Source organism: Bilifractor sp. HCP3S3_D3, from assembly GCF_052063915.1.
GTDB lineage: Bacteria > Bacillota > Clostridia > Lachnospirales > Lachnospiraceae > Bilifractor.
This window is the reverse complement of the sequence record NZ_JBQHWP010000001.1, coordinates 1-57671: the sequence shown is the minus strand read 5'-3', so window position 1 is coordinate 57671 and position 57671 is coordinate 1. Positions and strand designations below refer to the sequence as shown.

Here is a 57671-nt window from a genome sequence, read left to right as displayed (position 1 = left end):
TGTATAAGGCAGCAGGCAATTCGAAAAATTGTATAAAATTTATTTCCGCACGGTTGACAGGAGATCGCCGATGTAAGATACTGGTCTACAGAATTAGCCATCAGATGTACTGGCTGCTAATTCCGGGGCCGCTGATGAAGAACCGGGACGAAAAGCAACACTCAGTCCGGAATCTGATCAGGAACCGGAACAATGAACGGAGGTGATAATTTGAAAGAGGTAAAAAATGATAAAAAGCCGATTGCGTTTTACTATGCCATCGTGCTGCTTGTACTGCTCCTTCTCAATTTTCTTCTGATCCCGCAGATCAACAGTGCCAAAATACAGGATACAACATACGGCAACTTCATTGAGATGCTGGAGGATGGGAAGGTAAGCCAGGTAGAGGTCAACTCTGCGGACAGTGAGATCGAGTTCAAGGATTCCTCGGGCAATATGTACCGTACCGGTATGATGAATGACTATAAGCTGGTGGACCGTCTGCTGTCGGCGGGAATCAAGGATTTTGAGAGCCCGATCCAGCAGCAGATGTCGCCGGTTCTGAGCTTCCTGCTGAGCTGGATTCTTCCTCTTGTCATCTTTTTCTTCCTGGGAAGATGGCTGATGAGCTCAATGACGAAGCGTATGGGCGGAGGCATGGGCGATGCCATGAGCTTTGGCAAGAGTAATGCCAAGGTGTACATACAGTCGGAGACCGGCATTAAGTTCAAGGATGTGGCCGGAGAAGACGAAGCGAAGGAGCTGCTGCAGGAGATCGTTGATTTCCTTCATAACCCTCAGAAGTACACGGAGATCGGTGCGAAAATGCCGAAGGGCGCACTTCTGGTAGGCCCTCCGGGAACCGGTAAGACGCTCCTTGCCAAGGCCGTTGCCGGCGAGGCAAATGTACCGTTTTTCTCTATTTCAGGTTCTGAATTTGTTGAGATGTTTGTCGGAATGGGCGCGGCGAAGGTCCGGGATCTGTTCAAACAGGCCAATGAGAAGGCACCGTGTATTGTATTTATCGATGAGATTGATACCATCGGTAAGAAGCGTGACGGCGGAGGATTCTCCGGCAATGACGAGCGCGAGCAGACATTGAATCAGCTGCTTGCAGAGATGGATGGATTTGATGGACGCAAGGGTGTCATCATCCTTGCGGCGACCAACCGTCCGGAGTCCCTGGATCCGGCGCTGACCCGTCCGGGCCGGTTCGACCGTAGAATTCCGGTAGAGCTTCCGGATCTGAAGGGAAGAGAGGAAATCCTGAAGCTTCACGCAAAGGATATCCGGATTTCCGATAATGTAGATTTCAACGCGGTTGCGCGCACCGCGTCCGGAGCAAGTGGCGCCGAGCTTGCGAATATGATCAATGAGGCGGCTCTTCGCGCGGTACGCGACGGGAGAAAATTTGTAACCCAGAACGACCTGATGGAGAGTGTGGAGACTGTAATCGCCGGATACCAGAAGAAGAATAAGGTGCTGACGACGAAGGAGAAGCTGATCGTTTCTTATCACGAGACCGGTCACGCCTTGGTCGCCGCCCTTCAGACCCATTCCGCGCCGGTCACGAAGATCACGATTATCCCCAGAACATCAGGAGCTCTTGGTTACACCCTTCAGGTGGATGAGGGAGAACACAACCTGATGAGCAAGGAGGAGATCGTAAACCGGATCGCAACGCTTACGGGCGGACGTGTCGCGGAGGAGCTGATCTTCCATTCCGTGACCACCGGTGCGTCCAATGATATCGAGCAGGCGACGAAGCTCGCAAGAGCAATGGTAACGAGATTCGGCATGAGCGATGAATTCGGTATGGTAGCGATGGAAACCGTTACAAATCAGTATCTCGGCGGTGATACATCTCTGGCCTGCTCTGAAGCAACATCTGGCAAGATTGACGAGATGGTTGTGAAGATTGTGCATGACGCGTACAGCAAGGCAAAGAGCCTGCTTTCAGCCAATATGCCGAAGCTTCATGAGCTTGCCAAATATCTGTACGAGCGGGAAACAATTACCGGTGAGGAGTTTATGCAGATCCTTGAGAAAAAGCCGGAGCTGATACCGGATCAGAATCAGGGTGAGGCAGGACAGGGGCAGGGAACCGCTCCGGCGTCGGAATAACCGGCCGGCCATCCGCACGGTGAAAATCGTGCCCTGTCAATTGTCTGTGAGCAATACACGCTCATCGGAAATCTATGCAGAACACTGCGCAGATTTGTAGAAATTATTCTGAGAAATGATGTATAATGGGAACCAAAGTTCTGTCAGAGGCGGCAGTGCTTTGGTTCCTTTTTTACGCGAACAGTGAGCCGCAGCCGAATGCGAAGTATTCGTGTGCGGCGAGCGTCGCGATAGCGAGATAAAACTCGCGCAGCGTGTTTTATCTCGTTACAGAATGGGGAGAAGCATTTTTCAGGAGGAGACCAGATGAGCATGAAAGAAAGTATGGAAAGCAGAATCTATGACCTGATGGACTGGGCAGAGATCGAGGCTGTCGTATACGCGGAGGAGGATTCGCCGCGGAGAGTGCTGGGTCCGGCGGCATTGCCGGAGGGCATTCTGATCCGGGCATTTTTTCCGGGAGAAGAAAATGTCAGCGTAAAGACGGCTTCCGGGGATGTCGTCCCGATGGTGATGGAGGACGAGGCGGGATATTTTGCGGTCATGCTTGACCGGAAGAGAATCCCTGATTATACTTTTGTGATTCTGCACGAGGATGGTACTGTGTCGGAATACAAGGATCCATATGCATTTCCGTGCCAGATCACGGAAAAGGAAGAGATCCGGTTCCAGGAAGGCATATGGGACAGGGCTTCAGAAAAAATGGGCGCACATCTGATGACCATCAACGGCACCGAGGGAGTTTATTTCGCCGTGTGGGCACCAAATGCGATTCGTGTGTCCGTTGTCGGTGATTTTAATCTGTGGGATGGACGCAGACTCCAGATGAATCGGCTGAAGAGCGGTATTTTCGAGCTGTTTGTACCGGGAATTAAAGCAGGCAGTTTCTACAAGTTTGAGATCAAAGCGAAGGCCGGACTGGTCTATCTGAAGGCGGATCCGTTCGCTTTCCGCGCACAGCAGCTTCCTGAGGCCGCTTCGGTGATCGCGAACACCGGCTATGAATGGAAGGATGAGGAGTGGATGAAACGACGGGAGGAATTTGATCCGTCCCGTTCGCCCCTTGCGGTTTATGAGTGCAATATCGGAACGTGGATGAAGCGGGAAAATGGAAATCCGGAGGGAGTCGCAGAGAACCGGGAAGCAGGCGCCGGGACAAAGGATCAGGGCCGGGCAGAAGAGAATGCAGCGGTACAGACCGCAAGCCGGGAAGAAGAGACCGGAGCGGGGCAGGTGGCGGGACGCAGGAAGGAGATCGGAGAGGCACCGGCGGTGTACCGGGACATCGCAGAGGATCTTGTCTCCTATCTGAAGGACATGGGATATACCCATGTGGAATTCCTGCCGGTGATGGAGTATCCGGACGATGATTCCATGGGGTATGTGACCAGCGGATTTTTTGCACCGACCAGCCGTTATGGAGCACCTGCGGATTTCAAATATCTGGTCGATACGCTGCATCAGAATGGAATCGGCGTACTTCTTGACTGGGTGCCTGGGTATTTCGCAAGAGGAAATGATGGTCTCGCATCCTTTGACGGAACCTGTCTCTATGAGCATATGGATCCGAAGAAGGGAGTCTGCCCGTCCAACAACGCACTGATCTTCAATTATGGACGCGGCGAGGTTGAGAGCTTCATGAAATCAAGCGCGATGTTCTGGATTTCGGAGTATCATGCGGACGGCCTGCGGATTCCGGATCTCTCCGGTATGCTGTATCTGAACTACGGCAGGCGCGATGGGGAATGGATCGCGAATATGTACGGAGGAAATGAGAACCTGGAGAATATTGAGTTTCTCCGGAATCTCAATAATGATATCCGGGTAAACGGACACGGAGCGATCACGATTGCGGAGGAGACGACCGGGTATCCGGCGGTTACCGGAAATACAGAGGAGGAAGGGCTTGGATTCCGTTTGAAGTGGAACAATGGATGCATCGATGATTACCTGAAGTACATCCAGCTCGATCCGCTCTTCCGCGGAGCGCACCAGGATGATCTTACGTTCAGCATGGTGTATATGTATACGGAGAAGTTCATGCTCGCGCTGTCTCACAATATTTTGGAAAATGGAAGACCACTGCTGCGCATGATGCCGGGCAAAGACGATTCCCTGAAGCTTGCGAATCTCCGTCTGACTTACGCCTACCTGATGATGCATCCGGGCAAGAAGCTGATCTGTCAGGGACAGGATTTCGGGCAGAAATCGAGAATGAGTGTTTCGGAGGGCGTTGATTGGAGCGGGCTTGAAAACGAGGATCAGAAGAAAATGCAGAATTTCAGCAGAGCTCTGCTGAAGTTCTACAGAGAGCAGCCTGCGCTGTACCGGCTCGACGAAGAACCGGAGGGCTTCGAGTGGATCAGCAACCTCGACTGGGAGAGAAACCTTCTGGTATTTCTGAGAAAGACGGAGTCAGAGGAAGACACCCTGCTCGTTGTCGCGAACTTTTCAAATGTCGTGTATGATAATTTCATGGTCGGAGTGCCCTGCGCAGGGAAATACAAAGAGATCTTCAACAGCGATGCTGCGGAATTCGGCGGCGGTGGTGTGATAAATCCGAGGGTGAAGCTGAGCCGGGCGGTTGAACAGGATGAACGGAAGGATTCGATCAAGATAAAGGTACCGCCGCTCGGAGTATCCGTTTTTCGCTTTACCGAGGCGTTTGAGCACACTGCACCGGATGAGAAGGAGAAGAAGCCGGAGCGGACAAGCGTGAAATCCGCAAAAGCCATGAAGAAGGGTGATACCGAGAAGACGGGAGAGACCTTGAAGAAAGCAGCAGTCGCGAAAACAGAGGAAACCGTGAAAAAGGCCGCAGCTGCGGCTTCCAGGAAGATGGCAAACAGGAGAAAGCGAAAAGCGTAATGTATACAGCAGGGGCTTATCGAAAGGCGTAATGTATACAGCAGGGGCTTGCAGAAGCTTGTAGAAAAACGTAATGTATACAGCAGGGACTTGCATTTGCGCGGTTTTCGTGGTATTTTGGTAACGTTAATAGTTGACTAAGGTAGGAGTGGGCGAGAAAAGCCCACTCCTATTTTATGAAAGGAGAGATTGCGTGAGCAGTAAGACGGAAGCAATCGAGAAGAAGGCGGAAGCGATTCTGATCCCGATTCTGGATGAGATGCACTATGAATTTGTGGATCTGGAATATGTCAAAGAGGCCGGCTGCTGGTATCTGAGAGCATATGCGGACAAAGAAGGCGGGATCACGGTGAAAGACTGCGAAGACATCAGCCGGGTTTTCGGTGAAAAGCTTGATGAGCAGGATTTTATCGAGGATTCCTATATTCTGGAGGTCAGCTCCCCCGGACTTGGAAGACCGCTGAAGAAGGAAAGGGATTATCAGCGTGCGATGGGGCAGCGAATTGAGATCCGCACGTTCAGGATTATTGATCACGCAAAGGAATTTACCGGAGTGCTTACGGCCTACGATAAGGATACGGTGAGTATCGTTGAAGATGAAACGGAAAAGCCGATGACCTTTCACAAAAAGGAAATCGCCCTGATCCGTATGGCGTTTGATTTTTAACGGTTGAATATAAGTTGGTTTAAGACCAGGAGGATAATGAAAAAATGAACAGCGAGTTACTGGAAGCTCTGAATACTCTTGAAAAGGAAAAGGGGATCAGCAAGGATACTCTTCTGGAGGCAATTCAGCAGTCTCTTCTACAGGCCTACAAGAATCAGTATGACCGTACGGATAATGTAACGGTCACGATAGATCCGGAGACCTGTGATTATCACATTCTTTCTGCCAAGACGGTGGTAGAGCATGTGGAGGATCCGGTCACAGAGATCGGACAGCAGGAGGCGTTCAAGATCAATTCCGGTGCGCAGATTGGTGATACGGTGAATGTTGAGATCCAGTCCAAGAGCTTCGGACGGATTGCGACCATGAATGCGAAGAACGTCATACTCCAGAAGATCCGTGAGGAAGAGAGAAAATCCCTGTACAACGAGTACTATGAGAAGGAACATGAGGTTGTTACGGGTGTTGTTCAGCGATATATCGGAAGGGATGTCAGCATAAATCTCGGCAAGGTAGACGCGATTCTGAAGGCCAAGGAAATGGTAAAGGGTGAGAAGTTCAAGCCTACGGAAAGAGTCAAGGTATACGTGCTGGAGGTCAGGGATACCCCGAGGGGGCCGAAAATCCTTGTATCCCGCACACATCCGGAGCTGGTGAAGAGACTCTTCGAGGAAGAAGTCGCGGAAATCCGTGATGGTGTGATCGAGATCAAGGCAATTGCACGAGAGGCCGGATCGCGTACGAAGATCGCAGTTTACAGCAATGAGCCGAATGTCGATGCAGTCGGAGCCTGTGTCGGCGTGAACGGTTCCCGTGTCAACGCGATTGTGGATGAACTGGATGGTGAGAAGATCGACATCATCAACTGGGATGAGAACCAGGCATATCTGATTGAAAATGCGCTTTCTCCGGCAAAGGTTATCTCTGTTCTTGCGGATCCGGATGAGAAGCAGGCACTTGTCATTGTCCCGGATTATCAGCTTTCCCTGGCTATCGGAAAAGAGGGACAGAACGCCCGCCTTGCGGCGCATCTGACGCAGTTCAAGATCGATATCAAGAGCGAGACGCAGGCGCGTGAAGAAGGTCTGTTTGATGAATACGCGGAAGACGATGAGGACGATGAGGATGAGGATTACGACTATGACGAGGAGGATTCCGGCAGGGAAGAATCCGAAGAGGCCGAATCCGGCGAGGAGAACTCCACAGAAACTTCCGACGCAGACAGCGCTTCTGCAGATGCTGAAGATATGAAAGATGACGAAGATACCACAGATACGGAAGAATCGGATCCGGAGACCGGATCTGAAGATCCCTCTGACGGTGAGAAGGATACTCCGGAAGCGGAAGAAGACAGCTTCGCAGCCGACGAGAGCGACACCGATGAGGCTGGAGCCGATTCTGATACGGAGAAAGACAGCGAACCTGAGACATAAGCTGGCGAGGGAGGCGTTCATTGAGTATAACCCGTAAAATACCGATGCGTACCTGTGTCGGATGCCGTTCCAAGAAGACGAAGAAGGAACTGATCCGTGTGCTGAAAAGGCCGGATGGCGAGATCCAGCTGGATCCGACGGGCAGGCAGAATGGAAGAGGCGCGTATATCTGCGCAGATCCCGGGTGTCTGGCAAAAGCAAGGAAAAATCATGGTATAGAAAGATCTCTGGGCTGCGCAATCCCTGACGAGGTATATGACAGGCTTGAGGAGGAGATGAAACAGATTGGACAGTAGAAAGGCACGGTTCATGATCAGTATCTCCATGAAGGCCGGAAAAGTCGCTGCCGGGGAATTCGCCGCAGAACAGGCAATCCGGGCAGGCAGCGCGGAATTGGTGATCGTCTCGGAAGACGCATCGGAAAACACAAAGAAAAAATTCCGCGATATGGCTGCTTACCGGAGTATTCCGTTTATGGAATTTCTTCCGAAATCGGAGCTCGGCGCTCTGATCGGAAAAGGGGAGCGTTCTTCGCTGGTAATCACAGACGCGAACCTGGCACGGGAAATCCGAAGCCTTCTGGGGCCGGAGAGCGAACAGATATAAACACAGACAGATCAGGATTCATTGAAATAAAGAGGTAAGCGATACATTGAATAATAATGAAAATGAAGGAAAGATGGTAAACGATAAGATAGAAAAGGCAGCGAAGGCGGAGGAATCCAAAACCTCCAGAGAAGACAGTGCGGCAAAGGGAGAGAAGGAAGCAAAACCGGTAAAGAAAAAGAAAAGACTGATCGCTGTTTTTCACCCGCAGAATGCATCCAGTAAAGAGGGCAAGAGCTTCCATCAGGTCATGGATAAGGATAAAAAGAAGAAGTCCAGAGAGAAGACCGGAAGAACAGATGGTGCTGCCGGTCGCGTGGAAGGCTCCCGACGCGGTGTGATGCAGGAGAGCAGCCGCGGTGGACGCCCTGTTGGCAACCGCGCGTCTGCCGGAACTCCCATTGTGAAGGTGCCGAGACCGCATCCGGTTATCCGGACTGAGGAGGCTCCGAAACCTGCTCCGGCGGAAACAAAAAAGAAGAGCGCTGTCAGAAACACTCCTGTGACAGAGGCGGCAAAGCCGGAAGCAGCTGCTGCGACTATCGGAGCTGAGACGGCTTCTGCAAAACCGAATGCTGCGGAATCAGCAAAGATCAATTCATCCGCTGCGGAAATGGCGGAAAAGAGCTCTTCGGCGGGCACGGCTACTGAGGTGAAAGTGTCGAATGGAAAGAACGGGGCACCACAGAGTGAGGCAACGGCAGCTGAGAAGAGTGAGCATGAGACAGCATCTCAGGAGAGACCGGCTGCCGGAACAGCATCTGTTGCCGCTGGCGAGAGTTCGGAACGGCAGAACCAGGGCACCAGAAACGATGCGGACCGCAGCGGTGGCCAGAGCAGAAACTATGGTGACCGCAGCGGCGGCCAGGGCAGAAGCTATGGCGACCGCAATAACGGCGGCCAGGGCAGAAGCTACGGAGACCGCAATAACGGCGGCCAGGGCAGAAGCTATGGAGACCGCAATAACGGCGGCCAGGGCAGAAGCTATGGAGACCGCAATAACGGCGGTCAGAGCAGAAGACCGTTCGGAGACCGCAATAACCGCCCGGGATTCGGAGGAAACCGTCCTGGTTTTGGCGGTAACAGACCTGGGTTCGGCGGTAAGGACGCAGAAGAGGGAAATCGTTTCCCGGGGCACTCCAGAGGACAGCACAGTGATCACAAGGGCGGTCAGGGCGCTGCGATGGATATGGGGCTCAAGAAGCCGTCGAGAGATGGCGCCGGACACAATAAGGATAAGGACAAGAACAAGAGCGATCTTCGCGGCAATAAATACACGAGCGACAGAGGAAACGGACGCAACAACAGACATCTGATCCCGAAGGCACTGCAGAGACCGGTGCATAAGAAAGAGGAGAAGAAGGAAGAAAAGGTGACAGAAATCAAGATCCCGGAGAAAGTTACCATCCGCGAGCTTGCGGAAAAGATGAAGATGCAGCCCTCCGTCATCGTTAAAGATCTCTTCATGAAGGGTGAGATGTATACCGTGAACCAGGAGGTCGATTACGAAAAGGCAGAGGAGATTGCGATGACATATGATATTCTCTGTGAGCCGGAAGAGAAGGTGGATGTCATTGCCGAAATGCTGAAAGAGGATGAAGAGGATGAAAGCAAGATGATTCCCCGTCCTCCGGTAGTCTGTGTCATGGGACATGTCGATCATGGTAAAACATCTCTGCTCGATGCAATCCGCCACGCACATGTGACTTCCAAGGAAGCCGGCGGAATCACACAGAATATCGGCGCATATGTCGTCAATATCAACAACAAGAAGATCACCTTCCTGGATACGCCTGGACATGAAGCGTTTACGGCGATGCGGCTTCGCGGAGCTCAGTCCACGGATATCGCGGTACTTGTCGTAGCGGCGGATGACGGTGTAATGCCGCAGACCATCGAGGCAATCAATCACGCGAAGGCAGCCGGCGTTGAAATTATCGTTGCGATAAACAAGATCGATAAGCCGGGAGCAAATGTCGACCGGGTAAAACAGGAACTCACAGAGTATGGACTGATTGCAAGTGACTGGGGCGGTCAGACGGAGATGGTCGAGGTTTCCGCGAAGACCGGAGTTGGTCTTGATGATCTTCTGGAGACAATTCTCCTTACGGCGGATATCATGGAACTGAAGGCGAATCCGGACCGTCTCGCGAGAGGTCTGGTCCTTGAGGCAAAGCTGGATAAGGGCAAGGGACCGGTAGCGAACCTTCTCGTTCAGAAGGGAACCCTTCATGTCGGCGATTATATTGCCTGCGGCGCATGCTCGGGAAAAGTCCGTGCTATGACGGATGAGAACGGAAAACGTGTAAAAACAGCAGGCCCGTCCACCCCGGTTGAGGTGCAGGGACTTGACGGTGTTCCGGATGCGGGCGAGACGCTGGTAGCTATGGAGACAGACAAGGAGGCGAAGAATTTTGCCGCAACCTTTACCGCCGAGCACAAGAATCAGCTTCTGGAGGAGACCAAGTCCAGGATGTCTCTGGATGATCTCTTCAGCCAGATTCAGGACGGCTCTGTCAAGGAGCTTGAGCTTGTTATCAAGGCGGATGTACAGGGATCGGTAGAGGCTATTCGTCAGTCCCTGCTCAAGCTTTCCAACGATGAAGTAGTTGTAAAGATCATTCACGCCGGAGTCGGCGCGATCAATGAGTCTGATGTCACACTTGCGGCGGCATCAAACGCGATCGTGATTGGATTTAATGTTCGTCCGGACGCGAACGCGAAAGCCCTGGCAGAACAGGAAAAAGTAGATGTGCGTCTGTATAAGGTAATCTATCAGGCAATTGATGATATCGAAGCAGCGATGAAGGGAATGCTGGAGCCGATTTACGAGGAGAAGGTCATCGGTCATGCCGAGGTACGCCAGCTCTTCAAGGCATCCGGAGTCGGAACCATTGCCGGAAGTTATGTCCTCGATGGAATCGTACAGAGAGGGTGCAAGGTTCGCATCAGCCGCGGAGACAAGCAGATTTTCGAGGGAGACCTCGCAAGTCTGAAGCGTTTCAAGGACGATGTCAAGGAGGTTAAGGCCGGCTATGAGTGCGGTCTGGTGTTTGACGGCTTCAATGAGGTCAGGGAAGGCGACCAGGTTGAGGCATATGCTATGGTCGAGGTGCCGCGTTGAAAAAAAACAGTGTCAAGAACATAAGAATTAATGAATCGGTAAAGGAAGAACTGAGCAATATCATCCGAAATGAAGTGAAAGATCCGCGGATCGCTCCGGTCGTTTCCGTTACGGAAGCCATCGTGGCGACAGATCTGAAAAACTGCAAGGTCATGATCAGCGTTCTTGGAGATGAGAAGGCGAAGGAGGATACAATGGAGGGACTGAAAAGTTCCTCCGGTTTCATCCGCCATATGCTCGCTGTGAATCTGAATCTGAGAAACACACCAGAACTTCATTTTAAGCTCGACGAATCGATAGAATATGGTGTTGAAATGTCAAAACGGATTGATGAGGTCATGGAACAGGATCGAAGAGGAAAGCATGCAGAGGAAAATTGATGAATTTTTAAAGGATGTAAATACAGTCGCGATTGCGGGACACGTTAACCCGGATGGCGACTGCGTCGGGTCGTGCATGGGTATGTACCTGTATTTGCGTGATAATCATCCGGAGATCGGCGCGGACGTATATCTCGAAAAGCCCCGCAGTTCCTTTGACATGATCGAGGATATTGACAAGGCGAGACAGGTCTGCTCTGCAGTCCGGTATGATCTGCTGATTCTTCTGGATATCAGCAGTCAGGACAGGATCGGTGTTGCCGGAGCTCTGCTGAAGACCGCGGACCGTGTTCTGTGTCTGGATCACCACAAGACGAACCGTGATCATTATACCTGGCTGTTTAATTATCCGGATCTCAGCTCCACCTGTGAAGTTGTCTGGAATTTTCTGGATCCGGAGAAAATAAGCGAGAAGTGTGCGGAGGCATTGTACATGGGCATTGTTCATGACACAGGGGTTTTTCAGTACTCCTGTACGTCACCCCGCACGATGCGGATCGCCGCGTCTCTGATGGAGAAGGGAATCCCGTTCAGTAGAATCGTGGACAGTACATATTATGAGAAAACCTTCATTCAGAATCAACTCCTCGGAAGAGCGCTTATGGAAAGCTTCCTAATGTTTGACGGGAAAATGATTGTCTCCTGTATCCGGAAGAGAGACATGGATTTCTACAACGCGTCACCGGCGGACATGGACGGGATCGTGAGCCAGATGAGAAACACGGCAGGCGTAGAGGTTTCCGTTTTCATGTATGAGCTGGAAACCGGAAAATGGAAGGCTTCTCTGCGCTCCGTAGATAAAGTGGATGTGAGTGTTGTTGCGCAGATATACGGCGGCGGCGGGCATGCGCGCGCGGCAGGCGTGACGATGCAGGGATCCTGTTATGACGTTGTCAATAATCTGACATTATATCTGGAAAAAGAACTCGTCTGACCGGTCGGACGGACTGGACATCAGCAGAGAAAACATCTGTTCGATCAAACGGACTGGACATTAGCAGAGATAAGATCTGTTCGATCGAACGGCTTGGACATCAGCAGGGAGAACAATGAAAAACGGAGTCATTAACATATACAAGGAGAAGGGCTATACCTCCTTCGATGTTGTCGCAAAGCTCAGAGGCATCCTGCATCAGAGGAAGATCGGCCACACGGGTACGTTGGATCCGGACGCGGAAGGCGTCCTTCCGGTCTGTGTGGGAAAGGCCACTGGCCTCGTGGAGCTTCTGACCGATGAGACGAAGACATATGAGGCAGTGCTTTTACTTGGGAGGGACACCGACACGCAGGATATCAGCGGAGAGGTATTGTCCGAGCATGCGGTGACCTGCGAAGAGGAGGATCTGGAGAATTGCCTCAAATCCTTTGAAGGCGCACAGATGCAGATTCCGCCGATGTACTCCGCTCTGAAGGTTAATGGGAGAAAGCTGTACGAGATTGCCAGAGAGGGAAAGACGGTGGAGAGAAAGGCCCGGCCGGTTCATTTCTATGAGATCCGTCTTCTCTCCTGCAATCTGCCGAGAGCCGTTATCCGTGTAACCTGCTCGAAGGGTACATACATCCGGACACTCTGCCATGACATCGGGGAAAAGCTGGGCTGCGGAGGCTGCATGGAGGCACTCACCCGGGTCCGCGTCGGACAGTTCCACATTGAGGATTCGCTTCGCCTTTCCGAGGTCGCCCGGCTAACCGGAGAGGGGAGATGGAAGGATTTCCTGATTCCGGTATACCGGCTGTTTGATTATCCTTTGGTGCGCACCTCGGTCGAGGCAGACCGTCTCGCCCATAATGGCAACCGGATCCCCGAAGAAGGATACCGCGTGATACAGGACAGGGACCTGGTTTCTGAGGATGGAGTCCGTGTTATAGAGGACGGGAGCCGGGTTTCGGATGATGGACACTATGTTATACAGGACAGGGACGGGGATCCGGAGGCTGGATTTCACGTCGGGAGATCTGCAGGTCAGTCCGCAGAAGAGAAACGGCGGGTGAGGCTTTTTGATTCCGAAGGCGTTTTTATTGGAATTTATGAATCTGCGACACCCGGCGGTTTACTGAAGCCGGTCAGGATGTTCTATGACCCGGATGATGAATGCAGAGTTAAAATTTGAGGAGCGTCAGCTTTGGAATATATACAGGAAGTGGAAAAATATACCGGCGCAGAGCGCTGCGTCGTTACGCTTGGAAAATTTGACGGCGTTCATAAGGGCCATCGGAAGCTGATCGCCCGGGTGAAGGAGATTGCCCGGGCGCATGGCTGGAAGACTGCGGTTTTTACCTTTCAGGTCTCGCCCCAGGTATGTATGGGGGCACGCCGGCCGAAGATGCTGATGACAAATGAAGAGCGAAGAGAGATTCTCCGGGAGCTGGATGTGGATCTCCTGTTTGAGTGCAGATTTACAGAAAGGATCCGGAGTATGGAGCCGGAGGATTTTGTCCGTGAGATTTTGCTGGACAGGCTCCATGTGTCCGCAGTCGTCATGGGAACGGACTTCCATTTCGGAAAAGACCGGAAGGGAGATTCAGAAGTAATGAAGCTGCTGGGTGAGAAGTATGGATTTCTGGTAGAGGTGCTTCCGAAGGAGAAGTACCAGGGCAAGGAGATCAGCAGCAGCTATATCCGGGAGGAACTGGCGCTTGGTCATATGGAGAAAATCACAAGTCTGCTCGGACAGCCATACTTCATCACGGGAAAGATTGTGCATGGCCGGCATCTCGGACATTCCCTCGGATTTCCCACCATTAACCAGATCCCGGATCCTGTCAAGATGACTCCTCCCCGGGGCGTCTACTATTCCAGAACACTCGTGGCAGGCAGATGGTATCAGGGGATTTCAAACATCGGAATCAAGCCGACGGTCGGCGGCACGGCGGTCGGACTGGAGACCTATCTGTTTGACTGTACATTGGATCTGTACGGCCAGGAGGCTAGAGTAGAGCTTCTGTCCTTCCGGAGACCGGAAGAAAAATTTTCGGACATCAATGAGCTGAAGGAGCAGATGGACCGCGATATCCAGGCGGCAGACAACTATTTTTCCAGAGAAGAATGAAAATCACCTGAAGAACGAGATAAAACACGCTGCGCGAGTTTTATCTCGCTATCGCGACGCTCGCCGCACACGAATACTTCGCATTCGGCTGCGGCTCACTGTTCGCGTAAATAAAAATCACCGCGCGCTGAAAATATGCAATTGCGGTCACACCGGCTGCGTTGATACAGCGAAACAGATTCCTGCCCCAGGATTTTCTCAATTTTTTCATGGCAGCCGTTATCAGGCTTTGTATGTGTCTTGCGAAAAGGAGCTGTTCTGCGCCTTGCGAAAGGGAGCTGTTCTTGACTGCGGTACACTAAAGTGGTAACATGATTATAGCAGTCACTTTGATACTGTGAAATTGTGAAGTATCAGAGATACATCGGTTTCGTGACAAAATAATAATTTTGGGAGCAGAGAAAATGAGCAAAGATATTCATACGGAAGAGGTGGATCAGCTGTTTCAGGCCATTCTGACGCTGCATACGCTGGATGAATGCTACACCTTCTTTGAGGATGCGTGCACGATCAATGAAATCCTTTCCCTCTCACAGCGCTTTGAGGTCGCAAAGATGCTGAGAGAGAAGAAGACGTATCTCGACATTTCCAGAAAAACGGGCGCCTCGACGGCAACAATCAGCCGTGTAAACCGTTCGCTGATCTATGGAAATGACGGTTATGAGATGGTTCTGAAGAGAATGGGAATCGAAAAGCCGTCGGATCCGGAAGAAGATGACGGAGATAACTGACATACATCAATCATGCATGTACAATGAAGTACCGGGTACCGATCCCTGATGACGGGGATCGATACCCGGTCTTCTTTTAAACTATCCGATAAGGCGGTGTCCATGATCTGACGTAGTGTCCATCATCGGAAGACGGTAATTTTCCGCGTTCGATAATAACCGCAATACGATACATCGTTCCACAAATTGTACAAGCTATGGCTGACATCGTGCCGGAGCACTCGCAATTCTACAGTTATTTATGGAGCTTCCGGATGGAAGGAAGCTGCGCCAGAATGACTCCGGTGAATACGAAGATACATCCGGTCAGTTCCTTCGGTGACATGGAATCGCCGAGGACGATCCAGCCGGATATGGCGGAGATGACCGATTCCAGGCTCATCAGAAGAGAAGCAAGCGTCGGATTGAGACCCCGCTGTCCGATGATCTGAAGGGTGTAGGCCACCCCTGAGGAAAGAATTCCCGCATAGAGGATAGGCCAGATGCACTGCGCGATGGAGGAGATGTCAGGAGTCTCCAGAAGAAAGGCAGGGAACACGGAAAGTGTTCCGGATACCAGAAACTGAATACAGGAGAGCTGGATTCCGTTCACGCGTGGAATGAAATGGTCCACCGTCAAGATGTGCATGGCAAACATACAGGAAGAACACAGCGTCAGGAGATCACCGCGGTTCACGGAAAATCCTCCCCTGATACTGAGAAGATAAAATCCGATGACAGCGAGGGCAACCGAAATCCAGACCAGAGGCGGACACTTTTTGTGCAGGAACAGTCCGAAGATCGGCACAAGAATAATGTACAGGGCTGTGATGAACCCGCTCTTTCCTGCGGTGGTGTATTCAAGGCCTGCCTGCTGAAAGCCGCCGGCAAGAAAGAGAAGAATGCCGCATGCGATCCCGCAGATCCGGAGATCCCGGGTCCGTGATTTCTTCGGACGCATCCCGGGAATCGAAGCGCCGGTGTAGTTCGGAGCTAATGGATCTTTCTTTCCCACCAGAATTGCGACCGGCAGCAGAACGAGAGCGCCGACGTAGAATCTGCAGAAGTTATAGGTGAAGGGCGAGATGCTCTTCGCGGCAATGCTCTGCGCCACAAAGGTGGTGCCCCAGATGAGCGCTGCCAGAAGGAGCAGCAGCGAATGACGTATTTTCAGGGAATTCCGGGAACGGCTTGGGACGGCTCCGGTATCCCTCGACGGGGTGTCTGATGACATATGAAAACCTCTTGTATTCGTGAAAAAAATAAGTTACGATGTAATTTGTCCTGAAAAAAGGTCACGCAGCCGGCAGGAAAAGCCGGCCTGCGGCAGATAGACTTAATCATCATAGCATCTGAAAATGGAGAATTCAAGGAATGATAGCGATAATTGATTATGATGCGGGCAACATCAGGAGCGTTGAGAAGGCGTTCGTTTCACTCGGACAGGAGGTAACGGTGACCCGAGATGCCGAAGTACTCCGGAGCGCGGATAAAGTGGTCCTTCCCGGGGTCGGAAATTTTGGAGACTGTATGCAGAACCTGGAGAAGTTCGGTCTTGTTCCGGTCATCCGTGAAATCGCATCGAGCGGCAAGCCCTTCCTTGGAATCTGCGTCGGTCTCCAGCTTTTATTTGAGGAGAGCGAGGAATCGCCGGGGGTAAAGGGCCTCGGAATCCTGAAGGGCAGAATCCTTCGTATTCCTGAAGGGGAAAACCGGAAGATCCCTCATATGGGATGGAATTCCATTCATCTGATCGGGCAAAACGGCACCGGCAGGCTGTTTAGCGGAATTCCTGAACAGTCCTATGTCTATTTTGTGCATTCCTATTACCTGAAAGCCGCGGACGAAAGCATCGTCACCGCGACCACCGAGTACGGTGTGACAATCCACGCATCCGTTGAAAAGGGCAATGTGTTCGCAACCCAGTTCCATCCGGAGAAGAGCTCTGACACCGGGCTTGCGATTCTCAGAAACTTTGCCGGGCTTTCATAACCAGAACCCGGATCCTGGAGATGGCGCAATACCATCAATAATACTGATCCTGGCGAATATATAATTTTAAAGATACTCATGGAGAATGCTATGTTTACGAAACGAATCATTCCCTGCCTGGATATCAAGAACGGGCGGGTAGTAAAGGGTGTGAACTTTGTAAATCTAAGGGATGCCGGCGATCCGGTGGAGGTTGCAAAGGCGTATGACAGAGAAGGCGCGGACGAGGTCGTTTTTCTCGATATCACCGCTTCCAGCGATCACAGGAATACCGTGGTGGATATGGTCCGGAAGGTTGCCGAGAATGTTTTCATTCCGTTCACGGTGGGCGGAGGCATCCGCACTGTGGAGGATTTCAAGGCGCTTCTTCGTGAGGGCGCTGACAAAATTTCCATTAACTCTTCCGCCATTGAGAACCCGGATCTGATCAGTGAAGCAGCTATGAAGTTTGGCAGCCAGTGCGTTGTTGTGGCGATCGATGCAAGAAGAAAGCCCGGCGGAGAGGGCTGGACGGTTTATAAGCACGGCGGCAGGGTCGACGTGGGACTTGATGCGGTAGAATGGGCCGCTGAGGCAGAACGCCGTGGCGCCGGAGAGATTCTGCTTACCAGTATGGATTGTGACGGCACCAAGGCAGGTTATGATCTGGAGCTGACCGGCGCGATTTCCCGGGAGGTTGGAATACCGGTCATCGCTTCCGGAGGCGCTGGGAGCATGGAGGATTTCTACAAGGCACTGACGGTGGGAGGCGCTGACGCGGCACTGGCGGCATCACTGTTTCATTACAGGGAACTGGAGATCCGGCAGGTCAAGAAGTATCTGCAGGAGCACGGGGTGCCCGTGAGACTGGTCTGAGGCAAGAATTATGACAGGCGGATGAATACAGCAGGAGGGAGCAGGAGATGGCAGGTCTTACCGGAAGCTGGGAAAAGGCCATGAAACCGGAATTTTCCAAGCCGTATTACCGGAAACTTTTTTTAACCGTAAATCAGGAGTACAGGACGGCGACAGTATATCCTCCTGCAGGGGATATTTTCAATGCCTTTCATTTTACGCCGCTGGACCAGGTGAAGGTGGTTATTCTCGGGCAGGATCCGTATCATGAGCCGGGACAGGCTCACGGGCTCTCTTTTTCCGTGAAGCCGGGAATTGAGATCCCCCCTTCCCTTGTAAATATCTACCAGGAGCTTCATGATGATCTCGGGTGTTACATCCCGGACAACGGTTATTTGGTCAAGTGGGCGAAGCAGGGCGTCATGATGCTCAATACGGTTCTGACGGTCCGCGCTCATCAGGCAAATTCTCACCGGAATATCGGCTGGGAGGAGTTTACGGACGCGGCGATCCGTGTACTTGCCGATCAGGACAGGCCGATGGTGTTTATTCTGTGGGGCAGGCCGGCTCAGAGAAAAGCGGAGATGATTTATAATCCGAAGCATCTTGTGCTGAAATCGCCGCATCCGAGTCCGCTGTCCGCGTACAGGGGCTTTTTCGGCAGCAGACCCTTCTCGAAGACCAACCGGTATCTTGAGGAGGACGGAATAGAGCCCATTGACTGGCAGATCGAGAACATCGCCGGGAAATGAGAAATACAGAGCGGCCGGACCGGGATCGGGAGATGAGGGATACAGAGCGACCGGACCGGGTCCGGGAGATGAGAGATACAGACCGGCCGGACCGGGCACGGGAGCAGGAAATATTAGCAGGAGCACGGATACCATGACAGAGAAAAATTCAAACTCACTCGTAAAAAACGCGTCTGTTCTGATGATCGCGTCCATCATTTCACGTGTCATCGGTCTTCTCTACCGAAGACCTCTCGGAAGTATTCTGGGGGCGGTCGGACTTGGATATTATGGATACGCAAGCAATCTGTATTCGATTCTTCTTCTGATCTCTTCCTACAGCATTCCAATGGCGACGTCAAAGATCATCTCGGAGATGCTTGCAAAGAAGGAGTACAGGGGAGCGCATAAGGTCTTCCGGGGAGCCATGCTCTATGCGGTTATCGTCGGAGGAATCACGGCGCTGATCTGTTTTTTCGGCGGTGCAATTCTTCTCCCGCAGAACCAGCAGAATGCGCTTCCAGCGCTTCGCGCACTGGCACCGACGATCTTTCTATCCGCGATCCTCGGCGTATTGAGAGGATATTTTCAGGCACACCGGACGATGACGCCCACCTCCATCTCGCAGATCCTGGAGCAGATCATGAACGCGATCGTCAGTATTCTGGCGGCATGGATTCTGATCCGCAGTCTTGCGCCTGAGGGCGGCACGAGAGCTGCCATATACGGAGCCATGGGCGGAACCATCGGAACCGGTGCGGGAGTTGTGGTCGGACTTCTGTTCATGACATTTGTGTATATGCTGAACAGAGGCTATTTCCGGAGAAAAATCGCACACGACCGCAGATCCACAGAACAAAGTTATCAGGAAATCCTGAAGATGCTTGTTCTGATGATTACGCCGATTATTTTCACCTCATTTATCTACAACTGCAGCGCGTACGCGGACAGCTATCTGTACTCCGCGATCCAGGGATTTAACGGAATGTCTGCGGATTCCATATCCGCCGCCTACGGAGAATACAGCAATTATTATGTTCCCCTTGTCTCGATTCCGCTTGCGATGGCCTCCGCCAGTACCTCTGCCATGATGCCCGAGGTATCCGGGAAATACGCGATTGGACGGTTCGACGAGCTGAACCGTCAGGTAAATCAGACGCTTAGGCTGACAATGTTTATCTGCATTCCGTGCATGATCGGACTGACGGTTCTCGCGACGCCGATCATGGGAGTGCTTTTTCCGTCGGCGAGCGAGCTGGCGGAGAAGCTGCTCTTTGCCGGTTCCGTTTTCGTTGTGACCGATTCCTTCTCCATTGTGACGGGAGGTGTGCTTCAGGCGATCGGAAAGCAGCATGTGGCTCTGGTCAATGCCGGAATTTCGCTTGCCGTCAATCTGGCTTCTCTCGCGGTTATGCTATTCGCAAGACCCGGACTTGATATTTATGCGGTTATGCTCTCCAATATCATTTTCTCGCTGGTATGCTGCTTCCTGAACATTCTGTCCATGAAGAAATATTTAAGGACAAGGCACGAGATCCGGAAAACGTATGTGGAGCCTCTGGCATCGTCCGTGATCATGGGGGCTGTCGCTTGGCTCATCTACACGGCGCTGTTCCATCTTACGAGGAGACCGTTCATCGGTCTGCTTGTGGCGATTCTGGTTGCGATTGTTGTCTATCTCGTATCCTATGTCGTCATTTCAAAGACAACAGAGGAGGAGATGTACCGGTTCCCGATGGGAGGGAGAATCGTGAAATTCCTGCGGATGATCCGGATCTATCGCTGATCTTTGAGAGAGATTATCCGGTGATTGAGGATCCTTCGTGCAGCGCTTCAATGAAATCGTGCAGCTTCGCACAATCCCTCTCGCAGTTCGCAATGCCGCAATATCTGGTTTGATGTTTCAAGATCGGGCAACCAAAGATAGGCTTAAGATCTGCGCTGCAGGAATATCCGATTCGATATTTCAGGATCGTGTAATGAAAGATATATTTTTGCAGTGTAAACTGCCGTAACAATCGATTCCCGGGCATGTTCGCCCGGGAATTTTGTTACAGAGATGTTAATGAATTTTACACGTTGTTACGCAAGATCTTGTGGTGCCTGTATGCAGATGCCACTATCTGTACATAGCGCGACAGAAAAGTAAAAAAGCCTTAAAATAAAGGCTTTTTTTGATGCGGGAACTGTGATATAATCGGTATCAGTCAGAGAATACAAGGGATTCCTGGATGGTTTTACTGAGGAAAGAGGGAGTAATGCAATGAGAGGGGCCAGAAGGAAAATTACAAAAATATTAATCACTGTTGCACTAACATTAAGCATGTTTGGCTGTGCAACAAGCGTATTTGCAGCCGGGCGCGATCTGGTAGGCGGAGGAACGACCAGAACGGTTGTCCGCAATTCTTCGTCATCGGCATCCGCCGGAAACGTTACTTCTTCTGCAGCGGCCGGTTCAGGCGCAGGAGCATCCGCATCCACGGGCACACAGGCAGCTTCCGGTTCTGCGGGCACGCAGACGGTATCCGGGAATACAGCTGCGGCAGAACAGCAGAATGTGAGTACTGCAGGAGGCAGCGGACAGAGCACTACTCCCGCGGTAACGGTCGTCGCAGGAAATGCGGCGACGGGATATATTGATATCATCACGCCGTTCATGGTATTGTTTGTATGGACATTCCTTTTGTTCTGGGCGCTGACGATCACCCTGATCCATCGTGTCAGAGAGAGAAGAAATGCGGTCTATCACGAGGAATATCTGGAATTCCGGAGAACGATGAGCCAGGATATCGATCTTGGCAGCATTATCACCATTTAAATTCAATATCATCAAACCCTCATCGGAGAGATTCGGATGAGGGAATTTGGATGAAGAAGTCATGCAACGAAAAGAGAGACGGGTCTGCCGCGTGAACCTGAGGATTTCACGGCCGACCCGTTGTCTTTTGTAAAATCGCATACGATACATCACGCCACAAGCTGTATAAGCTGCGGATTGCTCCGTGCTTCGCACTCTCGCAATCCACAGCAGTGTTAACACAAGGGAGAAAAAATGACGGAGCAGAAGAAAGACACCGTTCTGTCAAATGTCCGGCACACGCATGTGCTGGAGGACGGAACCGAGATCACGCATACCCACGAACATACACACACGCATACGCATCAGAATACGAAGGCGGTAGTCAATCGTCTTTCCAGGGCAATCGGCCATCTTACCATGGTGAAGAGAATGGTAGAGGAGGGCAGGGACTGCAGCGATGTCCTGATTCAGCTGGCCGCGGTCAAGTCCGCACTGAACAGCACAGGAAAGGTGATCCTGAAAGATCACCTGGAACACTGCATGGTTGATGCCATTGAGAGCGGAGACATGAAGGAAATCGAAGAGCTGAACAGAGCGATTGATCAGTTTATCAAGTGAGGACAAATAAAAATGATTATATTCGGCAGAGAGGATGGGACAGATGTCTCCGAGGAGGAACTGTTCAGGCATTATCAGGCTCAATACGCAGAGACGGAGCCTACACATATCGCAAACAGACTCGGACTTCCCTTTGACTATATTTTCGAACGGTTCAGCGTCTCCTTTATGGGAAAGGAATACTATGTCTCACATCCCGGCATGAGGATCGAGGCTGCTGATGGAGAGGATCCATACCGGCTCGAAAGACTTCCTTCCGGGAGAATCCTAATCGGAAGATATCTTCTTCATGCGACAGTGTTTCCGCAGAACGGGGAATTCATGGCATTCCGGGAACTGCCCAGCGGAGAGGTATATGCACGGCAGTTTGAGGAACGATGCCTGAGCCGTCTTGCCAGACGGTTTGGAAGCCACCTGGATGAATTCGGGGATATTATGGAATATATCGGCGCGGAGCATATTCACGGCGCAGATGAGGCATGGGAATTTGAATTTCTGGACGGACTGTCCATTCGTTTCTTATTCTGGAGAGGGGACGAGGAGTTTGCGCCAACGGCCCAGATTCTGTTTTCCAGCAATTTTCCGGCGGCTTTCGGCACCTATGATCTGGCGGAGATCATTGACACCTGCATGGAGGCATTCGAAAATGTTCTTCAATATCTGAAAAAATAACCCCCCACCCAGCTTCTTTTTTACCGGAGCAGGGACTATCATTGTGTGTGAACGGTGATGCGGGTGCTGTCCGCGCGCCGGAATATTTAGTTGAGACGAGGGATTCTTTCATGCACATTCCAGAAAATTATCTGAGTCCGCAGACGTGTGCGGTGATGACCGCTGTAATGATTCCGGTCTGGGTACACGCGGTGAAAAAGATCAAGGTGGAGATTCCGAAGTCGAAGATGCCTCTGATGGGGGTGGCTGCGGCATTCTCCTTTGTTGCAATGATGTTCAACGTTCCGTTGCCTGGTGGCACGACGGGACATGCGGTAGGAGGAACGCTGATCGCGCTGCTTCTCGGCCCGAATGCGGCCTGTATCTCGGTGACGATCGCTCTTCTGATACAGGCACTGCTTTTCGGGGACGGCGGTATTCTGGCTTTCGGCGCCAATTGCTTCAATATGGCCTTTGTCCTTCCGTATCTCGGATATGCAATTTACAGTCTGATCCGCAGCCGGACCAGTTCCGAAAAGGGAAGGCTTGTGGCCGCGGGAGTCGGAAGCTATATCGGCATCAATGCCGCGGCGTTCTGCGCGGCCGTTGAGTTCGGCATCCAGCCTGCGCTCTTCCACACGGCGTCCGGTCAGGCTCTGTACTGCCCGTACGGACTGAACATTGCAATACCGGCCATGATGCTCGGACATCTCACTATCGCAGGCATTGTCGAGGTGATCTTCACTGTCGCGGTGCTGGCATATGTACTCCGCACCTCACCGGGGATCCTGCCGGACGCGTCACATGAACAGACGGCCAAGAAGGCAGGGGTAAAGCCGCTGGCGATCCTTCTTGTCGCTTTAATCTGCGCGGTGCCGCTTGGACTCCTTGCAACGGGAACGGCATGGGGAGAATGGGGCGCTGATGAGATCGCGTCGGTTGTCAGTGGCGGAAAAGCACTCGGCTATACACCGGCCGGAATGACACAGGGCTTCTCCCTTGAGGCGCTGCTGCCGGATTATTCCATCGCAGGGCTTCCGGATGCAGTCGGATACATTCTTTCCGCACTGATCGGAGTGCTTCTTCTGATTATTATTTTCCGAATCATTGCGGCATCGATGAAGGAGACGGTAGACTTTCACAAGAAGAAAGTATCCGGGGCATCCGCGGATTGAGAGAAAATAGAATATACGGGAATGAGGATCCGCGCGGCTTTGTGTCGGATCCTCATTTCTGCTGCCGCACAGTCTTTGGGCGGTGAGCCATATCCGCTCACACCGTGTGAAGTGGCGGAGTGAACGCTGCAGCAGACCGACGAAGCCGGCCACAAGCGGCTGGCGTAATACATATTTATTGTTTGGGCGTTTGCTGTACAAACGGGACGCGTGGGGTTAAAATGACTGTCAGGCCTGTTCGACGGGATCGGAAGGCCTGACTGACTATAATCAGGAAGTGTGAGTATAATATGACTGCTGAAGAAAATGAAATCCCCGAGTGGCTTACGGCAGAGGAGGATTACGATCCGCCGGAAGACCGGGACAATTTTATTACAAAAACGATGCTGAAGCTGATAGGGGTTCTGTCAAGTGTGCGGGAAGACGGAAAAATCCGTGCCCGGGGAGCAAGCCCGGCGGTAAAAATTATCTACATTCTGTACTTTATCGTTCTGACAGCGCTCTGCACAAACGCATTTTTTCTGTATTGCATGTTGGCTCTTTGCCTTGCGCGGTATTGTTTTCTTCCTGCGAAAAAGCTCGGAAGAATTCTTCGAAGCGGGATAACTGCAGCACTTCTGAGCATGCTGATCCTTCTCCCGGCAGTTTTTCTCGGACAGCCGTCGACCATGCTCACGGTTTCCCTGAAGGTGTTTCTCTCTGTCAGCATGCTGACGTTTCTGTCGGTAACGACTCCCTGGAACCGGCTGACAGGCGCACTCAGAGTCTTCCATGTACCGAACATTTTTATCTTCACATTTGATATCACGCTGAAATACATTGTGATACTCGGGGACATGTGCGTGAATATGCTGACCGCAATGAAGCTTCGCTCCGTCGGAAGAAACAGGGATAAAAGCAGATCGCTGTCCGGCGTTCTCGGGAGCGTTTTTTTGCGGTCGAGAGAGATGGCGGAGGAGATGTACGGCGCCATGCAGTGCAGAGGATTTGAGGGAGAGTATTATTCTATGAGGAAAAATCTGTTTGCAGGAAGAGACGTGCTGTATATTTTTCTGATGGCGGCAGTGACCGCAGGATTTCTCTTTCTGGAAACAGCAGCCTGAACGATTTATGATAGATACGAAATAAAAAAGGAACAAATAGATGAATGATACATTATTACAGCTGAAGGATATCTGCTATGCGTACGAGGATCATATTGCGCTGCGGTATATCAATCTTGAAATCCGGAGAGGAGAGACCATCATTCTGGAGGGCGCGAACGGAAGTGGGAAATCCACGCTTCTGAAGCTGATCAATGGTCTTGTTTTTGCAAATGAGGGGAGCTACCTATTCGAGGGAAGAGAGATTTCCGAGGAGAGCCTGAAAAATAATAAATTTGCGAAGTGGTTTCACCAGAAAATCGGCTTTGTCTTTCAAAACTCCGATATACAGCTGTTCTGTTCAAATGTCGAGGAGGAAATCGCTTTCGGACCTCTGCAGATGGGATTGGATGAGGAAGCTGTCAGGCAGCGGGTAGATGATGTGATCCGGCTTCTGGATATCGATAAGCTCAGAGACCGGGCGCCCTATCATTTGAGCGGAGGCGAGAAGAAGAAGGTCGCAATCGCCTGCATCCTCTCAATGAATCCGGAGATCCTGGTGCTTGATGAGCCGCTGGCGGGACTGGACCGCCCCGCCCAGGAGTGGCTGATTTCGTTTCTTCTGAAGCTGAAGAAAGCGGGGAAAACGATGATCATCGCGACGCATAATGAGGAACTCGCGGAACATCTCGCGGACCGGCATATCTTTTTTAATGAAGAGCATGAAGCCGAAGAGCTTCAGGTGTTTTACCACACACACAGGCACTGCCACGTCCTTCATCCGAAGTCGGAGGAGGAAGAAATGCTTGTGGAGGAGGGAATTGAACACCATACGCACACGGAGGAAGAACTGTCCGGAGATCTGTGATCCGGCGCCTGTTTCAGGATCTGTGCCATTCCTGGTGATAAGCAGGCATCCGGTACGTGATCTGTGCCATTGCTTGTGCTTAAGCGGACACCCGGTACGTGGTCTGAGCTGTTACGGGAGCGGAGTACAGGACAGCAGATCTGCATGTGAACCACCCATGCTGAAGCTTTTTTGCTTCCAGTTCTGTTGCGTGGCGGCTTTCCTTCGACAGCAGATCTGCGTGCGAACCACCCATGCTGAAGGACGCTTTAGTACTCACGAAGTACCTGAAAAATATAAAATTTCAGGTAGTAGGAGTCGTCTTCCGCCCCAAACAGGATCGGATGATCCGGAGCCTGGGTGCGGAATTCAGCTTGGCGGAGACGGACATGAGCATCTCTGGCTGCCTGCGCAATTGTTTTCGAAAAGAGCTCCTGGTCCATGAAGTGAGAGCAGGAACAGGTTGCAAGGAATCCGCCGTCCTTTACCAGGCGCATTCCCCGGAGGTTTATTTCGCGGTAGCCCTTTGCGGCAGCCTTGATGGAATTCCTTGATTTTGTGAATGCGGGCGGATCCAGGATTACGACGTCGAACTGCCTGCCTTCTTTTTCGAGCTCCGGAAGGAGATCGAAGACATCGGCAACCTGATAATCAATCCGGTCGGCCAGGCCGTTGATTTCGGCATTTTTTTGCGCCTGTTCGATCGCCGTATCCGACGCGTCAATCGAGATGACATGCTTTGCGCCGGCAGACGCCGCGTTCAGTCCGAAGGAGCCAGTGTGTGTGAAACAGTCGAGAACCTCGGCGTTCCGGCAGATGGGCCAGATGGCTTTCCGGTTCAGCTTCTGATCCAGAAAGAATCCGGTCTTCTGGCCGTCGCGAACGTCTACTATATAGCGGATGCCGTTTTCTGTGATGCGGACATTTGTGTCAAAGGGAGCAGAGAGGAAACCTTTGATTCTCGGCAGCCCTTCCTTTTCACGCACCCTGGCATCGCTTCGCTCAAAGATGCCGCGGATCCGGATGCCGTCCTCTTTCAGCACTTCGACCAGCGCCTTCAATATGAGATCCTTCAGGCGGTCGATACCAAGTGCCAGGGATTCCACAACGAGGATGTCCTCGTATTTATCGACGGTCAGACCGGGCAGACCGTCCGCATCCCCGAAGATGATCCGGCAGCTGGAGGTATCAATCACCTGCTTCCGGTAATTCCACGACGCCCGGACTCTTTTCTTCAGGAGTGCGGGAGTGACCTTTTCATCCTTTCTTCTTGTAAGCATCCGGATTCGTATCCTTGAAACGGTATTGATAAAACCATAGCCCATAAAATACCCGTCAAAGTCCTGAACGCAGACAATGCCTCCGTTCGTGAAGCTTCCGGCAACGGCGGCAACCTCATTGTCGAATACCCAGAAGCCTCCCTTTTTCAAGGTCCTGCCTTCTCCCTTTTTCAGGGTAACAGATGCGCCTTCTGCCAGATCATGTTCCGATTCTGTATCTATCGTCATGTCAAGTATATTCTCAAGCTGTTGGACTTCTTTGATTTCGCTCATTCTGCCTCCTGTATCTCCGGAAATGAAATATTCTGCCGCATGGGAATGCTCTGCCGCCTGGCACAGCTGATTTTGCTTCTGCGTCAATATCCGGGTGCTTTCCATGAACGACCTTCAACTCGCGTGAAATTTTTAAAATGCACCTGAATTTATTCGAATTCTAACATAGGCTATAGTAAATAACAAGTCGTATGAACTGCCCCTTCCATTGAGCGGAGGCTTACCGGAAGGAGGCTTGTTAACCCGGATGAAGCATAGATAAAAAAACCTTTTAAAACAGTCTTTGCTATGATATAATCAATTGGAAATACTGGAAACAGGTATGCGAATAACGAGGAGGCAGAAAATGAAGCATATTAAAACATTAAATACAAGAAATCTTCAGAACTCAGTTAAAGACGGCGGATGTGGCGAGTGCCAGACATCCTGTCAGTCTGCATGCAAGACATCCTGCACAGTAGGCAATCAGACCTGCGAGCATGCAGCGAAGTAATTTTTGCATAACCGAACAAGTACAATGATGAGGTGTTCCTGTTCCAGCCGGAGCGGGAACACCTTCTTCTTGTAAGACCAGATGAAAGTTAGGAGAGCATTTTTGATACATTTATATAAAAACAACGGATACAATATCTGCCTGGACGTGAACAGCGGATCGGTTCATGTCATTGATGATCTCACCTACGATGTCCTTGAACGGATGGATCAGGGAAAGAGTGCGGATGAGATCCAGCAGGAGCTTTCCGGAAGATATGATACGTCAGATATCTCGGAGGCAATCAGCGAATGTGATATGCTGAAACGCCAGGGGATGCTGTTTTCAGAGGATTCCTACCGGGGAGCCATCGAGCATTTTTCGGAGCGTCCTACTGTAGTGAAGGCTCTGTGCCTTCAGATCGCTCACGACTGTAACCTCGCCTGCCGCTACTGTTTTGCGGATGAAGGCGAATATCACGGAAAGCGCGGACTGATGTCATACGAGGTCGGACGGAAGGCTCTGGATTTTCTGATCCGAAGCTCCGGAAACCGGCACAATCTTGAGGTGGATTTCTTCGGCGGAGAACCGACCATGAACTGGCAGGTGGTCAAGGACCTCGTTGCATATGGCAGATCCAGAGAGAAGGAATGCAACAAGAAGTTCCGGTTCACGCTGACCACGAATGGTGTCCTTGTCAATAAAGAAATCATGGATTTCTGTGACCGTGAGATGGGCAATGTGGTAATGTCCGTAGATGGCAGGAAATCGGTTCATGATCACATGCGCCCCTTCCGCGGGGGAAAGGGCAGCTATGATGTCGTCATTCCGAAGTTTCAGGAATGGGCGGAGAGAAGACATCAGGACAAGTACTATGTAAGGGGAACCTTCACTCATTATAATCTTGACTTTGCGGCGGATGTCCTTTCTCTTGCGGATCTCGGCTTCAAGCAGATCTCGATGGAGCCGGTTGTGGCGCCGCCGTCAGCGGATTACGCGATCCGTGAAGAGGATATTCCGAAGATCTGCGAGCAGTATGACATTCTCGCAAAGGAGATGATCCGGCGCGCGAAGGAGGGAAGAGGCTTCAATTTCTTCCACTTCATGATTGATCTCTCCGGCGGGCCCTGTGTATACAAGAGGCTCTCAGGCTGCGGATCCGGAGGAGAATATCTGGCGGTTTCCCCTTGGGGAGAGCTCTATCCCTGCCATCAGTTCGACGGCAATCCGGACTTTATTCTGGGAAATGTGGATGAGGGAATTCTCCGCCCGGATCTTGTGCAGGAATTCAAGAAGGTAAATGTATATTCCAAGCCGGAATGCACGGCGTGCTTCTCGAGATTTTACTGTTCCGGCGGCTGCGCGGCGAATTCCTATAATTTTACCGGGGGGATCAACGACGTTTACAGAATCGGCTGCGAGCTTCAGAGAAAGCGGGTAGAGTGCGCACTGATGATCAAGGCCGCTCTCGCGGATGACGAGGGCAATACCGAGATGAAGATAGACGGGACAGATTGATAAAAGAAATTGTAACAAGAGGGAAAAAGAGATGAAAAAGAAACAGAGCGTAGCGGTGCTGATTATCACAGCCGTTCTAACAGTGCTTCTCGGATATACGGTAATATTCGGATGGGGAAGCCACCACACAGGAGCAATGAAGAATATCCGGACCGGACTTGATCTTTCCGGAGGTGTCAGCATCACATATGAGGCGACGGAATCTAATCCGTCCGCGGAGGACATGTCGGACACCATCTACAAACTTCAGCAGAGGGTGACTACATACAGCACCGAGGCGAATGTATATCAGCAGGGTCTTAACCGGATCAACGTCGAAATTCCGGGCGTCACAAACGCAAATGAGATTCTGGACGCACTCGGAACACCGGGTTCCCTGACATTCCAGGACGGGAGCGGCAACACGGTGCTCGAGGGTACGGATATTGCGGACGCACAGGGTGTGTCCACGACGAATCAGAGCACAGGCGCGAGAGAGTATGTCGTTGAGCTGACAATGACAAGCGCGGGAGCAGATAAATTCCAGAAGGCGACCGCTGCGAACATTGGCAAGCAGATTTCCATTATCTACGATGGTCAGACGGTAAGCTCGCCGACCGTACAGAATGAGATCAGCGGCGGAAAGGCACAGATCACCGGCATGAGTTCCCTGGAGGAGGCACAGAAGCTTGCGTCCTTCATCCGTATCGGTTCTCTGTCCCTGGAACTGAAGGAGATTTACTCGAACGTAGTCGGAGCGTCTCTCGGTCAGGAGGCACTGACAACGAGTATTACTGCCGGCATCATCGGACTTCTGCTGGTGGCGCTGTTTATGATCATCATTTTCCGGATGTCGGGTGTGGCGGCCGCCTGGGCTCTGGTCATCTTCACCTTCCTTGACCTCGGCTTCATGAACGCCTTTGATCTGACACTTACGCTGCCTGGTATCGCGGGTCTGATTCTGACCATAGGAATGGCGGTGGACGCGAATGTCATCATTTACACGCGTGTAAGAGAAGAGCTGGCAACCGGTGTAACTCTCTATCGGGCGCTGAAGGCCGGCTTCCACAAGGCGTTTTCCGCAATTTTTGACGGACAGATCACTACTCTGATCGCGGCTGCTGTGCTTTATATTATGGGAACCGGTACGATCCGCGGATTCGCTACGACACTGGCAATCGGAACAATCCTTTCCATGTTCACGGCTCTTGCAATCTCCAGATGGCTGAGCTATGCGTTTTACGGCATTGGAATCCGGAATGTACGGTTCTACGGAACGACGACACACAAGAAAAACTTCCGTTTCGTTGAGAAGAGAGCCGTTACCATGACCATCGGCCTTATCCTGATGATTTCTGTACCGGTCGGCATGATCATGTACAGTGCAAAGGGAAAGCGCGCGATGAATTACAGCCTGGATTTCATCGGCGGAACTGCTACTACGGTTGATTTCGGAAAGGAGATGAGTCTGACCGATCTGGACAATGAAGTCGCTCCGGTGGTTTCGAAAGTAACCGGCAACAGCGACGTACAGTTCCAGAAGATATCCGGCAGCAACCAGGTCGTGATCAAGACCACAGAGCTTGATGCCGACGAAAGGCAGGCACTGAATGATGCTCTTGCCAAGAACTTCAGCACGATCGATGAGTCAAAGATTACAGCGGAGAATATTTCTTCCACGATTTCCGGAGAAATGAGGAGAAATGCGATTCTTGCGGTTATCATTTCCGTTATCTGCATGCTCTTCTATATCTTTGTCCGGTTCCGTGATATCCGTTTCGCATCCAGCGCGGTTCTGGCGCTGTGTCATGATATCCTGGTAGTCGTTGCCTTTTATGTGTGGTCAAGAGCTGCGGTGGGAAGTACATTCATCGCAGTCATGCTTACGATCCTCGGATATTCCATCAACTCGACCATCGTTATCTTTGATCGTGTCCGTGAGAATATCCCGATCATGAGGGGAACCAGCTACAAGGAAATCGTTAACGCGTCCATTACACAGACGCTGACCCGAAGCCTGTACTCCAACATCACAACCCTTATCACCATTGTGGTGCTGTTTATCATGGGAGTAAGCTCGGTGCGTTCGTTTGCGCTTCCGATCATTATCGGTCTGGTAGCCGGCGCGTATTCTTCCATCTTTATCACCGGGCCGCTCTGGTACATGATGAAGACCAGGAACGGCAGGAACGATCTTGCACCCGCCGTACAGGGAGCGTCAGGCAGGACCGCAGGAGGAGAGAAGAAGGCATCGGGAGATTCTTCAGCTGTTCCCGGAACCGGCAGAAAGAAACATGTCAAAAAGGACAGGAGTGAGCTTTCGAGCGTGAAGCCGAAGAAAGGCAGAAACAGAAAGTTCTGAATCATAAAACTCTGAGAGGACGAGGGCAGTGGCTTCCGTCCGACAGCAGAACAGACGGCAGGCATCCGGACAGGGTCCGGGTGCCTGTCTTACTGTATAAGTCCAGTCGCAATGTTTTTGACCCACGGGGAGCTTGCTCACCAGTGGGCAAGAATATTAGCGACGACAACAGGTATGAGCACGAAGTGACGCGTAAGCGGCACGGAAATGTGAATGCCTGTTAGCGGCACGGAAGCTGCGAAGCAGCGAAGTGACGCGCGGACTTATACAGTATGTGGCACGACTTATCGTATGGCCGTTACTGTTCAGAAACAATCCCCGAAAGGAAGGAAGAATGGAAGAGAAGTGGGTGGTCGCCGCAAAACGGGCGGATTTTGGCGGTATCGGGAAAAGACTTCATCTGGATCCGGTTATCGTGCGGTTGATTCGTAATCGCGATGTCTTTACGGAGAAGGATGATCCGGAAGTTGCGGATAGAAAAATCCGGAAATATCTGGACGGAGGGCTGTCTGATCTGTATGATCCGTCACGCATGAAGGACATGGAAACAGGCAGCAGAGTCATCTTTGACGCAATTCGCGACAGGCAGAAGATTCGGATCATCGGAGACTACGACATCGACGGAATCATGTCGTCCTGCATTCTGATCACCGGTCTCAGAAAACTGGGAGCGGATGTGTCCGTGAGAATACCGGACCGTATCCGAAACGGATATGGTCTGAATGAAAGCCTTGTGCGGGACGCTCATGAGGACGGTATTAATCTGATTGTTACCTGTGATAATGGCATCGCCGCGGCAGAACAGATCCGTCTGGCCCATGAACTTGGAATGAAAGCTGTTGTGACGGATCATCATGCCATCCCATTTCGGGAGACGGAGAATGGAGAAACGGAATATCTGCTTCCTCCGGCAGATGCGGTGATCAATCCGCACCGCGCAGATGATTCCTATCCGTTTGACGGTCTCTGCGGAGCAGGAGTTGCATTTAAGCTGATCTGTTACATGTATGATCAGGCAGATATCGCGAACCGTGAGGAGGAGAAAGAAAAGCTTCTGGAATTTGCGGCGATTGCAACCGTCGGTGATGTGATGGATCTGACAGATGAGAACCGGATTTTGGTGCGGGAGGGCCTGAAACGTCTGCATCGGACTGCGAATCCTGGTCTCTGTGCACTCGCAGAGCAATGCGGGCTGGAAAAGGAGGAAATCGGAACCTATCACATCGGTTTTATCCTCGGACCATGCCTGAATGCGAGTGGCAGGCTGGACAGCGCCGAGCGGGCGCTTCGGATGCTGCTGACAGACAGCCGGAAGGAAGCGGAAGAGCTGGCAGCCGATCTGGTCAGCCTGAATGCCAGCCGAAAGGATATGACGGCAGAAGGACTGGAGACGGCACTCGAGATGGTGGAGAGCTCCGATCTGAAGAAGGACAGGGTTCTTGTCGTATATCTTCCGGAATGCCATCAGAGCCTGGCCGGCATCATCGCCGGACGGCTTAGGGAGCATTACTACAGGCCGGCTTTTGTACTTACCGGTACCGATGAGGTCAAAGGATCCGGACGTTCCATTGAAACCTATTCGATGTATGAGGAACTCTGCAGGGTTCGCGATGTATTTACAAAATTCGGCGGGCACCCCATGGCTGCAGGCGTGTCTCTTCCGGCAGAAAAGGTCGGGGAATTCCGCAGAAGAATTAACGAGGTCTGTACCCTCACCCCGGAGCAGCTGACGCCAAAGACGGTCATCGATGTTGCAATGCCGGTTTCCTACATACGGGAGAATCTGATCCGGCAGATGAAAATGCTGGAGCCGTGCGGCAAGGGGAATAGCCGGCCTGTTTTCGCGGAAAGTCAGATGCGGGTTCAGTCGCCCAGAGTATTCGGGAAAAACCGGAATGTGTGCAAGATGAAGCTGTCAGACCGGAACGGATACAAGATTGACGCGGTCTGGTTCGGTGATGCAGACGAGTTCGTCCGCAGCGCATCCGGACGGACGATATCGGTTACCTATTATCCGGAGATTGATACCTGGCAGGGAAGAAACCGTCTTCAGGTACGTATTCTGTCTTATCGGTGAGGATAATGACTGTTTTATTTACGCGAACAGTGAGCCGCAGCCGAATGCGAAGTATTCGTGTGCGGCGGGCGTCGCGATAGCGAGATAAAACTCGCGCAGCGTGTTTTATCTCGTTACAGAAACAGTAACAACGGTAACGGCGTCTGTACGTGAGGGCAGTAAATATTGCGGCGGCAGAAATTTGATGCTATACTGAGGTTTACGGTCACCCGAAGAAGACAGAACAGGAGATAAAACAGGATGAAAGAGTTAAAAGATTATGTAACTACAATTCCGGATTTTCCGGAACCGGGTATTATGTTCAGAGATATCACCAGTATCCTTGACGACGCGGACGGCCTGCAGCTTGCCATTAATACACTTCAGAAGTTTCTTGAAGGATTGGATGTGGATGTAATCGCCGGAACTGAGTCCAGGGGATTTATCTTCGGTATGCCGATCGCGTATAACCTGCACAAGCCTTTTGTGCTCATCCGCAAGAAGGGCAAGCTTCCGAGGGAGACAATTTCGGAGACCTACGATCTTGAGTATGGTCAGGCGACGATCGAAATCCATAAGGATTCCATCCGGCCGGGGCAGAAGGTTGTGCTTGTCGATGACCTGATTGCGACCGGCGGCACGATCGAGGCAGCCGCGCATCTGGTTGAGAGACTTGGCGGAGAAGTGGTCAAAATGATTTTTGTCATGGAGCTTGCCGGACTTAAGGGAAGAGAGCGCCTGTCAAAGTATGATATTGATTCTGCCATTATTTATGAAGGAAAATAATTTCCGCGGCTGATTTTTGTTTACAGGAGCTTTGCGATAGCGGGGGAAACGTGTGAAAGGCATTTTGCCCCGCTTTTCCGGTATGCGGGGTCTGGAGAACATCATATGGATAACACGCAGAAATTAAACCCGATCGATAGAGAAAAGCTGCGCAGGGAAGATGAAAAGCTGAAGAAGGATGTGGCAGAGGTTGATGCAAGCCTCAAGACCATGGAAGATTTCTCGTCTCCGGAAAAGCTCTATGAGGAACTGGTCCGGAGCGTCAAAAAATACCATCCTTCTACGGATTTGTCCATGATTGAGAAGGCGTACAGGGTTGCGTCGGATGCTCATAAGGATCAGAAGAGAAAATCCGGCGAGCCGTACATCATTCATCCCCTTTGCGTTGGCATCATTCTTGCGGATCTTGAACTGGATAAGGAGTCCATTGCCGCAGGGCTGCTTCATGATGTTGTTGAGGATACAGTGCTTACCAAGGAACAGGTCGCCGAACTTTTCGGCGATGAAGTTGCACTGATCGTAGACGGCGTGACGAAGCTCGGTCAGCTGAGCTATTCGGCGGACAAGGTGGAGGAGCAGGCAGAGAATCTGCGCAAGATGTTTCTGGCTATGGCGAAGGATATCCGCGTCATCATGGTCAAGCTGGCGGACCGCCTGCATAACATGCGGACACTGCAGTATATGCGGCCTGAGAAGCAGCTGGAAAAGGCCAGAGAAACCATCGATATCTATTCTCCCATCGCGCAGAGACTCGGTCTTGCGAAAATCAAGAATGAGCTGGATGACCTCTCCCTGAAATATCTGGAGCCGGAGGCATACTATGATCTCGTGCACCAGATTAATCAGAAGAAATCCGAGCGAGAAGCCTTTGTCGAGGAAATCGTCGAGGAAGTAAGAGTTCAGATTGAAGATGCCGGAATTGAGGCACAGATTTACGGAAGAGCCAAGCATTTCTTCAGCATCTACAAGAAAATGGTCAACCAGCACAAGACGCTGGATCAGATCTACGATCTGTTTGCGGTTCGCATCATTGTGGAGACGGTGAAGGACTGTTATGCTGCTCTCGGGGTCATTCATGAGATGTACACCCCGGTTCCCGGACGCTTCAAGGATTATATTGCCATGCCGAAGCCGAATATGTATCAGTCTCTTCATACGACGCTGATCGGACCGAACGGAACCCCGTTTGAGATACAAATCCGGACCTTCGAGATGCACCGGGTGGCGGAATATGGTATTGCTGCGCATTGGAAATACAAGGAGGCATCGGACGGCAAGACGCCGGGGCCTGAGCAGGAAGAGGAGAAGTTGAACTGGCTGCGTCAGATTCTGGAATGGCAGCAGGATCTGTCGGACAACAGAGAGTTCATGAGCCTTCTGAAAAGTGATCTGAATCTGTTTAATGAAAATGTCTATGTGTTCTCACCGGCCGGCGATGTGAAGACACTGCCGGCGGGGTCTTGTACCATTGACTTTGCCTATTCGGTACATTCTGCGGTCGGGAACCGGATGGTCGGTGCCAGAGTGAATGGTAAGCTTGTTCCCATCGAGACCGAGCTTCACAACGGCGACCGTGTCGAGATCATAACCTCGCAGAACTCAAAGGGACCAAGCCGAGACTGGCTGAAGGTCGTGAAGAGCACACAGGCGAAGAACCGCATCAATAAATGGTTCCGGGAAGAGAAGAAGGAAGACAATATTCTCCGCGGGAAGGAACTTCTGACCAGTTATGCCCATTCGAAGGGGCGGACGATCAGTGATCTTCTGAAGCCGGCTTACATCGAAAAGGTGATGCACAAGTATGGCTTTCAGGACTGGGATTCCGTTCTGGCAGCGATCGGGCATGGCGGCCTGAAGGAAGGCCAGGTCATGAACAAGCTGGTTGAGTGCATGGAGCGGGACCGCAAGATGCAGATGACCGATCAGGATGTTCTGGACTCGGCCGCGGCGAACGCGCAGTCTCAGGATAAGGCAGGTGTGAATGATCCTGAGGTTCTGAAGCACAAGGGCGGGATAACTGTACGGGGCATTCATGACGTCGCGGTGCGTTTTTCCAAGTGCTGCAGCCCGATTCCGGGAGACGAAATCGTCGGATTTGTGACGCGGGGCCGGGGGATTACCATCCATAGGACAGACTGCATCAACATCATGAACCTCCCGGAGGCGGAACGAAGCAGGCTGATCGAAGCGGAATGGGCACCGGAGCAGGACAAGGGAGAGTCTTATTCGGTCAGCATCGTGCTTTACGCGAACAACCGCACGGGACTTCTGGTTGATATTTCCAAGATCTTTACCGAACGCGACATCGATGTATCGGCGATGAATGTGCGGACGAGCAAGCAGGGCACGGCTACTATCGATATGACCTTCCATGTGAGAAGTACAAATGAGCTGCGTGATCTTACCGAGAAGCTTCGTCAGATACCAAATGTTCTGGACGTAGAGCGGCAGAAGGGATAAAAATCTTATTTACGCGAACAGTGAGCCGCAGCCGAATGCGAAGTATTCGTGTGCGGCGAGCGTCGCGATAGCGAGATAAAACTCGCGCAGCGTGTTTTATCTCGTTTTATACAGAGCAGGAGAAGATTTATGTCTGAGATGGAAGTACAGAGCATGGTTCTCGGCATGGTCCAGACCAATGTATATCTGGTGAAAAACAAGACGACAGGCGAACTTCTGGTGGTGGATCCTGCGGACAGTCCGGATCGTATCACGCGGAAAGCCGGGGAAATGGATGGGAAGCCGGCAGCCATTCTGCTGACACACGGCCATTTTGATCATATTGGCGCCTGTGCGGCGCTTCGCGCAAAATATGGAATCATGGTTTATGCCGAGGAGCATGAAAAAGAGGTTTTGATGGATACGTCGAAGAATCTTTCTGGCTCCTGGGCATCTCCGGTCACGCTTGAAGCGGATCGTTATGTGAAGGACGGAGACATTCTGCGGCTCGCAGGTTTTGAGATTCACGTATATCACACCCCGGGACATACCATAGGGAGCTGCTGTTATTATTTCCCGGAGGAGAAAGCGCTGTTCAGCGGCGACACTCTGTTTTGTGAATCCTACGGAAGAACTGACCTTCCGACCGGAAGCAGTCATGATATGGAGGAAAGCGTTCAACGCATTTTGAGAGAAATTCCGCCGGATACCGCCGTGTATACCGGCCATGAGATGTTTACGACGATTGCCCGTGAACGGAAGTATAATCCGCTCGCCCGGTGACCGGAAATGAGGTGAAAGGTGCCTGCCAGATTTACGCTGCAATTCAATCAACGAGAATATGAATACGATGTCTATAACCTGATCCGTGCATTTTTTCCCTTATCGGAGATTACAATATGGTACGAGGGAGAGGAACGTCCCGAGGGGGATTTTGACGAGGATTTTGTGATCACCTATCACAGAACGTATGTCTCCTTTTCCTATGGCTCGAGGCGGGAGGAATGTTCCCTTTCAGATCCGGATGACAGGATTCATACGAAGAATGAGCTGAAGCAGCTTATCTACAGGACCTTATCGGACGCAACCGGGATTACGCTGCCGTGGGGGGATCTTACGGGCATCCGCCCGACAAAGATCGCGATGAAGCTCCTGGAGGAGGGCCGGACCGATGAGGAAATCAGCCGCGAAATGCGGGAGAATTACTTCACATCGGACAGTAAGATCCGGCTGTCTCTTTCTGTGATACACAGAGAGAAGGATATCCTCGACCGGATGCACCTCAAGAAGGGCTACAGCCTTTATGTGGGCATTCCGTTCTGTCCGACCATCTGTCTGTATTGTTCGTTCGGCTCGCACCGGCTGGATCTCTGCCGGAAAATGGAGGAGCCGTATTTTCATGCCATGTACCGGGAGCTGGCATTTATTGCTGACGAGATGAGAGATTTTACCCTGGACACGGTCTATATCGGCGGCGGCACGCCGACCTCGGTCTCGGCGGAGCGTCTTGATGAGCTGCTGTCGGTTCTCGACCGGGAGTTTGATCTGCATCACCTGGCAGAATTTACCGTGGAGGCAGGACGTCCGGATACGATCACGGAGGATAAGCTCCGCGTGCTTCAAAAATATCCGGTGAGCCGCATTTCCATCAATCCGCAGACCATGAATCAGAAGACGCTGGATCTGATCGGCAGGAAACACACGGTAGAAGAGACAATCGAGAAGTTCCGGCTCGCGCGCAGAATGGGATTTGACAATATCAATATGGACCTGATCGTCGGTCTTCCCGGGGAGGGAGCAGACGAGGTGAGCCACACGCTGGAGGAGATCCGGAAGCTGGATCCCGACAGCCTCACGATACATTCGCTAGCGCTGAAACGCGCGACGCGGCTGAATCTCTTCAAGGAGGAGTATGAACCAATTTCCTTCCGCAATTCCACGGAAATTATGAACCGCACACAGGCCTGCGCTGAAGAGATGGGAATGAGCCCTTATTATCTGTACCGCTACAAGAATATGGCGGGAAATTTCGAAAATGTCGGATATGCCAAGCCCGGTAAGGCGGGGATCTACAATATTCTGATCATGGAAGAAAAACAGAGTATTCTGGCAGCCGGTTCCGGAGCCTCCACAAAATTTGTTTTTGAGGACGGGAAGCGGATTGAGCGCGCCGAAAATGTAAAGGATCTTCAGAACTATACAGAGCGTATCGAGGAGATGTGCCGGCGCAAGAAAATTGGGATTGATTCTTATCTGAGGCAGTGAATACAAGGTATGAAGAAGAAAGACAGCAAATCCGGTGAAGTGAAGGACGGAAAAAAGGGGAAAGAGAAGAATCCAAAGAAGAAGCATAAGACGCGGGACGGACAGAAAACGTCAGACAGGCACAAGGCGCATGACGGGCAGAAAATGTCAGGCCGGGACAAGACGAAGAACGGGAAGAAAAAAGCGGACATAGAGGCGCTGAACGGGCCGAAACGATCTAAGACACAGAATAAGATTGCCGCCTATCACAATACCCGTCATCTGTTCGGCGCAAATATGTCTGAACAGCTGGAACACGGAGAAAATGTCAGCAGTCTTGCGTATGAGGTCGGCCGTGAGCTTGGACTGTCTGATAGGGAGTGCGAAGATCTGATCATCGCGGGATTTTTCCACGATATCGGAAAGGCTCAGATCTCGAACGAGGCGCAGGGAAGGGATTGCATGCTGGTGGAGGAGATGAATTCTGTCCGGCAGCACCCGAAGGCAGGATACGAAATACTGAAGCGCCACGGCTTCTCGGAGGAGATCTGCAGGGAAGTCCTGTACCACCATGAGAATATGGACGGGAGTGGCTATCCGGAGAGCCTGGAGGGGGCCAATATCCCGCTGGGGGCTTGCATTCTCCGTGTCTGTGATGTATTCTGTGCATTGATTCAGGATCGTCCTTATCGGAGTGCGTTTCCGCCCGAAACCGCTATGAAAATGATGATTGAAGAAGTGGAAAAGTATAATCTGAAAGTTTTTCTGGCATTCCAGCGGGTTCTGCACAGGAGTCCGGACGGCAGCATTGCCTTGCCTGAGGTACGGCCGGAAGTGAGAGGAGTTTGGAAGAAATTATGAAGCTTACAAAAAAACCTGTGACAGGAATGAAGGATATTCTCCCCCGGGAGATGGAAATCCGCAATTATGTGATTGGCCTGATCAACGACACCTATTCCAGATTCGGCTTCACGCCGATCGAAACTCCGTGTGTGGAGCATATTGAGAATCTGAACAGCAAGCAGGGCGGAGAGAATGAGAAGCTGATTTTCAAGATCCTGAAGAGAGGTGAGAAACTGAAGCTGGCAGAGGCAGAATCTGAGGCGGATCTCGTGGACAGCGGACTCAGATATGATCTGACATTGCCGCTTTCCCGTTTTTATGCCAATAACGCGAATGAACTTCCGAGCCCTTTCAAAGCGCTTCAAACAGGAAACGTGTTCCGGGCGGACCGCCCACAGAGAGGAAGATTCCGTCAGTTCAGACAGTGTGACATTGACATCCTCGGTGAATCCTCGAATCTTGCTGAGATCGAGCTTATTCTTGCCACGACCACACTGCTCGGGAAACTGGATTTCCGGAACTTCACAATCCGCATCAATGACCGCCGCATTCTGAAAGCAATGGCCGCGTACAGCGGTTTTCCGGAAGAATCTTACGATGAAGTCTTCATCATCCTTGACAAGATGGACAAGATCGGGCTGGATGGAGTGGAGAAGGAACTTCTGGAATCCGGATACGAGAAGGAATCCGTGGACAAATATCTGGAGCTGTTCCGCATCATCACTCCGGACGCTGCAGGGGTGAAGACGGCAAAGGAAAAGCTGACGGGCTTCCTGGATCCGGAATACGCGGATGGCCTGATCACCATTATGAACAGTGTCGACGCGGTCAAAACCGCTGATTTCCGCATGAAATTTGACCCGACACTTGTGCGGGGCATGTCCTACTATACAGGTCCGATCTTTGAGATCTCAATGGATGAATTCGGCAGCTCCGTCGGAGGCGGCGGAAGGTATGATGAGATGGTCGGAAAGTTCATCGGACAGCCGGTACCCGCAGTTGGTTTTTCCATCGGCTTTGAGCGGATCGTCATGCTGCTTCTGGAACGTGGATATCAGGTTCCGGGAACTGCTGTGAAGAAGGCATATCTCATCGAGAAAAAATGCTCCGGCGAGAAGATTCAGGAGACAGTCCGCAGAGCCATGCAGGAAAGAGCAGAAGGCAAGACCGTGAATCTTCTGGTCATGAAGAAAAATAAAAAATTCCAGAAAGAACAGCTGACGGCAGAAGGATACACAGAAATAGAAGAGATTTATACTGTATAAGCTCTTCGAAAACGCAGACGGGATCGTCACGCGCGAAGCGTGTGAAAGAGACTGGATGCGATTTCGAAGGCAACAGGTATGAGCGTGAAGCCGTGTGAAACACGGCGAAAACGCGAATGCCTGTAGGATTGCGGGAGTGCGAAGCACGGAGCAATCCGTAGCTTATACAGTTATTAAATAAGCTCTTCGAAGACGCAGACAGAATCTGATATAAAAGAAAATAAGGAGACAATTAACCATGGCGGAAAGTATGAAGGGAATGAAACGAACCTGCAGAGCTGCGGAGGTGACTGCTGATATGATCGGCAGCGAAGTGACTCTGATGGGCTGGGTACAGAAGAGCCGCAACAAGGGCGGTATTATTTTCGTGGACCTCAGAGATCGTTCCGGAATCATGCAGCTGATTTTTGACAGTAAGGAGACCGAGGAGGAGTGCTTCAGCAAGGCGACGAAGCTCCGGTCGGAATTTGTAATTGCGGTAAGGGGAACCGTCCGGAAACGTGAGGGAGCGGTGAATGAGAAGCTTGCGACCGGATCGATGGAGGTTCTCGTCAATTACCTGAGAATTCTGGCAGAGTCCGAGACACCGCCATTTCCGATCGAGGAGAACAGCAAGACGAAGGATGAAATCCGTCTTGCTCATCGCTACCTTGACCTCCGTCGTCCGGATCTCCAGAGAAATATGAAGCTTCGTTCCGATGTGGCTTATTATACACGTGAGTTTTTCCACGATGAGGGATTCATGGAGATCGAGACGCCTATGCTTGGCAAGAGTACCCCTGAGGGTGCCCGTGACTATCTCGTTCCGAGCCGGATTCACCCCGGAAGTTTCTATGCGCTGCCGCAGTCTCCGCAGCTGTTTAAGCAGCTTCTGATGTGCTCGGGGTATGACCGGTATATTCAGCTCGCCAGATGCTTCCGGGATGAGGATCTTCGTGCGGACCGCCAGCCGGAGTTCACACAGATCGATATGGAGCTGTCCTTCGTAGATGTGGATGATGTCATCGATGTCAACGAGAGATATCTGAAATACCTGTTCAAGAAGACGCTGAACGTTGATGTTCCCACGCCGATCCCGAGAATGACCTGGATTGAGGCGATGAACCGCTTTGGGTCAGATAAGCCGGATGTCCGCTTCGGCCTGGAACTGGTAGATGTATCAGAGGTTGTAAAGGACTTTGACTTTGCGGTATTTAAAAACGCTCTGTCGTTGAAGGATGGTTCGGTTCGCGGCATCAATGTCAAGGGACAGGGCAACATGGGCCGCAAGCAGATCGACAAGCTTGCCGAGATGGCAAAGGGCATGGGCGCAGGCGGTCTGGCATATATTCAGCTGAAGGACGATGGAACAGTGAAATCCTCCTTCTCGAAATTTATGACGGAAGATCAGGAAGCGGCTCTGATTGGCGCAATGAAGGGTGAAAAGGGTGACCTTCTGCTCTTTGCGGCGGATCGCAACAAGATTGTGTGGAATGTGCTTGGACAGCTTCGCCTGCATTTCCGCGATGAGCTGGGGCTCACCAGGAAGGATGATTTCCGTTTCCTTTGGATTGTTGAATTCCCGCTTCTGGAGTGGTCTGATGAAGAGAACCGCTTTATGGCGATGCACCATCCCTTTACCATGCCGATGGAGGAGGACTGGGACAAGATCGACTCCGATCCGGGTTCCGTCCGCGCGAAGGCGTATGATATCACGCTGAACGGCAATGAGATCGGCGGAGGCTCTGTCCGGATTCACCAGAACGACATTCAGGAAAAGATGTTCGAGGTTCTCGGTTTCACGAAAGAACGCGCATGGGAGAATTTCAAGTTCCTGCTTACTGCGTTCAAGTACGGCGTTCCGCCGCATGCAGGTCTGGCATACGGACTTGACCGTCTCGTCATGCTGATGGCGCAGGCGGATACCATCCGCGACGTTATCGCGTTCCCGAAGGTTAAGGACGCATCCGATCTCATGACCGAGGCACCTTCCAGAGTGGATCAGAAGCAGCTGGATGAGCTGGGACTGGAGATTCCTGCGGAAGAATAACCGACGGGAAGCCGGGCATGGGTTCTGGCAGATACCCGCCCTGACCCGGCCATATCATGGTTATCATTTGAACAGTCACAGACCGCTGGATTCGCGCCGGCTGCAAACCGGGGCCGATCCAGCGGTCTTTTTCTTGACATCATGTGTACTGCGTTATATAGTACACAGTATACAGAGACTTTTTCTGAGGCGGAAGGAGGGAAAGCTTTGATTGCGATTGACTACCAGGATCGGCGTCCGATCTATGAGCAGATCGCGGATTACTACGAGATGCTGATTATTAAGGGCGTTCTGGCGCCGGATGAGAAGATTTCTTCCGTGCGGCAGCTGGCGCAGGAGTTGTCGATTAATCCGAATACAATTCAGAAGGCCTATGCGGTGCTGGAGAAAGAGGGTTACATTTACACGGTGAAGGGACGAGGAAACTTCGTTTCCGGCAATCCGTCTTCTCTGGCGGAGCGAAAGCAAAATATCTGGAAGGACAAGATGAAGGAATGTCTGAAGGAAGGCAGAGAGCTTGGGGTCGACCGGGAAGGCTGTACCCGACTTGTCGATGAAATCTTTGGAGGGGTACAGGAATGATCGAGTTAATAAATGTGTCAAAGAAGTTCCAGGACGTTCAGGCTCTCCGGGAGGTTACGTCCGCTATTAATGAGGGAGAGGTCTTCGGACTGGTAGGAACGAACGGTTCAGGCAAGAGTACTCTGCTTCGCATGATCGCCGGAGTGCTGAAGCAGGATACAGGAGAAATCCTTATTGACGGTATTCCGGTGTGGGACAATCCGGCGGCAAAGGCTGACGTCTGCTTTATTCCGGATCTCAGCTACTTCCCGGTGAATGCAACGCCGGTCACAATGACCAGCATCTGGAAAACCATTTATCCGGATTTTCAGGAAAAGCGGTTTCTGGAACTTCTCAGCAAAATCGGGATGGACAAGAAACGCAGAATCAACGCATTTTCCAAAGGGATGAAGAAGCAGCTGTCCCTGTTTCTCGGTATCTGTTCCGGTACAAAATACCTTCTCTGCGACGAGACCTTCGACGGGCTGGATCCTGTCGTCCGTCAGGCAGTCAAGGGACTTCTGGCTTCGGAGATTCTGGACCGGGAATTTGTCCCCGTGATTGCCTCGCATAATCTGCGGGAGATGGAAGACATCTGCGACCATGTAGGACTTTTACATCATGGAAAGCTTCTCCTGTCCAGTGCCCTCGATGACATGAAATTCAACATGCAGAAGGTGCAGGTTGTCCTGAGAGATCCCATGATGGAAGAAGAGCTGAAATCACGTCTCGATGTGATTCTGAGTGAGAAGAGAGGCTCAATTCTCACGATTGTTGCCAGAGGATCTTACCAGAATGTCATGGATATCATTGAAAGAATGAATCCGATCTTCGCGGAGAATCTGCCGCTGACACTGGAGGAGATCTTTATTACAGAAACGGAGGTGGCCGGGTATGATGTTCGAAGCATTCATTCATAAACAGAAATCCATGCGGGCGTCTGCCGGGAGAAGAAATCCCGATCGGAAAATCAGCCTCGTTCGGTTTATACGGCAGGAGGTCAGCCTCTCTTACTGGCTCCCGGTGCTGATCTCTGTGATTGCGTTTTTTGAATATCCGATGCGTCTGTATCTGGTTCTGAACATCAACAATCTATATGCCGAGAAAGGGAAAAACTACGCGGAGATGATCCGTTCCCTCCGGATAAAGGCACTTGAGTCAAGCCTTGGATCGGGTGACATTCCTACGATTCTTTCCGTCGGCGTCGCCGCACTCCTGTGTGCCTGCACGATGTTTTATTATCTGGATTCAAGGGAGAGAACTGATTTTTATCACAGCCTGGCGCTTAGCCGCAATGAGCTGTATTGTGTGAAGTTTGCGGCAGGATGGCTTGCGGCGGCAGTTCCATATCTTGTGAATGTGTTTGGCGGATATTTCCTGTTCGGGGGAGTCTACGGGCTTCTGACCCGGGATACGCTCCGGACGGTGGCGGGATCGGCGCTGTTCTTCCTCCTGGCGTTTTCTGCAATTTATGGGGTCTGCATCCTCGCGATGATTCTGACCGGAAGACTTCTGACCGGACTTCTGACGGGAATATTTTTTCTGGGATACGGGCCGACATGCTTCTATCTGATCAGTTCACTGATTCTGGAAAAATTCGTGACATACAGCAGCTATACAGATAGAGGCGGCAATGTGATCTGGCTTCTGTCCCCGTTTTCGCTGATGTGGCTGAGAAGTGACAGACTGTCCTCTCTTTTCGGAGCATTGCTTCCGGATCGGGTACATTCTCTGCTTCTTCCGGGTCTTTTCCTGACGGGATACTTCATTTTTTCAGTCATACTCGGATTGCTTCTGTACAGAAGGAGACGTTCGGAGGCAGCGGAAAATTCTCTCTGCTACCATGGCTTCGGGGCATGTGTAAAGCTTCTGGTAAGCGTTCCGGGCGGAATCGCGTTTGGAGCGCTGCTCTCGAGAAGCACGGACAGCAGCAGTGTGAGCTGGGTTGTGTTCTCTGTGATCGGAGTCTTTCTGATCAATGGCATCATCGAATTTATCTACAGCAGAGATCTGAAGAGTATTCCGAGACACTGGGTCTCCCTTGCCGCGGAGTATGCCGGAACAGCCCTGCTTCTCGCACTCATGATCGTAAATCCCTTTGGATATGACAGCTGGCTTCCGGAAACAGATCAGATTCTGTCGATGTCAATGATCCCATGCAGTGACGGAATCCGTATTCTCGGTGAGTACAGCTATTGGGATATGAGTCAGAATGCCATACCCATGCTGAAGAAAACGGAGACTGGAGATTTTATGTCCATCTATACGCTGGCGGAAGAGGGCGTGAAAAATGCGGAACAGGCAGGGGAGACAGAGTATGTTCCAAATATCTGTGTCATGTTCCATATGAAAAACGGCGGCGTTGTATACCGGCAGTATCAGGTGTCGGATAAGGCACTCCGGAAGGCAGAGAACGTGCTTTCGGCGGATTCTTCCTGGAGGAAGAATAATTATCCTGCCAATTTTGTGGATCCGTCCGCGATTGAAAGCGTTGAAATCTGTCCGTGGGAGATCGCGAAAGGCCCGGGGACGACACCGGATCTGTCTCAGGAGGAAATCCATGACCTGATTCAGGCGTTGAGAGACGATTCCAACGCAACGGATCTCACGGCGATTCAAAAGCAGGAACCTGTTGGTACCCTTCGGTTCACACCGAAGGACTGGTCCGATGGGATTTCCATTGATGGCAGACAGATGGATGTATATGAGCTGTATCTCTATCCGGAATACTGCAGGACATTGGAATTTCTGAAGAATCACGGCATCAATCTGTTGAAGGGCTCATCCGGAGACGAGGAGGGAATCAGCAGCGACATCCTGTCCGTGGTTATACAGAGCGGAGAGAACAGTTATCTGCTGACGGATCCTGATGAAATTTCAGATTTTCTTCAGCATGTCACACAGATCCGCGGTTATTATACGGACGCAGAGGAAGACGGCTCCTGGTGGTACATGTCGGCCGCCTATCAGGGCGAGCAGGACGACAGAACCGTCTACTTCAATCCGGACGATGAAGCTTTGAAGATCCTGAAAGAAAATAAAATATCGGATCAGAATGCGCAGTGAACCTGAGATGGTTCAGTTCAGCGCAGCCATTCGTAAAACGAAAGGAGCATTATGAACAGGAAAAAAGCAGGCATTCTTGTGCTGATTATTGCCGCTGCGGGTGCTTTGACAGTCGGAGTCATCCGCATGCATGCAGCGAATAACAAAACGGATAAAACAGGAGAAACAGCGTACGTCGATCTGGTGTCAAACCTTGCTGATACCGGATCGCTCGGAACGAACAACTACTATGCTGGTACGGTGGAGACGCAGGAAACCTGGTCCGTGAACAAGAACACGGACGCTGAGGTGAAGGACCTGAAGGTCGCCGTGGGACAGGAAGTGAAGAAGGGCGATGCACTTTTCACTTATGACACGACAAAATACCAGCAGGATCTGGAGCAGGCAAATATCGATCTTCAGAGGCTGAATAACGAGTATACCTCAATGGGACAGACAATCAGTCAGCTGACAAAGGAGAAGGCCTCCGCTTCGGCATCGGAGCAGGCGGATTATACCATCCGGATTCAGGAACAGCAGCTCTCCCAGCAGCAGAAGCAACTCGATATCCAGAGCAAGCAGCAGGACATCCGGAAGCTGCAGGACAACATCAACAACGCGACGGTGACCAGCCAGATGGACGGTGTGGTTAAGAGCATCAATGACGGAACATCAGCCTCTTCTGACGGTACGGATACCTCCTATATCACGATAATCAAAACCGGAGACTACCGGGTGAAGGGCACCGTCAATGAACAGAATGTCGGAACGCTGTCCGAGGGGACGCCGGTCATTGTTCATTCCAGAGTGGACGATAGCAAAACCTGGAAGGGAACCATAAACAAAATTGACACCGAGAATACCGTCAGCAGCAATAACGATTATGGGTACAGCGGAGCGTCGTCTTCCGGAGGCACAAACTATCCTTTTTATGTGCAACTCGAGAACAGCGATGGACTCATGCTGGGACAGCATGTATACATGCAGACGGATACCGGAAGCAAAGTGGATAAGAGCAAGGGAATCTGGATCGGTTCGTATATGGTCGATCAGTCTGATGAGAAACATCCCTTCGTATGGGCGGCAGGGAAGAACGGAAAGCTGGAGAAGCGTGAGGTAAAGCTGGGAGAGAGCGATGATACAACCGGAGAGGTGCAGATCACAGAGGGAATTACCATGGAGGATTCTCTGGCGATACCATCTCCGGATCTGAAGGAGGGCATGGCAACAGCCCCGATGAGTGAGATGCCATCGGAATCCGGAACGGAAGGCGTGATGTCCTCGAGTTCGATTCCGCTCTCCGGAAATGACGTGATTTCCGGGAGCTACTACGACGATACGATTTCATCGTCAGAATATCGTGAGACCGAGAGCAGCAATAACCCGGAGCTGTCAGCGGCGCAGCAGGAAGCGGCGCAGGGATCGGAGGGCGGATCAGAAGGATACGCTGACAGCACAGATGACGGACAGGTAGCCGGCGGCGCCGTTGCCGCAGACTGAGGAGGTGCCGAAATGATCCTTGAATGCAGACATATCTATAAAAATTATATTCAGGGAAAGCTTGAAGTACCGGTTCTCAGGGATGTGAATTTTTCGATGGACGAGGGAGAATACGTGGCGGTCATGGGACCGTCCGGATCCGGAAAATCGACGCTGATGAACCTGATCGGCTGTTTGGATCAGCCGACCAGCGGTACGCTGATCCTGGACGGGAACGAAGTATCGAAACTTTCGGATAATGAGCTCGCTGACCTGCGGCTGGCAAAAATCGGGTTTGTATTTCAGAACTTTCAGCTGCTGCCGTACATGACCGCGCTGGAGAATGTGGAACTGCCACTGACCTATGCCGGCCTGCCAAAGAAAAAAAGACGGGAGCTGGCGAAGGAGGCACTGGCCCGGGTTGGCCTGTCGGAGCGGGTGGATTTCCGGCCAAATCAGCTCTCCGGTGGCCAGAAGCAGCGGACCGCGATTGCGCGCGCGATTGCGAACCGACCGAAAATTATTCTTGCGGATGAGCCTACCGGTGCCCTGGATTCAAAATCCGGCAGTCAGGTCATGGATCTGTTTCAGGAGCTGAACCGGGAGGGATCCAGTATTCTGATGATCACGCATGATCCCGGAATTGCGGCAAGGGCACAGAGACTCGTTGAGATCCGTGACGGCGTTCTATTTCTTCCCGGGCAGAAAGATCCTGTCGGGCATAGGGAAGAGAAAAGTGGTCAAAAAGAGGGGAAGATGTGGAAGGAAAGCGGACATACCGATGCAGGGGAAGGAGGGGATCCGGGCAATGAAGGCTAAGAAAGTAATATCTGTTATCCTTGCATCCGTGATTGCTGCAGGCGCCGGATACGGAATCTTCCGCGCGGTACAGGTGACGACCAGCCAGAGGACTGTCACAGTTTTCAATGCCTCTGACCTGAATTACAGCGGAGGCTACGGGTATGACAGCCAGACCATGCAGGGAGTCGTCACAACCGATGCCAGCCAGAACATTTACGTAACAGATACGGAGGATATTAAGCATGTGTATGTAAAGCAGGGACAGGCGGTTCGCGAAGGAGATATCCTCCTTGCTTATGATACGACAAAGACAGGCCTGAACCTGGAGCAGGAGAAACTGAACAACCAGCAGATCCGGCTGAATATTGAGGTGGCGGAGAAAAACCTTGATACTCTGCGTCGAATGAAACCGGTCAGCAATGTGATTCCGCCGGACGATTTCGCGCCGGTGGATCCATCATCGATCGATGATGGAGACATTGTCCCTGATAACGGTCCGGATGACATTAAAGAACCGGGGCAGAACGAAGACGAAAAACCGGGCGGGAATGACAGGGAACCGATGAAGCTTGTGAAATACAGGGAGCTGACCGCTGATTCGGAGGCAAAGAATGAAATGACCGCGGACGGAACAGCAGAAAAACCCTATCTGTTTCTCTGCGAGCCGGACGAGGAAGGCAGGATCACCATTGGCACCGGATTTATCCGTAAGCAGCAGGAAATGGCAGACAAGACGGGCCAGAAACAACGCTATATTGTTCTGGAAATTCTTGACGCGGATGATCATGCTGTTTCCGCATGGATGCAGGATATCCGCAAGCTGGATCCGGACAGCCCGGTCACGGTGGATGCCGCTACGGGAAATGCCGATTTTGCCGATCTTTCCGCAATGACTGCAGACCAGATCGCGAAGGCACTGGAGGGAATCCGTGATACGGACAAGCTTGCGGCTGCGCTGCAGAAACTGAGCGGAGATGAAGAAAAGCTGAATAACATCCTGAAGAAAATGGACAGAGAAACGAGGGAGAAGCTTCTGCAGGCGCTGACAGAGCTTCAGAAAGAAGATGATCCCCGGGATACGCCCGCACCGTCTCAGGATACGCCCGCACCGTCTCAGGAGCCGACCGCGCCGCCGAACCCGACACCATCTCCTACACCGCAGGGAGGTGAGGGGTCAGAGCCCGGGACTTCTCCACAGCCATCTCCTGCAGAGGCTGCGAGGGATACAGAACAAAGCGGAGGCACCGTGCCCGCATCAGCTTCATCCAGAAAGAACTCATTTCGGGGAGTCTTTGCTGACTGCAAAAGCTATATGCGGATCGGAGACGATGCAGACGATGCTGTTTTTTCGGGAGAAACGGCGGGGTATTCACAGAAACCCGCGTGTGTCGGGAACGGAGATTTCGGAATTCTGACGGCGGATAAAAGCGGGACATCCCTGGGATCGGATTCCGGAACGGACAGCGGTTCAGGCAGCAGCGGGCTGATTTCCCCCGATGAGGAATATAGTGCAGATGAGCTGAAGCAGGCGATCCGGGATCAGGAAAGTCAGCTTTCGGACCTGAGACTCGATCTGCAGGAATCGGATCTGAAGGTGAAGAAAGCGCAGCAGGATGTCACAGATGGTGTCGTAAAGGCGAAGATGAACGGAATCATCAAGACGGCCGGAGATCCGGACAATCCTCCGACTGACGGCAGCCCGTTTCTGCAGCTGGCGGGAGCGTCCGGCCTGTATGTAAAGGGAGGTGTTTACGAAAACCGTCTGTCTCAGATAAAGGAGGGAACGGAAGTCACGATAACCTCCTGGCAGTCGGGAAATACCTACCCGGCGACGGTAAAGAGCATCTCTTCGTATCCGGATACGAGCGGAATGTACGGCTCTGACAGCAGCAACTCCATATATCCGTTCATCGCCTATATCGACAGCGCCGATGCAGCTCTGACGAATGGCGAATATGTTCAGATCACAATGGATTCGTCGGGAATCACACCGGATAATACGGCGAATGGAGAATCCGACTTCTACCTGTACGGCGCCTTTGTTCTCGATGAAAACGGAAAAAAATACGTATATCTTCGCGGCAAGGACAAACGGCTGGAGAAGAGAGAAATCAAGACAGGCACATATGAAAATGGATCCTATCAGATTAAATCCGGGGTCAGTCTGTCTGACTGGGTGGCCTTTCCTTACGGGAAAGATATCAGGGAAGGCGCAAAAACGAGAGAAGGGACGATTGATGAATTGTACTCATGATTCATTCGCTACAGAACAAACCATGAATAGCAAGGAGGAGACATGGCAGAAAATCTGAAGTTTTCCTTTCAAAGCATATGGGCACATAAGATGAGGTCCTTCCTGACGATGCTTGGCGTGATTATCGGAATCGCTTCGATCATAGGGATTGTGTCAACCATCAAGGGAACCAATAAACAGATTCTGCAGAATCTGATCGGCGCCGGAAACAATAATGTATCGATATCTTTGAAGCAGGGAGAGGGCGACTACTGGATGGACGGCGGTCTGCCTGACGGTGTTGTCCCTGTTTCCGATGCGCAGAAGAAGGAAATCCGGAAACTGGACGATGTTGCGGATGCCTCCTTCTATCTTTCAAGAAGTTATGCGGACAGTATTTCAGCCGGAGACCAGACGCTGGACAGCGGACAGATGCTCGGTATCGACACACATTATCTTTCAACAACCGGTTACCGGATTTATTCCGGCCGTCCGTTTGTGGATGCGGACTACACGAAGTTCCGCAAGGTTGCGCTTCTGGACGAAACGGCTGCAAACATTCTGTATCCGTCCGGCAATGCTCTTGGGAACATCCTCAGCATAAAGGGAGAACCGTACACGGTGGTGGGGCTTGTGAGAAAAATACAGAAGACGCGGCCAAACTATGATTCCTTTCAGGATTATCTGACCTATGCAGAAGAAGAATATGGAAGGGTTATGATCCCCGACGCGGACTGGCCGATCAGTTACAGTTATGACGAACCGCAAAATTGTGTCGTGAAGGCCGTCCGGACGGAGGATATGAGTAATGTCGGGAAAGAGGTTCAGGATATCATGAATGAATCCGTCAGTGCCTCAGATACAGGAGGTAAGGATGAAAGCGGCAGCGCGATCCGATATAAGGCAGAGGATCTGCTGGAAAAGGCGAAGAACAAGCAGGAGCTTGCAGCAAGCACCAACAACCTTCTGATCTGGATCGCCAGCATCGCCCTTCTGGTCGGCGGAATCGGCGTAATGAATATCATGCTCGTGTCCGTGACAGAGAGAACAGGTGAGATCGGGCTCAAGAAGGCACTCGGAGCTAGAAAACGCCGTATTCTGGCACAGTTTCTCACAGAATCCGTTGTCCTGACGAGTATGGGAGGCATTCTGGGAGTCATTGTGGGAATCGTTCTTGCGGAGGTGATATCCAGATCATCCGGAACCCCGGCGGCAATCAGCATCCCGTCGATATTCATCGGCGTCGGATTTTCGATGGCTATCGGCATCCTTTTCGGGCTGCTTCCCTCGATCAAGGCTGCGAACCTGAATCCGATCGACGCGCTTCGAAGAGAGTGACGGCGCCGCCAATGGTACAAGCTGCGGCATTACTCCGTGAACTCGCGAAACCGATCCTGACCGCTGCCGACGCACGCCATTTGTATAAGCTGCGGAATTACTGCGTGAACGGCAGCGATTAGGCAGGACCTCCGGGCTATGTCAGAAGCCGAGGTCCTCGCCTACCATTACAACCTTAATCCTGCCCGGATGTTTGCTGTAGCGGGTGATGACTTCCTGACAGCAGATGGTTTCCGGACTGAGGCAGTTTCCGCAGGTTCCGGTCACGGAGCAGGGCGTCTTGCAGCCGAGACGGACACAGTTCGGCGGGGTGGCACAGTTGTGTATACGCTGGAAAGCCTCGGGAATATCAAAGGCAAGCTTGTTCATTCCCGTGACAACAATGACATGAGCTGGCCCCTGAATCAGAAAGCAGACCCGGTTGCCGTTCCCGTCGATATTTACAAGCTCTCCGTCCTTCGTGAAGGCGTTGGTGCTCATCAGAAAATAGTCAGCCATCATCTGCCGCGCCATCATTTCACGCTTTTCTTCAGGTGTTCTTGCATCTGTCCTCTCGATAAAAGAGTACTTGCCGGTTCTGAACGCGTCAAGGATTCCACATTCATTCAGTGTCGCGGATCCGCCGTAGGTCACCGAGGATCCCTCCGGTATCAGCTCCAGTACCTTCGCTCTTGCCTCCTCCCGTGTCGCGGTGTAGAAGGCTTCGATATTCCGTTTTTCAAATTTTTTGATCATGCTCTCGCCGAGATGGCGGTAATTTAGTTCCTTCGGTGTCATGAGAAATCCTCCTTTACATGCAAAATCCCTTGTCTTGAAACTTATCGTTGTTTCCATTATACTATATTAGATCCGGTCTGTGCACGAAGGACATCGAAAACACAGTCTGGCAATATCTGCAGAGCGGGACGGAAGGAAATATCCTTTTGGGAGCACGGACGTCGTTTGAACGGCTTTGCAGAAGTCGGGGCAGGTAAAATTATATGAATATCTTGTTTTTTATCACGCCAAAAGCGGAATGCGCGTACATCAGTGCGGACTGTTCCCTGCGGCAGGCAATCGAGAAGATGGAATACCACAAGTATACGGCGATTCCGATTCTCGATGAAAGGGGACGATACATCGGTACGCTGACAGAGGGAGATCTGTTGCGCATCATCAAGGACAGGTATGATCTCAGCCTCAGGGACGCCGAGGAGATCCGTCTTTCCTCCGTTCCGCGGAGATGGAAGATGGACCCGGTCAATATCAACTGCGATATCGAGGATCTGATTCAGACATCGATGCGTCAGAATTTTGTACCTGTGGTCGATGACGAAAACGTCTTTATCGGGATTATCACCCGAAAGGCCATCATCCAGTATTGCTATGAACATTTCAAAAAATACAGGGATGAACTGAAGGAATTGCAGCAGCGAACGGAACAGCGTTCCTCCGGTGAAGAACCCAAGAAGGAAAAAGCAAAATGAAGAAAATAATCGAAGAAATCAGTGAAGTAGTAGCAGAAGCCTTTGAAAGGGCGGGATATGATGCCGGATTTGCCCGGGTCACTGTCTCCAACCGACCGGATCTCTGTGAGTATCAGTGTAACGGAGCAATGGCAGCTAAAAAGCAGTACAAAAAGGCACCGATACAGATCGCCGGAGATGTTGTAGCGTATCTTCAGGATTCTGAACTGATCGAGAAGGCGGAAGCCGTTATGCCGGGCTTTATTAACATCACGCTGAACCGGAAATCCCTTGCGGAATACCTTCAGAAAATGGCGGAGGATCAGGAACTCTCCGTCGAAAAGACGGCAGACCCGGAGACAATCGTCATCGACTACGGCGGCCCCAATGTCGCGAAACCTCTTCATGTCGGACATCTGCGTTCCGCAATCATCGGAGAAAGTATCCGGCGCATGGGCCTTCGGCTTGGCCATCACATGATTGGTGATGTTCATCTCGGAGACTGGGGACTTCAGATGGGCCTGATCATCACTGAGCTTCAGGAAAGAAAACCGGAGCTGCCCTATTTTGATGACTCCTATACCGGAGAATATCCGGAGAAGGCGCCATTTACCATCAGCGAGCTGGAGGAGATTTATCCGACGGCAAGCAAAAAATCGAAGGAAGATGACGCTTACAAGAATAAGGCACTTCAGGCGACGGCGGAACTTCAGAGCGGCAGGAGGGGATACCGGGCTCTCTGGAGACATATAATTTCCGTTTCCGTCACCGATCTGAAGAAAAACTACGAAAAACTGGATGTCCATTTTGATCTGTGGAAGGGAGAGTCGGATGCACAGGCCTATATCCCGGACATGGTTCAGATGATGAAGGACAAGGGATACGCCTACGAGGATCAGGGCGCGCTGATCGTGGATGTCAGGGAGGAAAAGGACCAGAAGGAGGTTCCGCCCTGCATGATCCTGAAATCCGATGGAGCAGCGCTTTACACCACTACTGATCTGGCTACGATTGTCGAGCGTATGCAGGATTTTGATCCGGATGAGATCCTATATGTGGTGGACAAGCGTCAGGAGATGCACTTTATCCAGACTTTCCGCTGCGCACGGAAGACGGGTCTTGTAAAACCTGAGACAAAACTGACATTTCTCGGCTTCGGAACCATGAACGGGAAGGACGGAAAGCCGTTCAAGACCAGAGAGGGCGGTGTAATGCGCCTGGAGACTCTGATCGCGGATATCGACCGGGAAATGTTCCGGAAGATCGTGGAGAATAAGAGCGTCAAGGATAAGGACGCGGAGGAGACCGCGAAGATTGTAGGACTTTCTGCCATCAAGTATGGAGATCTCTCGAATCAGGCATCCAAGGATTATGTGTTTGATGTCGATCGTTTTACTTCTTTTGAAGGCAATACCGGGCCATATATCCTGTATACGATCGTTAGAATCAAATCCATCCTGAATAAGTTCAAAGCGGAGGGCGGAAGTCTGGAAGACGCGAAAATCCTGAACGCCGCAAGTGACATTGAGAAGAAACTGATGCTTCAGCTGTCGCGATATAATGAGGCGCTTACCGGTGCCTTTGAGGAAAAAGCGCCGCATCGTCTCTGCGCCTATATTTACGAGCTGTCCAATAATTTCAACAGCTTCTATCATGAGACCCGGATCCTGACCGAGGAGAATGAGGGGCAGAAGAAATCCTGGCTGCTTCTTCTGAAGACTGTTCAGAGGGTACTGGAGGATGCAATCGATGTCCTCGGTTTCAGTGCCCCGGAGGAGATGTGAGGAAACCTGAAGATCCGGAAGAACACAACAGGTCCTGTGCGGGCAGTGACCGGAGATGGATGAAAATGTGTTCGTGGGAGGAGAGGAGAAAATGGAGCGCCTGATCGTCTTCGATTTTGACGGCACACTTACAGATACGGGGCTCGGAATCACAAGGAGCGCGCAGTATGCGCTGGATCAGATGGGATGGCAGCATCGGGAGGCGGAAGAACTTGGATTCTTTGTCGGTCCGCCTCTGAATGAAAGCTTTGCGCAGATGGGTATGAATGAATCGGAGTGCGCTCAGGCAGTCCGTCTGTTCCGGGAGCGGTATGAATCGATCGGTAAGCTTGAGTACACGGTATACCCCGGGATCGGAGATCTGCTGCGCTCTCTGAAGGAAAGAAAATGGCGGATCGGAATGGCGACCTCAAAGCCCGAAAAGTTTGCGAGGGAAATCGCTGACGACTGCGGATTTCTAAGGTACTTCGATTGTGTGAGCGGGATATCTCTGACCGGGGAGGAGGGGACGATCTCCAAGGCCGGCCTGATCCAGCGGGTGCTGGACAGGACTGGCTTCTCGGGAAGAAGAGATGCGGCATGCATGGTCGGAGACCGGAAATACGATATTGAAGGCGCGAGAGCAGAGAAGCTTCTGGCTGTCGGTGCGGCCTATGGATACGGCGGGAGACAGGAACTGGAGAGAGCGGGGGCGGATCTGGTTTATGATACGCCAGAGGAGATGGCTGAGGCTCTTCTGACCAACAGAGTCCTTTAAACCTAGAGTCTTTAAACATCCTGCTGCGGAGATAAGAAAATGACAAAGAGACAGAAAATCTGGGATGTGGTTTTTCCGTTGGTCTTTATCTGGCTGTGCATGGCGGCGGTTACGGTCGTCCTTCTGCTTGTGACGGGGCTGATCGTCGGAGAGTATGATCCGGAGAAGATCTATGACAGGGTCCGGACACTCCCGATGTGGATCAGCATCGCAGCATTCGGCCTCACGCTTCTTCTGCAGAAGAACAATTACCGGGTGGACTCCATGCGCTTTCCGATGCGGGACGGCGGGTGGAAGGCATGGCAGATGGTGTGTGGCTGTCTGTGTGTTACATTTGCCGGTCACGTGTGGAGCAGCCTGATCACGGGAAGCGGTCTTGAACGGGTTTTCACGGGTTACACGCAGAACGCCGCACCTGCCTTCGAAAACCAGAATCTGCTGCTGCTGATCCTCGGAACAGTGATTCTCGGACCCGCGGCGGAAGAGATGATTTTCCGCGGCATGCTGTTCCGCCGCGCGGCGTACTATGCCGGTATGAGAAAAGGAATCCTGCTCTCTGCTTTTTGTTTCGGTATCTATCATGGAAATGTGATTCAATTTCTCTACGCGTTCCTGCTTGGCTTTCTTCTGGCTTTTGTCTATGAAAGGAGCGGCGACCTCCGTGCTGCTGTTGCGGCACATATGAGCGTCAACGCCTGGGCTGTGTTCGGAGACCGTCTGATACGAAAGACTTTCCATGGATCTGTTCCCGTATCCTGTCTGGCTGCGGAAGCAGCTGCTTGTGTGACCTGCTTTCTCCTGCTTTATTTTCGGGGAAAACAGAAAAATGCCTGAAAGAATTCATGAACAATATGGTGTTCGCAGAAAAAAATACGAATATAAAAAATATCAAATTTCCCCTGTCAAGCATAAATGAAAATGTCTCGAAAAAACTTTAACATGAGCCCCGGTTTTCAGGGGCTTTTATTTAATATCCGTGTTAACACTCTAATCATGCACTTTTTAGATCTT

At 51.6% G+C, this 57671-nt stretch carries 47 protein-coding genes; 44 read left to right on the top strand and 3 right to left on the bottom strand.

Annotation, left to right across the window (positions count from 1 at the left end; translation table 11 throughout):
* Nucleotides 1-210: 210 nt before the first annotated feature.
* The 12 genes from ftsH (at nucleotide 211) to ACTNDI_RS00180 (ending at nucleotide 14962) form a co-directional block, all read left to right on the top strand.
* Entirely contained in the window at nucleotides 211-2103 is a 1893-nt protein-coding gene (gene ftsH, locus ACTNDI_RS00235; RefSeq protein WP_441098755.1) for an ATP-dependent zinc metalloprotease FtsH, read from the top strand.
* 306 nt (nucleotides 2104-2409) lie between these two features.
* On the top strand, nucleotides 2410-4971 hold the full coding sequence (gene glgB / locus ACTNDI_RS00230) for a 1,4-alpha-glucan branching enzyme (protein WP_441098754.1): 2562 nt from the start codon (nucleotides 2410-2412) through the stop codon (nucleotides 4969-4971).
* A 193-nt stretch (nucleotides 4972-5164) separates the two neighbouring features.
* Entirely contained in the window at nucleotides 5165-5638 is a 474-nt protein-coding gene (gene rimP / locus ACTNDI_RS00225; protein ID WP_441098753.1) for a ribosome maturation factor RimP, read from the top strand.
* A gap of 44 nt (nucleotides 5639-5682) precedes the next feature.
* A complete protein-coding gene (gene nusA, locus ACTNDI_RS00220) occupies nucleotides 5683-7071 on the top strand; it encodes a transcription termination factor NusA (protein WP_441098752.1) in 1389 nt (462 codons plus the stop codon).
* Between the two features lie 20 nt (nucleotides 7072-7091).
* Complete coding sequence (gene rnpM, locus ACTNDI_RS00215; RefSeq protein WP_441098751.1) at nucleotides 7092-7367, top strand: RNase P modulator RnpM; 276 nt, start codon at nucleotides 7092-7094, stop codon at nucleotides 7365-7367.
* The gene (locus ACTNDI_RS00210) at nucleotides 7357-7677 is read left to right on the top strand and encodes a L7Ae/L30e/S12e/Gadd45 family ribosomal protein (protein WP_441098750.1); all 321 of its coding nucleotides are present in this window, start codon (nucleotides 7357-7359) and stop codon (nucleotides 7675-7677) included. Before rnpM ends, ACTNDI_RS00210 begins: the two co-directional genes overlap by 11 nt.
* Nucleotides 7678-7723: 46 nt before the next feature.
* Complete coding sequence (gene infB / locus ACTNDI_RS00205; RefSeq protein ID WP_441098749.1) at nucleotides 7724-10801, top strand: translation initiation factor IF-2; 3078 nt, start codon at nucleotides 7724-7726, stop codon at nucleotides 10799-10801.
* Nucleotides 10798-11181, top strand: a complete 384-nt coding sequence (gene rbfA / locus ACTNDI_RS00200) for a 30S ribosome-binding factor RbfA (RefSeq protein WP_441098748.1) — start codon at nucleotides 10798-10800, stop codon at nucleotides 11179-11181. The genes infB and rbfA overlap by 4 nt, the downstream gene beginning before the upstream one ends.
* Nucleotides 11165-12115 (top strand): DHH family phosphoesterase, encoded by a 951-nt coding sequence (locus ACTNDI_RS00195; protein WP_441098747.1) that lies wholly within the window; start codon nucleotides 11165-11167, stop codon nucleotides 12113-12115. The genes rbfA and ACTNDI_RS00195 overlap by 17 nt, the downstream gene beginning before the upstream one ends.
* A gap of 115 nt (nucleotides 12116-12230) precedes the next feature.
* A complete protein-coding gene (gene truB, locus ACTNDI_RS00190) occupies nucleotides 12231-13292 on the top strand; it encodes a tRNA pseudouridine(55) synthase TruB (RefSeq protein ID WP_441098746.1) in 1062 nt (353 codons plus the stop codon).
* Nucleotides 13293-13304: 12 nt separating this feature from the next.
* The gene (locus tag ACTNDI_RS00185; protein ID WP_441098745.1) at nucleotides 13305-14231 is read left to right on the top strand and encodes a bifunctional riboflavin kinase/FAD synthetase; all 927 of its coding nucleotides are present in this window, start codon (nucleotides 13305-13307) and stop codon (nucleotides 14229-14231) included.
* A gap of 404 nt (nucleotides 14232-14635) precedes the next feature.
* Nucleotides 14636-14962, top strand: coding sequence for a YerC/YecD family TrpR-related protein (locus ACTNDI_RS00180; protein ID WP_441098744.1), 327 nt, complete (start codon nucleotides 14636-14638; stop codon nucleotides 14960-14962).
* 235 nt (nucleotides 14963-15197) lie between these two features.
* Here ACTNDI_RS00180 and ACTNDI_RS00175 read toward each other — a convergent pair whose 3' ends face one another.
* Complete coding sequence (locus tag ACTNDI_RS00175; protein WP_441098743.1) at nucleotides 15198-16175, bottom strand: DMT family transporter; 978 nt, start codon at nucleotides 16173-16175, stop codon at nucleotides 15198-15200.
* A gap of 140 nt (nucleotides 16176-16315) precedes the next feature.
* Between ACTNDI_RS00175 and hisH the strand changes: the two genes are divergently transcribed.
* The 10 genes from hisH (at nucleotide 16316) to ACTNDI_RS00125 (ending at nucleotide 25692) form a co-directional block, all read left to right on the top strand.
* Nucleotides 16316-16933, top strand: a complete 618-nt coding sequence (hisH, locus tag ACTNDI_RS00170; protein WP_441098742.1) for an imidazole glycerol phosphate synthase subunit HisH — start codon at nucleotides 16316-16318, stop codon at nucleotides 16931-16933.
* A gap of 90 nt (nucleotides 16934-17023) precedes the next feature.
* Nucleotides 17024-17788 carry an imidazole glycerol phosphate synthase subunit HisF gene (gene hisF, locus ACTNDI_RS00165; RefSeq protein WP_441098741.1) on the top strand — a complete coding sequence of 255 codons (765 nt, stop codon included), beginning with the start codon at nucleotides 17024-17026 and terminating at the stop codon, nucleotides 17786-17788.
* A gap of 47 nt (nucleotides 17789-17835) precedes the next feature.
* The gene (locus ACTNDI_RS00160) at nucleotides 17836-18519 is read left to right on the top strand and encodes a uracil-DNA glycosylase (protein ID WP_441098740.1); all 684 of its coding nucleotides are present in this window, start codon (nucleotides 17836-17838) and stop codon (nucleotides 18517-18519) included.
* 133 nt (nucleotides 18520-18652) lie between these two features.
* Nucleotides 18653-20284 carry a putative polysaccharide biosynthesis protein gene (locus ACTNDI_RS00155; RefSeq protein ID WP_441098739.1) on the top strand — a complete coding sequence of 544 codons (1632 nt, stop codon included), beginning with the start codon at nucleotides 18653-18655 and terminating at the stop codon, nucleotides 20282-20284.
* Between the two features lie 477 nt (nucleotides 20285-20761).
* Nucleotides 20762-21316 carry a hypothetical protein gene (locus tag ACTNDI_RS00150; RefSeq protein WP_441098738.1) on the top strand — a complete coding sequence of 185 codons (555 nt, stop codon included), beginning with the start codon at nucleotides 20762-20764 and terminating at the stop codon, nucleotides 21314-21316.
* A 234-nt stretch (nucleotides 21317-21550) separates the two neighbouring features.
* Complete coding sequence (locus ACTNDI_RS00145; RefSeq protein ID WP_441098737.1) at nucleotides 21551-21916, top strand: metal-sensing transcriptional repressor; 366 nt, start codon at nucleotides 21551-21553, stop codon at nucleotides 21914-21916.
* Between the two features lie 12 nt (nucleotides 21917-21928).
* Complete coding sequence (locus ACTNDI_RS00140; protein ID WP_441098736.1) at nucleotides 21929-22588, top strand: DUF3786 domain-containing protein; 660 nt, start codon at nucleotides 21929-21931, stop codon at nucleotides 22586-22588.
* A 110-nt stretch (nucleotides 22589-22698) separates the two neighbouring features.
* Nucleotides 22699-23742 carry a cobalt transporter CbiM gene (cbiM, locus tag ACTNDI_RS00135; protein WP_441098735.1) on the top strand — a complete coding sequence of 348 codons (1044 nt, stop codon included), beginning with the start codon at nucleotides 22699-22701 and terminating at the stop codon, nucleotides 23740-23742.
* A 290-nt stretch (nucleotides 23743-24032) separates the two neighbouring features.
* Nucleotides 24033-24845 (top strand): energy-coupling factor transporter transmembrane component T, encoded by an 813-nt coding sequence (locus ACTNDI_RS00130; RefSeq protein ID WP_441098734.1) that lies wholly within the window; start codon nucleotides 24033-24035, stop codon nucleotides 24843-24845.
* A 40-nt stretch (nucleotides 24846-24885) separates the two neighbouring features.
* Nucleotides 24886-25692: an energy-coupling factor ABC transporter ATP-binding protein gene (locus ACTNDI_RS00125; RefSeq protein WP_441098733.1), complete on the top strand. Its 807-nt coding sequence runs from the start codon at nucleotides 24886-24888 to the stop codon at nucleotides 25690-25692.
* Between the two features lie 248 nt (nucleotides 25693-25940).
* On the opposite strand, the gene ACTNDI_RS00120 is transcribed toward ACTNDI_RS00125, so the two are convergent.
* Nucleotides 25941-27179, bottom strand: coding sequence for a class I SAM-dependent rRNA methyltransferase (locus ACTNDI_RS00120; RefSeq protein WP_441098923.1), 1239 nt, complete (start codon nucleotides 27177-27179; stop codon nucleotides 25941-25943).
* A 391-nt stretch (nucleotides 27180-27570) separates the two neighbouring features.
* Between ACTNDI_RS00120 and scfA the strand changes: the two genes are divergently transcribed.
* The 18 genes from scfA to ACTNDI_RS00030 all read left to right on the top strand — a co-directional run bounded on the left by scfA (nucleotide 27571) and on the right by ACTNDI_RS00030 (nucleotide 52674).
* Nucleotides 27571-27717 (top strand): six-cysteine ranthipeptide SCIFF, encoded by a 147-nt coding sequence (gene scfA / locus ACTNDI_RS00115; RefSeq protein ID WP_441098732.1) that lies wholly within the window; start codon nucleotides 27571-27573, stop codon nucleotides 27715-27717.
* 102 nt (nucleotides 27718-27819) lie between these two features.
* Nucleotides 27820-29214, top strand: a complete 1395-nt coding sequence (gene scfB, locus ACTNDI_RS00110; protein WP_441098731.1) for a thioether cross-link-forming SCIFF peptide maturase — start codon at nucleotides 27820-27822, stop codon at nucleotides 29212-29214.
* 31 nt (nucleotides 29215-29245) lie between these two features.
* Nucleotides 29246-31555 (top strand): protein translocase subunit SecD, encoded by a 2310-nt coding sequence (secD, locus tag ACTNDI_RS00105; RefSeq protein ID WP_441098730.1) that lies wholly within the window; start codon nucleotides 29246-29248, stop codon nucleotides 31553-31555.
* 334 nt (nucleotides 31556-31889) lie between these two features.
* Nucleotides 31890-33632 carry a single-stranded-DNA-specific exonuclease RecJ gene (gene recJ / locus ACTNDI_RS00100; protein ID WP_441098729.1) on the top strand — a complete coding sequence of 581 codons (1743 nt, stop codon included), beginning with the start codon at nucleotides 31890-31892 and terminating at the stop codon, nucleotides 33630-33632.
* A gap of 240 nt (nucleotides 33633-33872) precedes the next feature.
* Nucleotides 33873-34397 (top strand): adenine phosphoribosyltransferase, encoded by a 525-nt coding sequence (locus tag ACTNDI_RS00095; RefSeq protein ID WP_441098728.1) that lies wholly within the window; start codon nucleotides 33873-33875, stop codon nucleotides 34395-34397.
* A gap of 105 nt (nucleotides 34398-34502) precedes the next feature.
* The gene (locus tag ACTNDI_RS00090) at nucleotides 34503-36857 is read left to right on the top strand and encodes a RelA/SpoT family protein (RefSeq protein WP_441098727.1); all 2355 of its coding nucleotides are present in this window, start codon (nucleotides 34503-34505) and stop codon (nucleotides 36855-36857) included.
* A 129-nt stretch (nucleotides 36858-36986) separates the two neighbouring features.
* The gene (locus ACTNDI_RS00085; RefSeq protein WP_441098726.1) at nucleotides 36987-37619 is read left to right on the top strand and encodes an MBL fold metallo-hydrolase; all 633 of its coding nucleotides are present in this window, start codon (nucleotides 36987-36989) and stop codon (nucleotides 37617-37619) included.
* 18 nt (nucleotides 37620-37637) lie between these two features.
* On the top strand, nucleotides 37638-39101 hold the full coding sequence (hemZ, locus tag ACTNDI_RS00080; protein WP_441098725.1) for a coproporphyrinogen dehydrogenase HemZ: 1464 nt from the start codon (nucleotides 37638-37640) through the stop codon (nucleotides 39099-39101).
* Between the two features lie 9 nt (nucleotides 39102-39110).
* Nucleotides 39111-39941 carry an HD-GYP domain-containing protein gene (locus ACTNDI_RS00075; protein WP_441098724.1) on the top strand — a complete coding sequence of 277 codons (831 nt, stop codon included), beginning with the start codon at nucleotides 39111-39113 and terminating at the stop codon, nucleotides 39939-39941.
* The gene (hisS, locus tag ACTNDI_RS00070; RefSeq protein ID WP_441098723.1) at nucleotides 39938-41188 is read left to right on the top strand and encodes a histidine--tRNA ligase; all 1251 of its coding nucleotides are present in this window, start codon (nucleotides 39938-39940) and stop codon (nucleotides 41186-41188) included. The genes ACTNDI_RS00075 and hisS overlap by 4 nt, the downstream gene beginning before the upstream one ends.
* Nucleotides 41189-41426: 238 nt before the next feature.
* Nucleotides 41427-43217, top strand: a complete 1791-nt coding sequence (gene aspS, locus ACTNDI_RS00065; protein ID WP_441098722.1) for an aspartate--tRNA ligase — start codon at nucleotides 41427-41429, stop codon at nucleotides 43215-43217.
* Nucleotides 43218-43424: 207 nt separating this feature from the next.
* Nucleotides 43425-43799 (top strand): GntR family transcriptional regulator, encoded by a 375-nt coding sequence (locus ACTNDI_RS00060; RefSeq protein WP_441098721.1) that lies wholly within the window; start codon nucleotides 43425-43427, stop codon nucleotides 43797-43799.
* Nucleotides 43796-44698, top strand: a complete 903-nt coding sequence (locus tag ACTNDI_RS00055; protein ID WP_441098720.1) for an ATP-binding cassette domain-containing protein — start codon at nucleotides 43796-43798, stop codon at nucleotides 44696-44698. The genes ACTNDI_RS00060 and ACTNDI_RS00055 overlap by 4 nt, the downstream gene beginning before the upstream one ends.
* On the top strand, nucleotides 44673-46844 hold the full coding sequence (locus ACTNDI_RS00050; protein ID WP_441098719.1) for a hypothetical protein: 2172 nt from the start codon (nucleotides 44673-44675) through the stop codon (nucleotides 46842-46844). The genes ACTNDI_RS00055 and ACTNDI_RS00050 overlap by 26 nt, the downstream gene beginning before the upstream one ends.
* Before the next feature lie 51 nt (nucleotides 46845-46895).
* Entirely contained in the window at nucleotides 46896-48323 is a 1428-nt protein-coding gene (locus ACTNDI_RS00045) for an efflux RND transporter periplasmic adaptor subunit (protein WP_441098718.1), read from the top strand.
* Nucleotides 48324-48335: 12 nt separating this feature from the next.
* Nucleotides 48336-49121 carry an ABC transporter ATP-binding protein gene (locus ACTNDI_RS00040; RefSeq protein WP_441098717.1) on the top strand — a complete coding sequence of 262 codons (786 nt, stop codon included), beginning with the start codon at nucleotides 48336-48338 and terminating at the stop codon, nucleotides 49119-49121.
* Nucleotides 49111-51357, top strand: coding sequence for a hypothetical protein (locus ACTNDI_RS00035; RefSeq protein ID WP_441098716.1), 2247 nt, complete (start codon nucleotides 49111-49113; stop codon nucleotides 51355-51357). The genes ACTNDI_RS00040 and ACTNDI_RS00035 overlap by 11 nt, the downstream gene beginning before the upstream one ends.
* A 42-nt stretch (nucleotides 51358-51399) precedes the next feature.
* On the top strand, nucleotides 51400-52674 hold the full coding sequence (locus ACTNDI_RS00030; RefSeq protein ID WP_441098715.1) for an ABC transporter permease: 1275 nt from the start codon (nucleotides 51400-51402) through the stop codon (nucleotides 52672-52674).
* A 141-nt stretch (nucleotides 52675-52815) separates the two neighbouring features.
* Here ACTNDI_RS00030 and ACTNDI_RS00025 read toward each other — a convergent pair whose 3' ends face one another.
* Nucleotides 52816-53451 (bottom strand): lactate utilization protein, encoded by a 636-nt coding sequence (locus ACTNDI_RS00025; RefSeq protein ID WP_441098714.1) that lies wholly within the window; start codon nucleotides 53449-53451, stop codon nucleotides 52816-52818.
* A 203-nt stretch (nucleotides 53452-53654) separates the two neighbouring features.
* Here ACTNDI_RS00025 and ACTNDI_RS00020 point away from each other — a divergent pair, with 203 nt between their 5' ends.
* The 4 genes from ACTNDI_RS00020 to ACTNDI_RS00005 are packed head-to-tail and all read left to right on the top strand — an operon-like array spanning nucleotide 53655 to nucleotide 57494.
* Nucleotides 53655-54140 (top strand): CBS domain-containing protein, encoded by a 486-nt coding sequence (locus ACTNDI_RS00020; protein WP_441098713.1) that lies wholly within the window; start codon nucleotides 53655-53657, stop codon nucleotides 54138-54140.
* Entirely contained in the window at nucleotides 54137-55903 is a 1767-nt protein-coding gene (gene argS, locus ACTNDI_RS00015) for an arginine--tRNA ligase (protein WP_441098712.1), read from the top strand. The genes ACTNDI_RS00020 and argS overlap by 4 nt, the downstream gene beginning before the upstream one ends.
* A gap of 55 nt (nucleotides 55904-55958) precedes the next feature.
* Nucleotides 55959-56660: an HAD hydrolase-like protein gene (locus ACTNDI_RS00010; RefSeq protein WP_441098711.1), complete on the top strand. Its 702-nt coding sequence runs from the start codon at nucleotides 55959-55961 to the stop codon at nucleotides 56658-56660.
* A gap of 39 nt (nucleotides 56661-56699) precedes the next feature.
* Nucleotides 56700-57494 (top strand): lysostaphin resistance A-like protein, encoded by a 795-nt coding sequence (locus ACTNDI_RS00005; protein WP_441098710.1) that lies wholly within the window; start codon nucleotides 56700-56702, stop codon nucleotides 57492-57494.
* The last annotated feature ends 177 nt before the right edge of the window (nucleotides 57495-57671 follow it).

Bases quoted from the DNA above. Each gene is read 5' to 3' on its own strand.
- glgB (WP_441098754.1), top strand. From the start codon at position 2,410: ATGAGCATGAAAGAAAGTATGGAAAGCAGAATCTATGACCTGATGGAC.
- nusA (WP_441098752.1), top strand. From the start codon at position 5,683: ATGAACAGCGAGTTACTGGAAGCTCTGAATACTCTTGAAAAGGAAAAG.
- ACTNDI_RS00195 (WP_441098747.1), top strand. From the start codon at position 11,165: ATGCAGAGGAAAATTGATGAATTTTTAAAGGATGTAAATACAGTCGCG.
- truB (WP_441098746.1), top strand. From the start codon at position 12,231: ATGAAAAACGGAGTCATTAACATATACAAGGAGAAGGGCTATACCTCC.
- ACTNDI_RS00180 (WP_441098744.1), top strand. From the start codon at position 14,636: ATGAGCAAAGATATTCATACGGAAGAGGTGGATCAGCTGTTTCAGGCC.
- ACTNDI_RS00175 (WP_441098743.1), bottom strand. From the start codon at position 16,175: ATGTCATCAGACACCCCGTCGAGGGATACCGGAGCCGTCCCAAGCCGT.
- hisH (WP_441098742.1), top strand. From the start codon at position 16,316: ATGATAGCGATAATTGATTATGATGCGGGCAACATCAGGAGCGTTGAG.
- hisF (WP_441098741.1), top strand. From the start codon at position 17,024: ATGTTTACGAAACGAATCATTCCCTGCCTGGATATCAAGAACGGGCGG.
- ACTNDI_RS00160 (WP_441098740.1), top strand. From the start codon at position 17,836: ATGGCAGGTCTTACCGGAAGCTGGGAAAAGGCCATGAAACCGGAATTT.
- ACTNDI_RS00155 (WP_441098739.1), top strand. From the start codon at position 18,653: ATGACAGAGAAAAATTCAAACTCACTCGTAAAAAACGCGTCTGTTCTG.
- ACTNDI_RS00150 (WP_441098738.1), top strand. From the start codon at position 20,762: ATGAGAGGGGCCAGAAGGAAAATTACAAAAATATTAATCACTGTTGCA.
- ACTNDI_RS00145 (WP_441098737.1), top strand. From the start codon at position 21,551: ATGACGGAGCAGAAGAAAGACACCGTTCTGTCAAATGTCCGGCACACG.
- ACTNDI_RS00140 (WP_441098736.1), top strand. From the start codon at position 21,929: ATGATTATATTCGGCAGAGAGGATGGGACAGATGTCTCCGAGGAGGAA.
- cbiM (WP_441098735.1), top strand. From the start codon at position 22,699: ATGCACATTCCAGAAAATTATCTGAGTCCGCAGACGTGTGCGGTGATG.
- ACTNDI_RS00130 (WP_441098734.1), top strand. From the start codon at position 24,033: ATGACTGCTGAAGAAAATGAAATCCCCGAGTGGCTTACGGCAGAGGAG.
- ACTNDI_RS00125 (WP_441098733.1), top strand. From the start codon at position 24,886: ATGAATGATACATTATTACAGCTGAAGGATATCTGCTATGCGTACGAG.
- ACTNDI_RS00120 (WP_441098923.1), bottom strand. From the start codon at position 27,179: ATGACGATAGATACAGAATCGGAACATGATCTGGCAGAAGGCGCATCT.
- scfA (WP_441098732.1), top strand. From the start codon at position 27,571: ATGAAGCATATTAAAACATTAAATACAAGAAATCTTCAGAACTCAGTT.
- secD (WP_441098730.1), top strand. From the start codon at position 29,246: ATGAAAAAGAAACAGAGCGTAGCGGTGCTGATTATCACAGCCGTTCTA.
- recJ (WP_441098729.1), top strand. From the start codon at position 31,890: ATGGAAGAGAAGTGGGTGGTCGCCGCAAAACGGGCGGATTTTGGCGGT.
- ACTNDI_RS00095 (WP_441098728.1), top strand. From the start codon at position 33,873: ATGAAAGAGTTAAAAGATTATGTAACTACAATTCCGGATTTTCCGGAA.
- ACTNDI_RS00090 (WP_441098727.1), top strand. From the start codon at position 34,503: ATGGATAACACGCAGAAATTAAACCCGATCGATAGAGAAAAGCTGCGC.
- ACTNDI_RS00085 (WP_441098726.1), top strand. From the start codon at position 36,987: ATGTCTGAGATGGAAGTACAGAGCATGGTTCTCGGCATGGTCCAGACC.
- ACTNDI_RS00075 (WP_441098724.1), top strand. From the start codon at position 39,111: ATGAAGAAGAAAGACAGCAAATCCGGTGAAGTGAAGGACGGAAAAAAG.
- hisS (WP_441098723.1), top strand. From the start codon at position 39,938: ATGAAGCTTACAAAAAAACCTGTGACAGGAATGAAGGATATTCTCCCC.
- aspS (WP_441098722.1), top strand. From the start codon at position 41,427: ATGGCGGAAAGTATGAAGGGAATGAAACGAACCTGCAGAGCTGCGGAG.
- ACTNDI_RS00055 (WP_441098720.1), top strand. From the start codon at position 43,796: ATGATCGAGTTAATAAATGTGTCAAAGAAGTTCCAGGACGTTCAGGCT.
- ACTNDI_RS00050 (WP_441098719.1), top strand. From the start codon at position 44,673: ATGATGTTCGAAGCATTCATTCATAAACAGAAATCCATGCGGGCGTCT.
- ACTNDI_RS00045 (WP_441098718.1), top strand. From the start codon at position 46,896: ATGAACAGGAAAAAAGCAGGCATTCTTGTGCTGATTATTGCCGCTGCG.
- ACTNDI_RS00040 (WP_441098717.1), top strand. From the start codon at position 48,336: ATGATCCTTGAATGCAGACATATCTATAAAAATTATATTCAGGGAAAG.
- ACTNDI_RS00035 (WP_441098716.1), top strand. From the start codon at position 49,111: ATGAAGGCTAAGAAAGTAATATCTGTTATCCTTGCATCCGTGATTGCT.
- ACTNDI_RS00030 (WP_441098715.1), top strand. From the start codon at position 51,400: ATGGCAGAAAATCTGAAGTTTTCCTTTCAAAGCATATGGGCACATAAG.
- ACTNDI_RS00025 (WP_441098714.1), bottom strand. From the start codon at position 53,451: ATGACACCGAAGGAACTAAATTACCGCCATCTCGGCGAGAGCATGATC.
- ACTNDI_RS00020 (WP_441098713.1), top strand. From the start codon at position 53,655: ATGAATATCTTGTTTTTTATCACGCCAAAAGCGGAATGCGCGTACATC.
- argS (WP_441098712.1), top strand. From the start codon at position 54,137: ATGAAGAAAATAATCGAAGAAATCAGTGAAGTAGTAGCAGAAGCCTTT.
- ACTNDI_RS00010 (WP_441098711.1), top strand. From the start codon at position 55,959: ATGGATGAAAATGTGTTCGTGGGAGGAGAGGAGAAAATGGAGCGCCTG.
- ACTNDI_RS00005 (WP_441098710.1), top strand. From the start codon at position 56,700: ATGACAAAGAGACAGAAAATCTGGGATGTGGTTTTTCCGTTGGTCTTT.